Source organism: Achromobacter sp. ACRQX, from assembly GCF_022346505.1.
GTDB classification, from domain to species: Bacteria; Pseudomonadota; Gammaproteobacteria; order Burkholderiales; family Burkholderiaceae_B; genus Achromobacter; species Achromobacter animicus.
Genome location: NZ_JAKRML010000029.1, coordinates 1 through 55,792 on the forward strand (window position 1 = coordinate 1; position 55,792 = coordinate 55,792).

Sequence of the window (55,792 nt, forward strand, 5' to 3'; positions counted from 1 at the left end):
AAGGGGTTGCTGAGCTGGGGCGGGACGATTTGGCGGCGGGTTGCGATTTTTCGGATCGGCGGGCGGTTCGTGTGCACGGTGGCTGGAACCGAAATCCCTCGATTTTTGACACCGTCGAACTCCATCGGGCAATGAAGGGCCAGATTGAGATCGAGCGTACGTTCAAAACCATGCCGGGCGATCTAGCCGATACGCTTGCAGATACGATCACCTTCGCGGTTGCGTTTGCGCTGTTCGGGTACGATTGCTCGCTAACCAAGCGAGGCAACAGCATTAACCAGCAGAAGGGAATCAGCATGCTGCGCGATTTGGGTTGGTCCTTCTACAGCATCCTTGCGCTGATTTGCGGTATTGCTACTGCCTGGTTGCACTGGTGGGTGGTGATGCACGAGGGACTCTGGCCGTACTTCATCTTCGAATTGATCCCCGGGCTTCCCGGCGTGGCTTCCGGCGTATATGCCATACACCGAGATGGCAGCAAGGTAGCGTGGGCTGGTGTGCTGCTGTCGTTGTCGCCGCTGGCGACTTGGCTCAGCATCTGACAAGCGACTTGTTAAACATTTCCGTCCAGTGTCAGACATCTTCAAGCGTTAGACGAGCCAGCGGCCGCGCCGTGATCTGCAGCGCCCCTTACCGATGGCAAGCCCCGCCGATCCGCATGCCGGCTAATACAATTGGCGCGTTATCCAGACGGTCTGCCCATCCGTGACCACAAGCGAAAAGTTGAAGACCTGGGCCAAACGAATCAAGCGTGACGGCGTCACGCTATGGTTTGCCGGCAAGGACCCGCGAACGCCCTGGTACGCGAAGGCGCTCGGCGTGCTGGTCGTGGCTTACGCCTTGAGCCCGATCGACCTTATTCCGGATTTCATCCCGGTGCTGGGATACGTTGACGACGTCCTGCTGCTCCCGGTCCTGATCTGGCTGACCATCAAACTCCTTCCTTCGGATGTCATCTCGGATTGCCGCCAGCAGGCTGATGAATGGATGCGAGAAAAGGGTGCAAAGCCCCGGAGCGTCCTCGGCGCGATATTGATCGTTTCGGCCTGGGCAGCCTTTGCCGCGTCGGCATGGCTGTGGTGGTCCGCCAGAGACTAGCGGACGGCGTCACGATCCCGCCAACTTGCAGCCTTATTGCCCCGCCGGGCACAATCCCCCCTCGTGGCGCACGTGGACGCCGCAGGAGTTTCACCCCCATGCCCGACATTGCCGTTCCCGCCGTCCTGAACGCCACCGAGCGCGTGTCCATTTCCAGCGGCGACCACCAAGCCGAATTCGCCCCAGACGGGGGCGGGCGTCTGACGCGTCTCTCCACCGGCGCTCACGACTGGATCGTGCCCCTGACCGCCACCGAATGGCCCGCCGGCAAATGGCCTCGCGCCGGATCCTATCCGCTCGCGCCATATTCCAACCGCATCCGCGACGGCGTCTTCACCTTCAACGGCGCCCGATACGCACTCCAGTCCGTGCCGAACCGGCCACAGGCGATCCACGGCGCCGGGCTCTTCCGATCCTGGCAGGTCCGCAATCTGACACCCGACAGCGTCGACCTCGTGCTCGACCAACCCGCTGGCGTGCTGGGCTGGCCCTGGCCGTTTGAATGCGTGCAGCGCTGGCGCCTGGACAGCCGCGGGCTCAGCCTGAAGCTGTCCATCACCAACCAAGGCGACACCCCGATGCCATGCGGTATGGGCATCCATCCGTATTTCACGGCCCAGCGCGTGTCGCTGCACGCTCGACGCATCTGGCCGTCGGATGAGAATGGCCTGCCCACGGGAAGCAAAACGACGACAGTGCGTGAATTGCGCCAGTCCGCCGAGGGCTGCGACACGTACCTGTCGCAGTGGCAGGGCCGCGCGACGCTGCATTGGCCCGATGGGCACGAACTGGCGCTGCATGCCGATCCGGCATTCGCGCATCTGGTGGTGTACACGGCCCCGGGCGCGGATTTTCTTTGTGTGGAACCGGTCACCAACGTGGCCGACGCGTTCAACCTCGCTGCGGCTGGCGAGACCCGCACCGGCATGCAGGTGCTGGAACCCGGCGAGCGTTTTGCCGCCACGCTGCTATTAGGCCTTGCGCCGGCTCGCAAAAGGTAAATGGCAGCTTGGTAACCGCCGCACCCTGCGGCGATAATCCGCACAAATCAAGAATCAGGAGTCGTACGTGAAAAAGCTCAGCACCGAACAATTGGAGGCCGCTGTCGAGACGCTGCGCCGGACGCAGGCCAAGCTGGCTCGTGCGGGCAACCTGCCGCTGGAGCCGACCATCTATGCCAGCGCCAAGGGCTTTCGCCGCAACGTGCCCGATTACGTGTGGTCGTGGCTGTCCGGCCTGCTGGCGCCGCACAAGAGCCTGTCCGCCTGGATGGACGCGCATCAGACGGGTTGGCGCGAAGGCAAGACGCCGGCGGCCGCCGTCTATGCCCGCACGGAAAACGGCTGGTTCCAGTGGCTGATTGCCGAGCTGGAAGCCGAAATCAACGATCCGCACGCACGCGCCAAGCGCGAAGGCCGAGGCTGACAGGTCTGGTCGCGCCCCGCGCCCCGCGCCGGCGCACGCGATCCCGCTCGGGATCGCCGCGTTTCTAGAACCCCTCCAGCACGATCTTGCCGCGCGCCTTGCCGCTTTCGATGAAGGCATGCGCGCGCCGCAAGTTTTCGGCGTTGATCTTGCCGTAGTGCTCGCCCAGCGTCGTGCGCAGGGTGCCGTTGTCGATGAGGCGGGCGGCCTGGTTCAGCAGCTCGTGCTGGGCGATGAGGTCGGGCGTGTTGTGCAGCGGCCGCGCAAACATGAATTCCCAATGCAGCGACGCCGATTTGCCCTTGAGGAGCCGGACGTCCACGGCGGCCGGGTCGTCGATCAGCGCGATCTTGCCCTGCGGCGCAATCGCCTCGGCCATCTGCGCAAAGTGCTTGTCCGTGTGCGTCAGGCCGGCGATATAGCTGACGTTTTCAATGCCGATGCGCTTGAGCTCCTCGGTCAGCGGCCGCGTGTGATCGATGACGTGATGCGCGCCCAGTTCGCGCACCCAAGCCTGGGTTTCGGGACGCGAGGCCGTGCCGATCACCGTCAGGCCGGTGAGCTGACGCGCCAACTGCACGAGGATCGAGCCAACTCCACCGGCCGCGCCAATGACGAGCAGGCTGCGCTGGCTGGGCGCGGCGTTGTCCAGCACGCGCAGGCGGTCGAACAGCAGTTCCCACGCGGTGATGGTGGTCAGGGGCAGGGCGGCGGCCTGCGCAAAATCCAGGCTCTTGGGCATGTGGCCAACGATGCGCTCGTCCACGATGTGGCGTTCGCTGTTGGCGCCCGGGCGGGTCAACGCGCCGGCATACCAGACGCGGTCACCAGGCTTGAAGAGGCTGGTCCGGGCGCCGACCGCGCGCACCACGCCCGCGGCATCCCAGCCGATGATTTCCGGCTTTCCTTCCTGCGGCTTGCGGTTGGCGCGGATCTTCACGTCAACGGGATTGACCGAGATGGCATGCACGTCCACCAGCAGGTCGTAGTCGCCCGGCACGGGTTCGGGGGCGGTGATGTCCTGCAGCGCGTCGGCGTTGTCGGCGGGCAGGTTCTTGAAGTAGGCAATGGCTTTCATGATGGGGTTCTGGTGATTCAAGGGATCAGATGATGGAGCGGACCACGCCGCCGTCCACGCGCAGGGCCGCGCCATTGGTGGCTGACGCCTGCGTCGAGCAGGTGTAGACGACCATGTTCGCCACTTCTTCCACCGTGGCAAGGCGGCGCAGCAGCGATGTCGGGCGGTGCTGGGCGATGAAGTCCTGCTCCATCTGTTCCTGCGAAACGCCTTGCTCTTTGGCCATTTCCGCAAAGAAGTCGGAGACGCCTTCGGAGCGCGTCGGGCCCGGCAACACGGCGTTGACGGTGACATTGGTGCCCGCAGTCAGCTCGGCCAGGCCGCGCGACACGGCCAGCTGGGCCGTCTTGCTGACGCCGTAATGGATCATCTCGGCGGGAATCTGCACGGCGGATTCGCTGGAGATGAACACGATTCGGCCCCAGTTGGCCGCCAGCATCCGCGGCAGGTAATAGCGCGACAGGCGGATGCCGCTCATGACGTTGGTGTCCATCATGGCCTGCCAGTCGTCGTCGGTGATTTCGGTGAAGGACTTGGGCGTGAACGTGCCGGCGTTGTTGACCAGGATGTCTACGTCGGGATGCGCGGCGCTGACCGACGCCGCGCCGTCCGCGGTGGCCAGGTCCGCCTGCACGGTGGTGACCTGCGCGCCTGCCACCTGCTGCGAAATGGTCTGCGCGGCCTGCGCCAGCTTGCTTGCATTGCGACCATGCAGGACGACCTGCGCGCCGGCCTGCGCCAGTCCGGTGGCGATAGCCAGGCCGATGCCACCGGACGATCCGGTGACCAACGCCTTCTTGCCCTTCAGTTCGATGTTCATGCGGTGACTCCTTGCGTGTCGGGGAATGAGTGCATGATTACCCACACCGCGGCGATGAAAAACCGGCTAGCATCGCAGGCAGTTTCAATAATTTTTTGAAAATGAGGCCGGAATTGGTCCGATTCGAGGATTTGAGAATCTTTGTTGCTGCGACGGATCTGGGCAGCTTTTCCGCCGCCGCGCGCGAGCTCGACCTGACGCCGGCGGTGGCCAGTGCCGCGCTCAAGCGGCTGGAACAGGAACTGGAGACGCGACTGTTTGTGCGGTCCACGCGCAGCCTGCGCCTGACCAGCGACGGCGAGCGCTATCTGGAGTACGCGCGGTCAGCGATCTCCACGCTCGAGGCTGGCAAGAACGCCATGGCGCGCGACAAGACGGACATCGCCGGCACCTTGTCGGTGTCGATCCCTTCCGACCTGGGCCGCCACGTGCTGCTGCCGTGGCTGGACGAGTTTCAGCGTCAGCATCCCCGCGTCAATTTCCAGTTGCGCATCAGCGACCGGCTGGCGGACCTGTACCGGCAGCCGGTCGACATCGCCGTGCGTTACGGCACGCCGAACGACTCAAGCCTTGTCGCGCTGCCGCTTGCCGAACACAACCGGCGCGTGGTGTGCGCCGCGCCCGCCTATCTGGCGCGACATGGCGTGCCGCAAACGCCGGCGGATCTGCGGCGGCACAACTGCTTGTCGTTCGTGCTCGGCGAAACCCTGCATGACCGCTGGACATTCGAGCATGACGGCACCAGCCTCACCATTCCGGTCAAGGGCGATCGCGTCGGCGATGACGGCGACCTGGTGCGTCGCTGGGCGCTGGCTGGGCACGGCGTGGCGTACAAATCACGCTACGACGTGCTGACGGATCTGCGTGCGGGCCGGCTTGTCGAACTGCTGACCGGCTACGTCAGCGAACCGTCACCGCTGTACCTGCTGTGCGTGCACCGCATGCTCCTATCCCCCGCAGTGCGGCGGCTGCGGGAGTTCTTGCAGGAACGCTTCAAGGCGTTCGAGGCCGGTTAGCGGCGCGTTGATGGGGGGGCGCGGCAGGGATACGCCGCAGCCATTCGCCAAATCAATGCGCCGCGTGATGCCCGCCCGCTGCCTGCTTGTTCGCCGCACGCGTGCGCGCCGCCTTCTTGGCAGCGGCCGAGCGGCCAGCCGCACCCTTGGTCGCCGCGGCCTTGCGCGCCGCAGCCGAGCGGTCCGCAGCCGTGCGCTTGCTCGCCGTCTTGGTCGCGTTGCGTGACAGCGCCGACTTCGATGCGGGCTTGGTGCTTTCCTTCTTCAGGGCCTTGGTTGCGGCCTTGGAGCGCGTGCTCGACTTGGCATGGCCGTCGTGTGCCGCGCGCGTGTCCTGCTCGGCCTTGCGTTTGGTTTCGGCGCTGGCCTTCTTGGGCGTGCCAAGCTTCACACCAGCGCGGCGCGCCTTGGACAGGCCGATCGCGATGGCCTGCTTGCTGGACCGCACGCCATGCTTGCCTTCGCGCACGTTGTCGATTTCTTCGCGCACAAATTCGCCGGCCTGCGTCGACGCGGACTTTCCCTCCCGCTTGTCGCGCTTGGCGCGTTCGATGGTCTTTCGTTCAGGCATGGTGATCTCCTTTGCTTCGCGTTGCAAAAGCGATTCCGTCGCCGGTCGAGACCGCGCGACGGAACTCGTAACACCACTCTATCGCTGCGCAGGTATCCTGTGTGTTCGAATGGATTGCCGGTCGTAAGCGCCGGAACACGGCCAAGCACCGACGATTCACGACTCACCTCACAGCGGAGACGAGCTATGTCGAATCATGTCTATAAGCAGATCGAGTTGGTGGGCTCTTCCACCAAATCCTCCGACGATGCGATCGCGAAAGCCATTGAGCGCGCGTCCGAAACCTTGCGCAACCTGGATTGGTTTGAAGTGACCGAAGTGCGCGGTCACATCAAGGACGGCAAGGTGGCGCACTGGCAGGTGGGATTGAAGATCGGCATGCGCCTCGAAGGCGATTCCTGATCCCGGTGCTGGTCATTCCTTGACCGCACCTCGCAAGTGACTGTCACATAACGGGTTTCTGTACTTGTTGTGCGACTGTTCAGAGGCTTGTCCACATTCCATGGGGACAAGCCCGTCTGCTTTTTGCAAGAGGCCTGTCATTCACGATGCAGCCCGCATCTCGGTTGCCTAGTGAGCGTTTCTTGCCCGCGGCCTGCAAGTCCATGACCTGCAAGGCTTTTTGCAGACTCCCCCTAGGCTGTCCTCAGGCTTATCCACATTTGGCGGGGACAACATAGTCCCAAACAAACTGCGTTTGGGCCTTTCGTGACCACGCCCCGCAGGGCGTTGATATGCAACAGGATTTTCAACCTGTGCGCACACTGTCCTCATGCTTTTCCACAGAAGGCGGGGACAAATCCACATTGGAGTGCGAGATCAACATTTCCGCCTCGCCTCGCGCCTGAAAACGGGGATAACTCCGCCGGAAATCGTCCAAAAGGATGATTGCGTATTTATTGACCGCGCCCTGCAAGTGCTTGGCGGGACAGGGAATTTTGCACCTGCCCCAAGGCTGTCCTCACCTTTCTCCACAGTTGAAGGGGATAAGTGCGGCCGACTGGAAGAACCTCCGGAGGCTCGGTCCGGAACTATCAAGGGCGGTGTGGTGCAACGCCGGTTCTAGCTCGCTTGGAGTTGACGAAATGTCGTCACGGCTTGCAGGCCGGCGAGAGCTTGTGAACATTCAGGCCGTTTGCCGCGAAAAATAGTTTTTGTCTGATATCCGATGGTGGGTAGGTATGGGGTAATGCAAGCGCACTCCATGCGCGTCCTTCGCGACTTCCCATTTGCGGTGGACGCGTTCCTATTGGCGGCCTGGATCCTCCTCGAAGGTGGAGATAGGTCTGCACGCAAAGGAAACCACCTATGTCCAAGACAACGGCCGGCGGAGCAACGTCGGCGCCGGCCTGCTGCCCGCGCATCCCCATTCTCCCTATTCGGTATGCGATCGTCCCGCATGCGGATGGATCTGCCTTGTATCGGTACGCCAAGTCCGGCTTCAATCTGGAAGCGGGTTTCCAGCGTCTGCAGCTTTCGTCCTATACCTTGCGCGCGCTTCGTCCGGGATACGTCTACGTGTTCATGAAGGGTCCCAAGGGCGAAAAGCTCGTTATCCATGAGTACGACGGTGAGGGACATTATCAGGAACTGACGTACACAGGTCTGGAGGACTACGACAAGACGAACAGGTACAGGACGGGAGCGCGCATGGGCTGGGTGTGGGCAGACACCAGCACGGACACCGCCAAAGAGGTGTGGATCGGCTACAGCACACATCTTTGGACGAATGCCATGACGGCCAGGATTGCCAAAGATCCTGAAGCGCGCCAGCTTCACATGCGACCCTTGGACATGGTCGAACTGACCTCCGGCGTCAAATCGCCGTCTGGTCAAGCCCACATACTGCCGGCCGATGCTTTGACGGATTGGGTGGAAGACTTCAAGCCCCTTGGGCAGCGCATGCCGCTTGAATGGAGTTGCCACGCCAGCGAGGATGACCTGTCGGTCGCGACCTTTGTCGCTCAGGGCAACCATTACCGCTTCACGCGACCTCGCGTCCCTGTGGTGGTCGCGCTCAATGACGCCGAGGGCATCAGCCTTGATTTGGGTTTGATCGCCGCTGCGTATCAGCATCAGATTACGGATCTAAAACGCAGGCCTGGCCAGCGGGCAGACGGCGCCAGTACGCATCACCTGCCCGACTGTCTCAGCTTGGATGTCGAACAAATCCACCTGGCCAGTTCAGAGTTTCATCACAAGAATCTGACCGCCTTGCTGCTGACTAGTGCCTTGAAGTCAATGTTTCCCGCTGACCGCGGCGACCCAGCGAGCATCGCGTCAAGAAGAGGCGAGTGGCATCGGAATCAGCCGACGAATCGGTCGATACCATCGCAGGAGCAGCTGGAATATGAAGTTTTGACCGACGAAAGAATGTCTTCGGCTGGGGCGCGCCTGGCTAAAAGAATAGATACAGAGCGTTATTTCGAGTTTTTAAGGCAACGCAAAGAAGCAGACGCGCAACTGCGTGTGATGGTGCATGAACTGGACCGAGCATGTTCGGATCATGACGCTTGGATATCCACCGCGGAATCGAAGCATAAGGTCGATCCGAAGAGTCTGGCTGCGATGTTCGAGACATTTGATAGGAATGACCGTCAGTCTGCGGCAGGCTTGGAGTTGTCTATCGCGTTGATGTTGCAGAGCATGACGCAATCGCTCGCCGTTAAAGACGAGGGCGACTCCCGATATGAACGGCTCGAGAGATGGTGTGACGATCCTGACAGCGCTGTTTATATTTCACTAGCTGCATTCAATCCGTTTAAAGATAAAGCGGATGCAGTTGGCTCGATACTGGGCGCACCAGATGCTGTCATCTCTGAGCTTGGCCTCAAATTTCCACCGATCAACGGCGTCACGGACCTGACATCCCAGACCGTTACCACCGTAGTGCTAAAGCGGCTCAAGGGGAAAACTCGGTGGGATGCAAGCCGGAATCTCCGCCAACAAGTCCACGCGGCAGCGCGCGAGGCGAATTTAGAAAAAGCAGTGGGCTTGCTGGCCGGACGCTACAGCATTTTAGATACGCTGACCACAAAACACGAGCTTTCCAAGGAATTAAAGGAATTCGTGGACAAAGGTATGGCTGAGGTGGAACGTGCCAGCAGCAGCGTCAGCGTTAAAGGAAATAGAACGGTAGCGATCGAGCGAACGCAGACTTCCACGTTGAAGCCGAAGCTCAAGTCCTTGAGTGGCACGACAATGGCAGCTGGTCTTAACTTCGGAGTGGTTTACTTCAACATTATCAATCTTGGGTATGCGCTAAAGACGGTGGAAAGCAAATACTCGCACGAAGCTGCGTTGAATTTTGCGTCGGCGCTTCTTGGGATCATAAGTTCCATAAGTTCGGCAGCGATGAGTACGCGATCCGCTTACTCTGCGGTAAGGGCGAAATTTGGCCATCGAATTCCTGGTTTGGCCTTTTCTATTGCATTGAAGAAACTCGTTCTGTCCAAACTTTATGCTTCGGCTGCTGGCGGGCTTGCAATTATTGCAGGTATAGCGGCGGATACTCTAAAGGCCAATCGCCTTTTCCAGGGCGGCAATCAGGCGGCAGGCAGTTATACGTACGCCGGAGGGACTCTGGTGGCGGTGGGGTCGGGAGTGCTCTTAGGGACGAGCGCCATTGCTAAAGTTCTTTCCGGTGGAACGGCGATTGCCGGAGTGTCTGCATCCGTTCCCGTTGTCGGCTGGGTGGCGGCCGCAGTCGTCCTAACGGGCGTGGCTTTACTGGCCGGCGGTATTTGGTTCCATTCCCTGGCGGCTGCTGAGGCGCATTCTGCTATGGAGCTTTGGGCCGCACGGTGCCAATTCGGAAACTTGAAAAATGACGGCGAGCAGCGGGAAGGCATCCTAGTTGACAAAGATCTTAATCTTCCAAGATATGTTGATATCAGCGCCGAGATGAAGGATTGGTATCAGGCGTTTTTCGCCCCGATCCTACTCGATTCTGATCAGATCGAATCTGTCAAATTGAATGGCATGGAGAGCGGGTGGCACGATAGATGGTTTTCTGATGATGACGTTGAATTCGTTGTGCTCTTGCCCGGATTTATTTTGGGGCAAAGCACGTGGGACGGGGGGCTGGGCAGTGTGGGAAAAAATGTTGGACTTGGTCTGCCGCCAATTACGGTGTTTGGCTTGGAACCTGCTTGCTACGTCACGTCCGCTGGTTTGGTGTTGCATTTCAAAATCAAGGATAAAGGCTTCTCCAACGCGATATTGACAATCGAATTTAAGCCCAACCAGGGGCTGGATGAAGAAGCCGTCGCTGGCGCCAACTTTCTGCTAGAGGATTGAGCGGTTTATATGTCAATAAATTGGATTTGGTCGAGCAATGACACTGCCGGTGTCACGCCCATGATCGGGGATCAACTTGTAGAGACCGACGATACCCGGTTGCGAATAAGAAACCCGTGGGTGGCGAGCTCAGCTGCTACGGGGAAAGTGTATGCGTCTGTCCTCGTTGGCGGCACTGGCGCAGCAACATGTTTCTTTCTGGCTGAAATTTACGGAAAGCCAAAATTTGACTATGCGTTTTTGATCTCAATGGCGTCGCTAGCTGTTTTCGTCTCATTTATGCTTGCGATTAGCCTTCGAATAATAAAAAATGAATCGGATTTTATATTTGATAGGTCCGCCAAGCAGGTGTACTACAGGGAGCGCCGACGGTTGGTTGCAGGCAATTGGAGGTCTGCCGTTGCGGGTCAGCAATCCAAAGTGGAATTTACTGGCAGAGCAGTGGTTGTGATGCATTCGCTAATATTGAGAATGCAAGCTGAGTCTGTATCTCATTGCGGGACAAAATCCTCGCCGGTGTCACTGTTCGTTTCGGTCGAAAGCAATGCGCCGACCGAGGCGTCCGAGATGTATGTCGGGCAAGTATGGGAGTTCATTCGAATATTCATGGACGAAGGTCCAGGCAAGCTGCCCGAACCAGGCGAATCTAACTGGTGGAATCGCCCAAATGTTCGCATCTTCCTGACTCCCGCCGAAGCGTTGCGCCATTATGTCCCTTGGCGAACGGGAGAGCCCAATGAGTTGCAAGGAAAGAGCAATTGGCTTTTGCCTCTATGGCTCGTGTTTTTCCCCTACAACATGTTTTGCGCACTGTGTTGGTACGCGGTGTGCCGAGTTATGAAGGTCCAAGGTATGCCGCCACCGATGCACTTCGCGGGGTCTGAAAATCCCGATTCAAGTCGGATTTCTGACCAAAAAAAACCCCTCGACGAATCGAGGGGCTTGATCGCCCGGAGGTAGGTCGGGCGATCGGCGCCGGCACGCTGCGCGTGGCCGGCGTCGGCGGCAGATCAGGTGTTGAATTTCTTGACCCAGTCGACGTAGCGGTCCACCCAGCCCTGCAGGAATTTGCGGGTGCCTTCGTTGGTGATGTTGAACTGGTCGTCGACCAGGCCTTCGGAATACTGCAGGAAGACTTCTGGCGTGGTGAGGGCGTTGGCGCCTTCGGCGGCGAGGATGTTGCGCAGGTGTTGCTGCATCATGGCGGTGCCAGCGGCGCTGGGCGATGCGCCCACGATGCCGACGGCCTTGCCGGGCCACGAGTTCTGGCCCCACGGGCGCGAGCCCCAGTCGATGCCGTTCTTGATGGCGGCCGGGACCGAGCGGTTGTGCTCGGGCGAGACGAAGAGGATGCCTTGCGCGTCGGCGATCTGCTGCTTGAGCTTGGCGGCGGGCGCGGGCAGGTTGTTTTCGTTGTCCTGGTTGTAGAGCGGGATGTCGCCCAGGCTCACATACTCGAACTTGAAGTCGGCCGGAACCAGCTTTTCCAGCGCACGCGCCAGGCGCAGATTGATCGAGGCGGCACGAAGGCTTCCGACAAAGACTGCAATCTTGTATGTGCTCATGAGCGTGTGCTCCAACGAGGGAAAAAGGAACAGCCAGTGTAGACCTGCACGGGGCCAGGCTCAATGCCGATTGCGCATATTCATATGGCGTCGTCGGTCGCGAGTCGTGCCAAGGCCGAGGGCCGCCTCAGGTCATCAAACTGACATGCGCCGCCACCACGCGCCAGCCTTGCGGCGTCCGCATCCAGGTCTGGCTTTGGCGTCCGATGCGCGTGCTGCCTTCGCGCTGGAATTCCAGGTTCGCGGTGGCGAAGTCCTGGCCATATGTGGTGATGGCGGTGCGCATGACCTCTCTTGCAAGGCCTTGCGGGGAACGCTGTGCGCGGAAGGCGCGGATCTCGTCGTAACCGTAGAGGTTTTCGCCGGCGCCGTAACGCAGGGTGTGAGGGCTGTTCCAGAACAGGGTGTCGAGCACTTGCACGTCGTTGGAAACCAGCGCGGCTTCGTAGCATTCAACGGCGGCCGTGACTTCGGCCAAGACGTCGGGTAGGTTGATGTCCATTGCTGCTTATCTCCGATATGCACCGAACTGGTGCGTCTTGTAGGGGTTATCACCAATATGGGGTGTGTTGCGGTGCGCAATTACTCGGGCCATCTGGCTGAATGACACCGCCAAGGGGCAAATGCTGCGCCGCAAGGCTGGCACACGGATTGCTAGGGTTAACGTGCATAACACGCTGCACGCTGCCCAGGAGTTCCGCCATGTCTCATTCTGCCGTTCCCGGTCCGGTCACCATGCTGGTGACGCGCCACATCGCGCCCGAGCGCTATAGCGATTTCCTGTCCTGGATGCGTCAGGGCGAAATCCTGGCGGCGGGTTTTCCGGGGTTTCTCGGGTCTGGCGTGCTGCAGCCGCCGGAAGGCGGCGATGAGTATCAGATTGTGCTGCGCTTCACCGACGAGGCCAGCCTGAGCCGATGGGAAAAGTCCCTGCCACGCCGCATGTGGCTGGAGCGCGGCGCGACGCTGGTGCGCGCGAGTCACGAGCATCGGGTGAGCGGCACGGCTGGGTGGTTTGCGCCGAAGGCCAGCACGCCGCCGCGCTGGAAGCAGGCGGTCAGCATCTGGCTGGCCTACTTTCCGGTGCTGCTGGTGTTCTCGGTGTTGGTGAGCGAGCACTTGAGCATCCTGCCGGTGTTCTGGCGTGTGTTGATCACGAGCGTGATATTGACGCCCATCATGGTGTTTGTCTGCATTCCCGTCATCACGCGCGTACTGCACCGCTGGTTGCGCGCCAGCTGAACCGGGTCGGCGAGCCCCCCCGCCCGCCTTCACGCCGCCTTCGCGCGGCGTGTCGCGTACAGCCGGTGCAACGTAATCTTGCGCACGGCCTCCTGACTGTCCTTGATATGCGCGCGCAGCAGCGCCGCGGCGCTCGCGCCGTCGCGCGCCAGTACGGCGGACAGGATCGCGGCGTGTTCCCGGTACGTGGTGCCGATTCGATCGGGCTGGGTGAAGTCGAGCCGGCGCACGATGCGGATCCGCTCGGTTGCCGCCCGATGCACCCGTGCGATCTCTGGGTTGCCGGCGGCCGCCACCAATTCGATGTGAAAGCGCTCGTCCAGGTCGGCCAGCCATTCGCAATCGCTGGAACGCTCGCTCTCATCCACCAGCCACGTCTCCACGAGCGGGCGCAGCGCCAGCAGCGGATCGGGCGATTGCCCGGGCGTGCACAGCGCATGAACCGCTGCCGCTTCCAGCACGCTGCGCAGCTCATAGAAATGATCCAGCGTTTCAAAATCCAGCGGCTTGACCAGCCATCCGTTGCGTTGCCGCACCTCCAGATAGCCTTCGCGCTCTAGCCGGAACAGCGCCTCACGGACCGGCGTCCGGCTGACCTGAAGCCGGTCCGCGATCTCCGTTTCGGTGAAGCGGTCGCCCGGCGCCAGCCGGAACTCCAGGATGTCACGCTTGAGCGTGGTGTAAGCGGAGTCGGCCAGCGTGCGCGGCATGTCGATGGCGGCGAATGCGGATTCCATGTCGAAGCTCCAGGCGTTGCGGTGTAGGGAACGTCAAACCGGCCGTGTGCGTGCCGCGCCAGCCTGCTCCAGCGAGTGGGCCGCACGCAGGCAATCGGCTTCACGCCAGGGCGCGGCGATCAGTTGCACGCCGAGCGGCAGGTGGCCGTCTTCGTCCAGTTCCGGCCACGTGGGCGCCGTGCAGACCGGCAGTCCGATGGCGGAAATGGGTTGAGTCAATAGCCCCATGCTGGCGCGGGCGGGCAGTTGCTTGCCCGCGAGTGTCAGCCAATCCGCGCCGATGGGCGTGGCGCTGACGGGCGTGGCGGGGGCGATCAGCACATCGTATTGGTCGAAAAGGGCCAGCGCCTCGAGGTAGGCGCGGTGGCGCACGCGCTGCGCCTGCTGCACCCAGGCTGCTGGGACGAGGCTGCCGGCGACCAGGCGGTCGCGCGAGTGCGGTTCGTAGTAGTCGTAATGCGTGACGAGCCGGCGGCGGTGCAGCGCGCCGCCTTCCGCCGCGGTGATGATGAAGGCGGCGGAGCGCGCCTGCACGGCGGCCGGCATGTCGACCACGTCGGTCGCGCCCAGGGCGCGCGCGGCGATTTCCACGGCGCGGCGCGCCTGGGGGCCCGCCCATTCCGAAAAGTAGCCGCCCAGGACCGCGACGCGCAGCCGTCCATTGCCTTCGGCGATGGCCGGCAACGTGGGCGCCGCCGGGCGCTGCGCGCAGGCGACGTCCGCGGCATCGGGGCCTTGCAGTGCGTCGTAAGCGGCGGCCAGGTCGCTGGCGCTGTTTGCAAACGGCCCCAGATGATCCAGGCTGCCCACGAACGGGAAGGAACCCGTGCGCGGCAGGCGGCCAAAGGTGGGCTTCAAGCCAAAGACGCCGCACAGCGAGGCAGGTACGCGGATCGAACCGTTGGTGTCCGACCCCAGCGTCAGCGGCACCAGCCCGCCCGCCACGGCGGCGGCGCTGCCGCCGGACGAGCCGCCCGCGATGCGCGAGGTGTCGTGCGGATTGCGGCAGGCGCCGTAATGGGTGTTTTCCGTGGTGAAGCCGTAGGCGTGCTCGTCCATGTTGAGCGCGCCGATCAGCACGGCGCCCGCTTCACGCATGCGCTCGACCAGCAGCGCGTCGCGCCGAGCGGGCGGGTTGGAGGCGTTGACGCGCCCGCCGGCCAGCGTGACCTCGTCGGCGATATCGAAGAGATTCTTCACGGCGTACGGCACGCCCGCCAAGGGCGGCAGCGTTTCGCCGCGTGCGCGGCGCGCGTCGATGGCCAGGGCTTCCTGCCGCGCGCGGCTTTCCGTGACGGCCGTGAAGCAGTTGTAGCGGGGATCGCGCTCGCGCACGCGGGCAAGCGTGGCGTCCAGCACGGCGGCGGCGCTGCGTTCGCCGCTGCGGACCTGGCGGGCGATGTCGTGAGCGGGGCCGGTCACGGACGGAACACCGAAGCGGATTCCAGTTCCACGGGCAGCGGCTCGTCGGCGAAGGTCGACGCGATGTCGTGGATGCGCGAGAACTGCTGGACGACCTGCTCGGCGGCGGACTCGCGCAACGCATATCCCGACAGCGCCAGCGCGCTGCGCACGTATTGGTCGATGGTTTCCTGTGTCATGGCGAATGCTCCCGGTATTGGCTTGGGATTAATAGCGTGGAATCACTTGCGCACTTCGCGCTGGAAGATTTCCAGGCTCAGTTTCTTCATCTGGATGAAGTTTGGCTCGGACAGCGTCTCGACCGTGCGAGGGCGCGCGTCCGTGTAGTCCAGGATCTCCGCGACGCGCGTGGGGCGCTTGGTCAAGAGCAGTACCTGATCCGCCAGGTACACCGCTTCCTCCAGGTCATGCGAGACAAGCAGCATGGTCGTGCCGGTCTGCAGGAAGACTTCCTGCAGCTTTTCGCGAATGAACAGCGTCATCTCGAAGTCCAACGCGGAAAACGGTTCGTCCAGGAACAGCACCTCGGGTCCGGGGGCCAGCGCGCGCATGATGGACGCGGTCTGCTGCTGTCCGCCCGACAGCTCGTACGGATAGCGGTTCAGGTCGAACTTCACGTCGAACGACGCCACCAGTTCCTCGACCCGCGCATCGACCTGGGCCTTGCTCCGGCCTTCCAGGCGCAGCGGGTAGGCGATGTTGTCGATGGTGCGCAGCCACGGGAACATGGCTTCGCGGTAGTTCTGGAACACGTAGCCGATCTTGGTCTGCGCCAGCGATTTGCCGTCGAACAGGATCTCGCCGGCATCGATGGGGATCAGGCCGGCGATCATGTTGATCAGCGTGGACTTGCCGCAGCCGTTGGGGCCGAAGACCGAGACGATCTTGCCCTTGGGGATGTCGAGGTTGAAGTCTTCATAGAGCGGCCAGCCGGCGAAATACTTGGTCAGGCCGCGGATGGTGATGTGCGTGCCCAGCGGGCCGGGCTGGAAGGGCGCGGCGGCTGGCGCGGGGGCGATGACGGGGTTGATGACGGTGGACATTTATCGGCCGCTCCAATGAACCACGCGCTTTTCCAGCACGAGAAAGAGAATGTTGAGCACATAGCCGAGCGCGCCGGCCGCCAGGATTGCGGCGTACATTTCGCGCACGTTCAGCACCTGCTGCGCATTGATGATGCGATTGCCCAGGCCGCTGTCCGAACCGATGAACATCTCGGCCACGATCACGATGACCAGCGCCATCGACACGCCGCTGCGCAGGCCGACAAACGTGGGCTGCAGGCTTTCCCAGATCAGCACGTCCTTGAAGATCTGCCAGCGCGACGCGCCCATCACGCGCGCCGCCATCACGCGCTGCTTGCGGGCGTTGATGACGCCGTACGCGCTGTTGAACAGGATCACCAGCACGGCCGCGAAGGCTGCGATGGCGATCTTGTTCATGTCGGTCACGCCGAAGATCATCAGGAACAGCGGGATCAGCGCGGAGGATGGCGTGGACCGGAAGAAGTCCACCAGGAACTCGACGCTGCGGTAGGCCTTTTCATTGCTTCCGAGCAGCACGCCCAGCGGCACGCCGATCACGCCGGCCATCAGGAAGGCCTGAACGGTGCGGTTCAGCGACGACAGGAAGTCAGCCAGCAGCGGGCCGCCTGCCATGCCCTTGACCAGCGCCACGATGGTCGCGCTGGGCGTGGGCAGCAACACCGGACTGACAAGCTGCAGGCGGACCACCAGGTCCCACACCACAAAGAGCGCGAGCGGGCCGATCAGCGGCAGCAGGCGCGAGGTGTCGAACTTGCGCGGCGGCTTGGACATGGCCGGTTGCGCCTTGGCGGGCTGCGTCTTCGCCAGCGCGGCAGCGGAGGCCGGGGAAGGAGCGGGCGTGGCGCCCGTAGCCGTGGTTGCGGTCATGGATCAACCCTTGTAGAGCATGGTCGAGACGTCGACCTTCTGCGCGAAGACGCCCTTGTCGGTGAACAGGTCGAAGAACTTCTGGAAGTACTGCACGTCGCTGGGCGTGAACTCGTTGTGCAGCGTGTAGGCGGCCAGCGGCACTTCCTCGGTCATCGGGCCTTCGATGGCGGTGTAGCCCTTCAGGAAGGGGCGCGCCTCTTCAGGCTTGGTGCGGATCAGTTCGATGCCGCGCGCATACGCGGCGATGAATTTCTTGCTTTCCTCGGGATGCTTTTTCAGGAAGGCGGTGGTCAGCGAAGCCGAGCCGCCGAACCACGGCGCCATCGGATCGCCCAGGACGTATTTGGCGATGACGCCGGTCTCCAGGACGCGGGTCGTGCCGTTCAGGCGCCCCACCGTGCCCGTGGGTTCCAGCGTGTAGCACGCGTCCAACTGGCCGGCGGCAACCGCGGCGACGTGCTGGCTGATCGCCAACTCGACCACGGTTGCCCCGGTTGCGCCGGCGCGCTCCAGGACTGCTTTGGCCAGCGTGGAATTCTGGATGCCGGGACCAGAACCGACCTTTTTCCCCTTGAGGTCTGCGATGGATTTGATGGGACTGTCTTTTGCGACGATGAACTCATCCAGCACGTTCTTGGCGTTGCTGGGATTGGACGCAAAAATCTTGAACAGGCCGGGCGAAGCGATCTCGCCGATGGCCAGGTTGGCCGAGCCCGTGCCGTTGGCGCTGCCATCGGCGCGGCCCGCAAGCATGGCTTCCATGACCTGCTGCGCGCCCGCGAACTTCAGCGCCTCGACGTTCAGGCCGGCTTCCTTGAAATAGCCTTTCTCGATCGCGGCGTAGAACGGCAGGCCAGCGGCCACGGGCCAGAAGCCGATGCGGATGACCGGACCCGATTGCGCGCGCACCAGCGCCGGGGCGGCGAGCGCCGCCGCGCCCATGGCGGCGCCCTGGATCAGGCGGCGGCGGGTGGCGTTGAAGGCGTAGGGTGCATTGCGATGGATCATGTAAGGCTCCTGGGCTGCTTGATTGGGGGCGCTTGTAGACAAGCTTGCATACCAGTCATCAAGCAATAGCCGTGCCAGGTTTTGCGCGGGGCGGCTTCTCCCATGACGCCGGGTCACGCCGCCTCAGGCTGGTGCCCGGCATGAACCAAGTTGGTGCAGGGCGCACCACATAAGGGGACATAACGTGTCCTCTTGCCGTGTCCGCTCGCCGGCAACGACGCGTCCCGCCCCGGCTGCGTTGGCAGTAGCATCGGCGCATGAACACGCGTTTTGTCGAAGCCTTTCTGTGGTCCGCGCGGCTGGGAAGTTTTCGCGCCGCGAGCGACCGCCTGCATATCACGCAGGCGGCCGTGGCCAACCGCATCGCATCGCTGGAAGAGGACATCGGCGCGCGCCTGTTCGAACGTGATGCCAAGGAACTGAAGCTCACGGCGGTCGGTGCGCGGCTGCTGGATTATGGCGAGCGCCTGCTCGAGATCCGCCAGCAGATCCTGTCGCTGGGCAAGCGCGGCGACGAGGTCGCCGGTCTGGTGCGGATCGGCGCCATCGAGACCGTGGTGCATACGTGGCTGATCGGCTTTCTGACGAACCTGCGGTCCACGTATCCCGGCATCGAGGTCCAGCTGACGTCCGAGACGGTGCGCGCCCTGCATCGCGGGTTGCGCGAAGGCACGCTGGATATCGCGTTCCAGACCGACGTGCTGAACGACACGGGCATCATCAGCATGCCCTGTCTGCCGATGGAGATGGGCTGGGTTGGGCCGCCAGGCAGCGAGGAGACGATGACGGCGCACGATCTGCTCGGCGAGCCGGTGCTGACGATGAGCCCGGGATCGCAGCCGCACGAGGCGCTGAAGGCCCTGTACCGCGAGGTCGGCATGCCGCAGGGCAAGGTGCATTTCGTCAGTTCGATCTCGGCGCTGGCGCGGCTGGTGCGCAGCGGCTTCGGCCGTGCGCTTGTGCCGTTGCCGCCCATGTACGAGTACGTTGCGCGCGGCGAGATCCAGGTCATCCGCACCGATCTGCCGGTGCCGCCGCAGCTACTGGTGGTGAGCTATCTGGAAAGCGGCGGCTCGGACGCGATCCGGCTGGTGGCGGAACTGGCGTGCCGCGCCTCGGATCAGTTCACGGCCGCCGTCGTGGCCCCGGGTATGGGATCAGCCCATTAACCGAGCGTCAATGCGCCTGCGGGTCGAACTTGCGTACCAGCACGGCCCACTTGTCGTGCTCGCCCTTGATGAACGTGGCGAATTGCGCTGGCGTGCCGCCGACAGGCTCGGCGCCTTCGCGAATCATCTGCTCGTTCAATGCGGGCAACGAGGCGTTGACTTCGCGGTTGACCAATTCCACCACCTGCTGCGGCGTGCCCTTGGGCGCAAAGAAACCAAACCACGAGCCGGCGTCAAAGCCTGGATACCCCGATTCGGCGATGGTCGGCAGTTCGGGCAGGGTGGCGGACCGCTGCAACGTGCTGACCGCCAGCGCGCGCAGCTTGCCCGAACGGATGTGGCCGATCACGGACGGAATGGTGGCGAACATGAAGTCGATGCGGCCGGCCAGCAGATCGTTGACCGCGTCCGCGCCCTTGTAGGGCACGTGCGTGGCGTTCACCTTCAGTTCGTCCATCAGCATGTAGCTGGACAGGTGCGAAGACGTACCCACGCCGGTCGAACTGTAGTTCAGCTCTCGCGCGCCCTTGACGTATTTCAGGAAGCCCTGGATGTCCTTGGCGGGCGAGGAGGGCGGCACGACCAGCACGTTGGGCACCGTGGCGATCTGCACCATCGGGACCAGGTCGGTCAGCGGGTCGTAGTTCAGCTTGTTCAGCGTGGGATTGACGGCGATGGGGCCGACCGAGTTCACGATCAGCGTGTGCCCGTCGGGCGCGGCGCGCACCACGTATTCGGTGCCGATGTTGCCGCCCGCGCCGGGCTTGTTTTCCACGACGAAGGGCTGGCCCAGCTTCTGCGTCAGCGTGTTCGTGACGCTGCGCGTAAGCGTGTCGGTGGTGCCGCCGGGCGAGAACGCCACGATGACCTTGACCGGCTTGTCGGGGTAGCCGGCGGCGCTGGCGGCGGGCGCGATACAGGCGCCCGCCAGCGCCGCGCAAGCCAGCAGGGCTTGGGCAGTGTTCATGAATGTCTCCTCGCGTGGTCGTTGTCGTGTGGGATATCGCGCCGTGCCGCCACGCCGGCCGGCGCTGGAAATGTTCAGGGGGATTCCGGGCGCGGCCTCAGTCCCGGTAGCCGGGGTCGATGCGGTCCAGCTTGCGCAGCAGCGCGGGCCACTCCATGACGCCATACGGCCGGCGCGTGCCGGGCTGGTAGTTGTTCCAGGTGGCCTCCAGGACGGGCGGCGGCACGGCTTGCAGCGGGGCGCCCGTCGCCATCGCCGCCAACTGCGAGCGGCAGGCCAGTTCCAGGCGGTGCATCCAGTTGAAGGCCTCGCCCACGGTGCGTCCCACGGTCAGCGCGCCGTGATTGCGCAGGATCAGCGCCTCGCCCTGGCCCAGGTCCTCGAGCAGCGACGCCTGTTCCTCGGTGCCCAGCACCACGCCCTGGTAGTCGTGATAACCGATCTTCAGGAAGCGCATTGCGGTTTGCGTCAGCGGCAGCAGGCCGCACTCCAGCGACGACACGGCCATCGATGCCCAGCTGTGCGTGTGGATGACGCAGTCCACCTCGTGCCGGTGGGCGTGGACCGCGCTGTGGATCACGTAGCCGGCCTTGTTGATGCCGTAGTCCAGATCGCCAAAATCGGGCTTGGACAGAATGGTGCCGTCCACGTCGACCTTGATGAGGCTGGACGCGGTGATCTCCTCGTACATCATCCCGTAGGGGTTGATGAGGAAGGCGTTGTCCTCGCCGGGCACGCGGGACGAGATATGGTTGGCCATCATGTCGGCCATGCCGTAGAGCTCGACCAGGCGATAACAGGCGGCAAGGTCCACCCTGGCCTGCCATTCCGCTTCGGAGCAGTGCGCCCGCATGGAGGAAATGCCCAGCCGGCCGGGACGAGAGGGGGAAGTGGTCATCGGATTTCGTGAAGGTTGATCGTCGCATGCACCGCGCTGCGACTTGATGTGGATCAATTTATCTTCAGAAAATCCGACCGCCTAGGCATCCCGAGGCTATGGGGGCATCACGAATCCAGAAGGGTTGCCCCCGGCCAGCCGCCGTGCCGGACCAGTCCGCGCATGGCGTCCAGCAGCAGCACCCGCGCGGCCAGCGCGGCGGGCGACAGCTCGTCGTCACTGATGCAGTAGATGTGGTTGCGGCGGAACAGATAGGGATCGTCGATGGGATGCATGCTGAGCAGGCCGGTCTCGACGCGGGCCACGGCCGCGCCGGGCTGGATGGTCGCGATCGGATGGGCCTGCACCAGGTCCATCAGCGTCGTCAGGCCGTCGACCTCGACGCCGATCCAGGGTTCGATGCCGGCCCGCTCGAAGGCCGCTTCGACCCAGGCGCGCAGCCCATGCGCCTTGCTGGTGACGGCGAGCGGCAACCCGGCCAGATCGGTCATACGGACTGGCTCGCCATCGGGGCGCTCCACCATGCCGCGCGGCGCCAGCAGGAACAGACGCTCGTCCAGCACGGGCACCACGCTGCGGCCCTGCGCGGTGTCGTTCTGGAACAGCACGGCCAGGTCCAGCCGCCGGGCGTTGAGCAGGTCGCCCAGATTGCCCGAAAGCCCCTCGACCAGATGCAGGCGCACGTTGGGATAGCGCTCGGTCATGGCGGCGTAGAACGGGCGGGCCAGCAGCGACGCGGTGGTGGGCGCAAAGCCGACGCTGACGGTGCCGGCCAATCGCGCCTCGCGCGCGGCCGCCACGGCGCTTTCCGCGTGGCGCAGGGTCAGTTGGGCCTGGCGCAGGAAAGCGGCGCCGGCCGGCGTGGTGGTCACGCCGGTGGGGCTGCGCGTCAGCAGCCGCGTCGCCAGCTCGCTCTCCAACCGGCTGATCTGCTGGCTGAGCGCCGACGCGACCACCCCGAGGTCGCGCGCGGCGCGGCCGATGCTGCCCAGCTCGGCGACGCGGACGAAGTAACGGAGTTGGCGCAATTCCATGAGGCGGTTTCCAGGCTGAAGAAAACGGGGCCGGCGGGGCCCCGGGTGACCTGCCGGAGCATACTTTTTTCGTTCAAAAATATGTCAGCTATCTGAACAACGCCTGAATATCAAACGAAAATTGTTTACACTCGCATCCACAAAATTCAAGCCGGAACGGGCCGCCGCGGGGGCGGGCCGTCCGAATTACGGGAGAAAGACGATGCGCAAGTTGCTTTTGGGTGCGGTGCTGGCCGCCGCGGTGTATGGCGGAGTGGCGCAGGCCGCCGTCGAACCCAAGGCCGTGGTCGCCACGTACTCCGACCTGGCGCTGGCCGGCTACGAGGATTCGCTGACGGCCGCCAAGAAGCTGCGCGACGCCATCGACGCATTGGTCGCCAAGCCCAGCGCGGAAACCCTGAAGGCCGCGCGCGAGGCGTGGATCGTGGCGCGCGTGCCGTATCAGCAGACCGAGGCCTACCGCTTCGGCAACCCCATCGTCGACGACTGGGAAGGCCGCGTGAACGCCTGGCCGCTGGATGAAGGCCTGATCGACTACGTCGACGCCTCCTACGGCACGGAAAACGACCAGAACGCGTTCTACGCCGTGAACGTCATCGCCAATTCCAAGATCTCGGTGGGCGGCAAGACGGTCGACGTCAGCAAGATCACGCCCGAGCTGCTGTCCGACGTGTTGCACGAGGCCGACGGCAACGAGGCCAACGTGGCCACGGGCTATCACGCGATCGAGTTCCTGCTGTGGGGCCAGGACCTGAACGGCACCGGCGCCGCGCCCGCGGACCGCAAGGGCACGCCGCAGGAGCGTCACTCGGGCAATCGCCCGCATACGGATTTCGATCCGAAACAGTGCACCGGCGGCAATTGCGAACGCCGCATTGAGTTTTTGAAGGCGGTAACGGATTTGCTGGTGACTGATCTCGAAGAAATGGTGGGCAACTGGAAGAAAGACGGCGCGGCGCGCAAGGCGGTCGAAGAGGATCCGAAGGCCGGCCTCATCGCCATGCTGACCGGGCTGGGCAGCCTGTCGTACGGCGAACTGGCGGGCGAACGCATGAAGCTGGGCCTGATGCTGCACGATCCCGAGGAAGAGCACGATTGCTTCTCGGACAACACGCACAATTCGCACTATTACGACCAGATCGGCATCCGCAACGTCTATCTGGGTTCGTACACGCGCATCGATGGCAAGAAGGTGACTGGCGCCAGCCTGTCCGAACTGGTCAAGGCCAAGGATTCCAAGCTGGACGCCGAAGTGCGCGCCAAGCTGGACGCCACCGTCGCCGCCATGCAGGCCATGAAGACGCGCGCCGAAACGGTCGAGACCTATGACCAGATGATCGCGGAAGGCAACAAGGAGGGCAACGCGGTGGTGCAGGCTGCCATCGACAGCCTCGTCGCGCAGACGCGCAGCCTGGAACGCGTGATCGCGCTGCTGGACCTGGGCAAGGTCGCCATCGAAGGGTCCGACAGCCTGGATAAACCTGACGCCGTATTCAAGTGAAACTCGCATTAGCCGCCGTACTGGCGGCGTCGGTTCATGCCGTCGCCGCCGCCGCGCCCGCCGCTCCCGGCGGGCGTGACGATCTGACGCCCGAAGACCAGAAACGCGTCACCGCCATCACGGCGCCCACCAGCGATTTCTCGAAGGTCGAATCCTTCGAGACCATGCAGGCCGGCGCCACGACGACCAACAAGCTCATCAACGCCGACATCTTTTCGCAGCCGTCGGCCAACATGAGCTTTGAAGGCCGCCAGGAGTTCATCGTCGGTAACGGCCTGTTCCGCAAGGATTGGGTGTCTGCGCCTTCGTCTACGCAGGCGTCCGACGGCCTGGGCCCGCTGTTCAACGCGCGCTCCTGTCAGGCCTGTCACACCAAGGACGGCCGCGGCACGGTGCCGGGCTTCGATCCGCTTGAACGCACGGATGCCGTCGCGCTGCTGCTGCGCCTGGCCGTGCCGGAAGGCGCCGATCGCGGGCATCCCAAGCTGGGCGCCGACGAGATCGCGGCCTTGCCCGAACCCGTCTACGGCGTGCAGTTGCAGAATTTCGCGGTCGCGGGCCTGCCGGCCGAAGGCCGCATGGAAATTGAATACGAAGCCGTGCCCGTGGCGCTGCGCGGCGGCGAGACCGCCACGCTGATGAAGCCCACGTATCGCATCGAGAACCTGGGTTACGGGCCGATGCGTGCGGACACGCAGATCTCGCCGCGGCTGGCGCCGCCGATGATCGGGCTGGGCCTGCTGGAATCGATCCACGAGTCGGACATCCTGGCGAACGTCGGCGCGGACAAGCGCGACGGCATCGTCGGCAAGGCCAACTGGGTCACCGATGCGCGCACCGGCGCGCGCGTGCTGGGCCGCTTTAACCTGAAGGCAGGCCAGCCGACGGTCGAGCAGCAGAGCGCTGCCGCGTTCTCCAACGACATGGGCCTGTCCACACCGCTGTTCCCCAAGCATTCCGGCGAATGCACGCCCGCGCAGACGCAATGCCTGGACATGCCGCACGGCGCGCAGCCGCGCTTTGGGCCGGAGGAAGTGCCGGGCAAGCTGATGGACTTCGTCACCATCTATTCGACCAACCTCGCGGTGCCCATGCGGCGCGATGCGGATGACGCGCGCGTGCTGGCGGGCAAGAAGCTGTTCTACGAAGCCAATTGCGTGGCCTGCCACGTGCCCAAGTACGTGACCAGCCGCAACGCCAAGCAGCCGGAACACCGTTTCCAGCTGATCTGGCCGTACACCGACATGCTGGTGCACGACATGGGCGACGACCTGGCCGACGGCGTAAGCGACGGCATGGCCACCGGCCGCGAATGGCGCACCCCGCCGTTGTGGGGCATTGGCCTGACCAAGACCGTCAATCCCACTGCGACCTGGCTGCACGACGGGCGCGCCCGCACGCTGCTGGAAGCCGTGCTGTGGCATGGCGGCGCGGCCAAGCCCGCGCGCGACCGCGTCGTCGACATGACGCCCGAAGAACGCGCGGACCTGATCCGCTTCCTGGAGTCCCTGTGATGGCCCGCCATTTGTTCATGCGCGCTGCGGGTGCGGCATTGATGCTGACGGCGCCGATTGCCGTGGTTGCGGCACAGGCCGCGCTGCCCGCCGACCTGGGCGAACGCCTCGCGCGCGACTACGCCCGGCCGGCGGTCGGGAAGATGACGGACGCCGCTGCCGCGCTGGAAAGCGCGCTGGGCGGCTGGTGCGCCAAGCCCGATGCGGCCGGCGCCGGGCGCGTCGGCGATGCGTTCAAGACGCTGGCGCACGCATGGTCGGGCGTCGAGATCCTGCGCTTCGGCCCGCTGGTGCAGGCCAACCGCTTTGAACGCCTGGCCTTCTGGCCCGACACGCGCGGCGTGATGCCCCGCCAGGTGCAGGCGCTGATCGCGGCCAAGGATGACGCGCTGCTCAAGCCCGGCGCGCTGGCTGGCCGCAGCGTCGCGGTGCAGGGCCTGCCCGCGCTTGAATACGTGCTGTACGGCGAGCCCGACCTGCTCAAACAGACCGGCGAGCCCAGCTTTGCGTATGCCTGCGGCTACGCCACGGCTGTATCCGCCAATGTCGCCACGATCTCGCGCGACCTGGGCGAGGCCTGGGATGCGCAGGGCGAATTCGGGCGGCAGTTTGCCAAGCCCCAACCGGGCAATGACCTCTATCGCAGTTCGCAGGAAGTCGCGGCCGAGGCCATGAAGGCCTTGTCCACCGGCCTGCAGTTCGCGCGCGACGTGAAGATCGAGCCGGTGCTGGGCGATTCGCCGCAGGCCGCCCGTCCGAAGCGCGCGGCGTTCTGGCGCAGCGGCCTGTCGATGAGCCTGCTGGCGGCCAACCTGGATGCGCTGAAGGCGTTCTATGTGGCAGGCGGCTATCCCTTGCCCGCGGGCGAGGAATGGATGGATGCGTCGGTGCGCGGCGAATTGTCCAGCGCGGCAGAGACGCTGCGTGCGGTGCCTGCGCCGCTGGACCAGGCGCTGGCGGGCGAGGAAGGGCGCCGCCTTCTGGTCCTGGCGTCGCTGACGCTCAAGAACGCGAAGGCCATCGTTGACGAGAACCTGGCGCCTGCTCTGGGCGTCACCATCGGCTTCAACGCGCTCGATGGAGATTGACCGGCGCCGCTTCCTGGCGCTGGCCGCGGCGCTGGGCCTGTCGCCTTCTGCGGCGCGCGCCGCGCTGCCGGCTGATGCCGGGCCGCTGTACCTGACCGCGCGCAAGCGCGGCGGCCGCGATGAAGCCGTGGTGCTGGACGGGACGGGTCGCGATCGCCTCACGATCCCCATGCCCGCGCGCGGCCACAGCTTCGCGATCGACGCCACCGCGCAGCGCGCCGTGGTGTTCGGCCGCCAACCCGGCTTTTTTGCGCTGGGCTTTTCGCTGGAAGGCGGCGAGCCCGCGCCCTTGCCGCTGCCCGATGACCGGCATTTTTTCGGTCACGGCGCCTTCGTGCAAGGCGGCCGCCTGCTGGCCGCCACGGAAAACGACTTCGAAGGCGGACGCGGCGTGCTGGGTCTGTACGACGCCACGCCTGGCGGCGGCTACCGGCGCGTGGGGGAGTTCGATTCCGGCGGCATCGGACCGCACGAGGTCGTGTTGATGCCCGACGGCAAGACGCTGTGCGTGGCCAACGGCGGCATCCTGACGCACCCTGACTACGGCAAGCTGGAGCTGAACCTGGACACCATGCGGCCGTCGCTCGCGTATATCGACGCGGCCTCGGGACAACTGCTGGAAAAGGTGGAGCTTGCGCCGGCGCTGCACCGGCTGTCGATCCGGCACCTGGCCCTGGCGGCCGATGGCGCGGTATGGTTCGGTTGCCAATACATGGGCCCGGCCGCGGATCGTCCGGCGCTGGTCGGCCGCCATCGCCGCGGCGCGGCGCTGGAATTGTTCGACGGCCCGGCCGAGACGCTGCGCAACATGCGCAACTACGTCGGCTCCGTCACGGTAGACGCCGCCGGTGGCATTGTGGCCACATCAAGCCCGGTTGGCGGGCAGGTGATCTACTGGGACGCCGCCAGCGGCAAGTGCCTGGGCGTCACTGCACTCGCCGACGGCTGCGGCGTCGCGCCCGCCGCGCAAGGGGGCTTTCTGGTCAGTAGCGGACTGGGCGCGATGATCCGCGTTGACGCGCAAGGCAAGGAAAGGCCGGTCCTGCCGCCATCGCGTGACATGTCCTGGGACAACCATTTCCGCATCGTGCCGGCGTAACGCCGCTTTGCCTGCCGGCGCGGCAAGACCTATGCTGCATGTCTGACCGATTCGGGTGTCAGACACCGGAATCAGTCTTACGCCGTACGCCGCGGCGGCACGCGCTGCTCCGCTTTACAAAGCCTGACACTCCCGTCGGGCGCTGCGCCGCTTTGTGCCAGCCGCTTCTGATACATTCTGCCGTCGATTTTTTTCGCAGGAGGTTCCATGGATGAGGCCGTAAAAGAGTTCTATATCTGGGCCCCGAGGCTGATGGATATGGGCATCAATCTGCTCGTCGCCTTGCTCATTCTCGGTATTGGCTGGTGGGTGTCGTCGTTGCTGGGCAACTGGGTTCGCCGGGCCGCTACGCGGTCGCCGAAGATCGATCCCACGATCGTGCCCATGTTCTCCACGACCGTGATGTGGGCGGTGCGCATCTTCACGGTGATCGCGGTGCTGGCGCGCTTTGGCGTGCAGACGGCAAGCCTGATCGCCGTGCTGGGCGCCGCGGGTCTTGCCGTCGGTCTGGCCTTGCAGGGCACGCTGCAGAACATTGCGGCCGGGATCATGCTGCTGATCCTGCGTCCGATCCGCGCCGGCGAGTACATCGCGCTCAGTTCGGGCGCGGACGGCACGGTCGAGGAAGTGGGCCTGTTTCTGACGCGCCTCGTGCAGGGTGACGGCATCCACATGACGCTGCCCAACAGCACGGTCTGGAACGCCACGATCACCAACTACAGCCGCAACAAGACGCGCCGCCTGGACATCCCGGTGCCGGTTCGCTATGGCGATGACCTGGATGCGGTGGTCGCCAAACTGCAACAGATCGTGGACGCGCGTCCCGATGCGTTGAAGGACCCGGCCCCGCAGGTGAAGGTGTTCGACTACAAGGAAAACGGCGTCACGGTGAACGTGCGCGTGTGGGCCGAGTCGAGCAAATATTGGGAGCTGCGCTGGAGCCTGTACCAGGAGATCCGCCGCTCGCTCGAAGAGGCCGGTTTCCAGGCCCCGATCCCGCTGCGCGAGATCCAGAACCCCAAGACGGGCGCAGCCGCTACCTGAGTGCGAGCCTTGTTTTGTCAGCCATGAAAATGGGCGCCTCGTTGGAGGCGCCCATTTTTATTCGACGGCAAGATGGCGTGAACCAGCAAGGCGTGACGGCATGACCGCTTCTGGATCTTCGGCTTCCCGGGGTGACGGCTTGATGCGTGACGTCGTCCCCGCGTCGCCCCGGCAACCTGCCAATCAGGCCGGCATCGCAAGCCGCGCCAGTTCCGTCTTGATCCAGCCCGCGATCTCGCGCTGTCGCTGCGCGGGCATGCGGTCGATGATGGCGGTGACGCTGACGGCCAGCAGAGGCGCGCCCTGCGCGTCCAGCAGCGCGCAACCCACGCCCAGCGCGCCACGCACCGCGTGGTTGCCCACCACCGAATAACCGCGCGCGCGCGTGTTTTCGATAAGGCGGAACATTTCCTGGGGCGTCATGCCGCCGTACTCGTCCAGCCTGCCCGAATTACGTTCGACGATGCCGCGCGCGATGTCGTCGGGCAGGGCAGCCAGCAGCGCCATCCCGCCCGAGCCCACACCCAGCGGCTGGCGCTTGCCCGCATAGGTGGCAAGGATCTGCACGGGATAACTGCCGATTTCGCGATGCAGGCTGATCGAATCGTCTTCCTCGCGCACCACCAGGAACACGGCGTCGCCGGTGCGGTCGGCCAGGCGGCGCAGCACGGGGAGCAGTTGGCGCACCCGCGGATCGCGGGAACGCGTGTCCGGATCGACGGCAAGCTGGGCACGGTACTTCTTGGTGCCCGCAACCGGCAGCACGAGCCCCGCGTCGAGCAGGGCGGCCAGCAGCCGGTAGATGGTGGGCCGCTGTATGCCGGTCAACCGGGCGATATCGGTGACGCTCAGGCCGTCCGGACCCTGGTCGCGCAGGGCGGCCAGAACGGCGAGGCCGCGTCGCAGAGTACGTGGGCCGGCGGCCGCGGCATCGCTGTCTTGCATGCAGATCTCTGAAAACTAAGGGTTATCAACGTACGGACGAGGGAAAACCATCGTCCGTAGGGTGGACTCTACCTTGATGGCCAGCGCATGTATAGCGCAGAATGCGTTCATCCAATAATTCAAATCGTCCATCTAATGGACAGTACCTGCACGGAGACACTATGACTACAGGTCACAAGCCTGGCATGCGGCGTTTGGCCGCCACCCTTCTGGCCACCGCCGCAAGCGCATTTGCAATGGGTTCCGCCCACGCCGCCTATCCCGACAAGCCCGTCCGCATCGTGGTCGGTTTCTCGGCCGGCGGCACCACCGACGTGATCGCCCGCATCATGGCCAAGGAACTGACCGAGTCGCTCGGCCAGTCCTTCGTGGTTGAAAACAAGCCGGGCGCCGGCAGCAACATCGCGACCGACCAGGTCCAGCGCGCCACGCCGGACGGCTACACGCTGCTGTTCGTCGCCGTGACCAGCGCGATCAACCAGACCCTGTACAAGAACGTTTCGTTCGACCTGACGAAGGACTTTGCTCCGGTCGCCCTGGGCGCCAAGGTCCCGAACATCCTGGTGGTCAATCCCCAGGTGCCGGTCAAGTCCGTGCAAGAGCTGGTCGACTACGCCAAGAAGAACCCGGGCAAGCTGGCTTTCGCCTCGTCCGGCAGCGGCACCTCCATCCATATGGCGGGTGAGCTCTTCAAGATGAAGGCGGGCATCGACGTCCTGCACGTGCCGTACAAGGGCAGCGCCCCGGCCATGACCGACCTGATCGGCGGCCAGGTGCAGTTCATGTTCGACAACATGCCGTCGGCTTGGCCGCACGCGCAATCGGGCAAGCTGAAGGCGCTGGCCGTGACCACCGCCGACCGCTCCAAGAGCGCGCCGGATCTGCCGACCATGAAGGAATCGGGCTTCACGGACTTCGACGTGTCGTCGTGGTTCGGCCTGCTTGCCCCGGCCGGCACGCCGCCGGAAGTCATCAACAAGCTCAACGCCGCCATGCAGCAGGCGCTGGACAAGCCCTCCGTGCAAACCAGCTTTGAAAAGCTGGGCGCCGTGGGCGTGAAGACCACGCCGGCCGAATTCGGCCAATTCATCAAGTCGGAAGTCGAAGGCTGGGCACCCGTGATCAAGGCCTCGGGCGCCACGGTGGACTGATCGGCGTCTCTGCCGGTTACACGCCGGCAGTTGGCACAGTAAAAAGGGACAGTCATGGACCGTCCCTTTTTCATGCGTTGCCCGCCAAGGGCGAATCCAGCCGGTTCCTCGGACCCGCTATTTCTTCTTGGCCGCGTTCAGCATCGCCGTGCAGACCCCGCGCATCATGTCGACCTCGTCGCGGGTCAGCGCCAGGCGGGAGTACAGGTGGCGCATGCGCGGCATCAGTTTCTTGGGATGGGCCGGGTCGAGGAACTGCACGCCGACCAGCGCTTCCTCCCAGTGCGCCAGAAACGCCTGGACCGCCTCGCTGGAAGCCGGCTCCGCGCCACGCGAAGGCTCCTGCGCGGTGGAACGCGGCAAGAGTTCGGCGCCCTGGTCCACCAGCAGCGCATAACGCAACTCCCAGGCGGCCAATTGCAGCGCCTGGGCGACGTTCAGCGAGCTGTACTCGGGATTGGCAGGGATGTGGCAGATGCGGTGGCACAGCGCGATCTGCGCGTTCGTCAGACCGGCGCGCTCAGTGCCCAGCACAACGGCGGTCACGCCCTCGGCCGTGTCCGCCAGGTGGGCGCAGGCCAGGTCGGCTGCCTGCCGGATGTCGCAGGGCGGGGGACCCAGGTCGCGAACCCGCGCGGTTAGCGCGAATGCCAGCGTGACGGGCGCCAGGGCTTCTTCCAGCGACAGATAGATGCGGGCGTTCTCAAGCACGTCCAGCGCGCCGCTGGCCAGCGCCACGGCCTCCGGCTGGCTTGTTACATCCGGGAATTTGGGGTCCACCAGAACCAGTTCCGAGAAGCCCATCGTCTTGATCGCACGGGCCGCGGAACCGACGTTTCCGGGGTGGCTGGGGTTCACCATTACGAAGCGAACACGTGAAAATGCTTGAGTCATTTAAAATGGCACGTTTGGCTTCGTGCCTTCCTGGTTTTTTGAGTCGATTTCCCCGCGGGGGCGACGGCGTGCCGGGGGGCGGCAAGCGGCCTATCATCAAGCCAACTCATCGCATACGTACGGAATTTTATGCACCCGATGCTCAACATCGCCATCAAGGCGGCCCGGCGTGCCGGCACCATTATCAACCGTGCCAGCATGGATTTGGAACGACTCAGCGTGGCTCGCAAGGGGCCGCGCGATTATGTCACGGAAGTCGATCGGGCCGCCGAAGAGTCCATCGTCGAAACGCTGCGCGCTGCCTACCCGGACCACGCCGTCCTGGGCGAGGAGTTCGGTCTGCAGGGTCCGGACCAGGCGGAATTCCAGTGGATCATCGACCCGCTGGACGGCACCACGAACTTCATCCACGGCCTGCCCAACTATGCCGTGTCGATCGCGCTGACGCAGCGCGGCCAGGTCACGCAAGCGGTCATCTATGATCCCTCGCGCAACGAACTCTTCACCGCCAGCCGTGGCAGCGGCACGTTCCTGAACGACCGCCGCGTGCGCGTCTCGGGCCGCACCCGCTACCACGACGCGCTGCTGGGCGCGCACTGGCCCAACGCCGGCGATCCCGAACAAGGCTCGCAGCGGTTCCGCCAGATGGCCGAAGGCGCCACCGGCGTGCGCCGCCTGGGCTCGACCGTGCTGGATCTCGCCTACGTGGCCACCGGCCGCCTGGATGGGTTCTGCGGCGTGGGCCTGAAGCCGTGGGATGTGGCGGCGGGCAGCCTGATGGTGCTGGAAGCGGGCGGTCTGGTCGCTGACTTCGACGGCGAACAAGGCTGGATGGACAGCGGCAACGTCCTGGCCGCCAGCCCCAAGATCTTCACGCAGATGCTCTCGACGCTGAACCCGCCCTCGGCGGCCTGATCGGCGCGGCGGTCAATAAAAGCCGGCCATGAAGGCCGGTTTTTCGTGGTCAATGCAAACCGACCGTGAAGGCCGGTTTTTCATGGTCAAAGCAAACCGGCCCTGGCGGCCGGTTATTTCATGCGGCGCGCAATCAGGCTACGCCGGTCTGCGCTACCAGTTGTCCATCTGGCAACACCATCCACGCCTGCACGCCAAGGCTGCGCACCAGCGCGGCGGTGCGTTCCAACGGCATGTTCGAGAACGCCGTGGACAGGGCATCGGCAGTTGTGGCGGTGGGTGCCATGACCGACACGCTGCGATAGAGCGGCCGCGCCCGACCGGAGTGCGGATCGAACAGGTGCGAATACTGTCCCGCGGCATCCAGCGGCGTGCCGTAGCCGCCGGAAGTGGCAAGCGCCTGGTTGCTGATCGGCACCTGCGCCAGGATCTGGTCCGGCGACATGGGGTCGGCCAGCCCGACGCGCCAGCCCGTTGCGTTGGCCGTCGCATCCAGTCCGCGTATCTCGCCCATGTCGACCAGCGCGCGTTCCAGCCCGGCGTTGCGAAACAGGTCCGTCACGCGGTCGGTGATGTAGCCCTGCGCGATGCCGTTGAGCGTCAGCGCCATGCCCGGCTGCAGTTCAATGCGCTGCGGGTCGATCTTGATGTCCTGGTACGACACACGTCGCAGCGCCCGGGCGATGTCCGCCTGGGCCGGACCATCCCGGGACGCGTCAGGCCGCGCGAAGTGATCTGCGTACACGCGCCACAGCGGCTGCACGGACGGATCAAAGAGGCCTCCCGTCAGGTCCGCGTAGTGCCGGCTTTCGCTGAGCAGGCGGACGAGGTCGGAGGGGGGATCGACCAGAAATCCCTGGCGGTTCAGGATCGACAGCGCACTGTCGTCGCGGTACAGGCTGAACACGCCCTCGAGGCGACGCAGTTCCTGCAACGCCCGCTCGATGAGCTGTTCGGCGGCCTGGCGGTCGGGATGGTACAGCCGCAATTCCGCGTCCGCGCCCAGCGCCACGCCTTGCCAACGCGTCGGCGAGATGGCCGCGTGCGCGCGGCGCAGGAAGCTGGGAGCGAGGGCCAGCGCGGAAGACGCGGCGATGATGCCGAGGAAGCGGCGGCGGGCGGGAGGGTTCATGGCGATATCAACTGATTAAGGCGCGATTGGCGCGGGCACATGAGGCAGGTCGGAGGGCTTGGCGCTATTGAGCAAACACGTAGTCCTCGGGCACGTCGGCAAAACGCACGACACGCCCGCCGTGGGACTGGGCGAAGGCCAGCGCGCGCGTTTGATCTGAGAACGGAATGGCGTCTTCGGCGCCCATGCCGCCGATGAAGCTGGAGTTGATGACGTAGAAGGCTTGCCGTGCGTCGACCCACGCTTTCAGATCCGCCGCGCCATCGGGACCGGCGGCTGCCATGTCGTTGACGTAGATAGCGGCCAGGCCTTTGGGTTCTTCGGGCAGCAGCGTGTAAGCGAAGACCTGCTTGATGGACGAGAACCACACCGGTGCGGCGCGGCCCTTCACGAATATCTGGCCCTTCGGCCCTGCATGGTCCAGCAGCATCATGCCGCAGTAGTGGCCGACGGCGTCGGCAGAGACGGCCTGCGGCGCGGGTGGCGGCGCGGCGGGTTCGTCGCCGCCGCAGGCCGAGACCGCCAGCACGATGGCCGAGAAGGCCGCCATTGCGGCCCAACGTTTGAGCGTCATAGCTGTTTCCTCCGGAAGCAGAAGGCGGCCAGCAGAAACGGCACCGCGATCCACAGCAATTGCGCCGCCACCAGCAGCGGCACGGGCAGGTGGGCCTGATCGCTGACGCCGGCCATGCCCGCATACATGGAAATATTCTCGAACCCGGTCAGGTTCAGCAGGCGGTAGACGTCGGACGGATTGGCCAGCAGCAGGGCATTGAGCATGCCCGGCGTGACGTGGCGACCCTGGTCCGCCGCCAGCACGCCCAGGAGGCCCATGTCGTAGATGACGACAAAGAACAGCCAGACGCCCAGCGCGATGCCCGCCGCCGTGGCGCGTTCCCGCACCAGCGTGCTGATGAGGTAGCCCATTGCCAGAAAGCTGGCGCCCAGCAGGACGCTGGCCCCGATCAGCATGGCGAAGGGCCGCCAGGCGCCTGCGTCCATGCCCCCGTAGACCCATTGCAAAGCCAGCCCTGCCGACCCATATCCCGCACCGGTCGCAATGGCCAGGATGGCCAGGTGCCCGATGAACTTGCCCATGATGACCTGCCAGCGCGACACCGGATAACTGAGCAGCAGCGCCATGGTGCCGCGGTCGACCTCGCCGACGATGGCGTCATACGCCAGCAGCATCGCGATGAGCGGCACCAGGAAGATGGAGAGGCTGGACAGGCTGACCACCGTGACGGTCAGCGGATCGACCTTGACCGCACCGGTGGGGGCGCTGCCCAAGAGGCCGAGCGCGAGCGCCAGTGCGGCCAACAGGAGCGATGTGGCAAGGACCCAGCGATTGCGCAGGCCGTCGCGGATTTCCTTGCCGATGATTGTGCTTACGGCGTTCATGCGTCTTCCCGTTCAAGCAAATGGGCGTAGATGTCGTCCAGCCCCGGGACCTGGATGTCCAGGTCGCTGATGGGCGCCCCGATGGCGCCGATGCTACGGATGGCCTCGACCTTGTCCGATTCGTGGCACAGGCGTTCGTAGCGGTTGGCGTCGACCTGGCGCCAGGCCGAGGAGGGCGGGGCGGATGCGTTGTCCGGCCCGAGCGTGACGCTGATGCGGATGGGCAGCCCGGTGTCGCGGCGCAGCGCCGACATGCCGCCGTCGGCGATCTTCACGCCCGCCTTCATGACGACGATGCGGTCGGCGTGGCCGGCCAGCTCCGACAAGGCGTGCGTGCTGAGGAGAATGGTGGCGCCGCTTGCGCGCAGTTCGTGCACGATCTCGTAGAACTTGAGACGCGACGCCGGATCAAGGCCGGTGGTGGGCTCGTCGAACAGCAGGATGCGGGGCGCGCCCAGCAGTGCCTGCGCCAGCGCCAGCCGCTGGCGCATGCCTTTTGAATACCCGCCCACGCGGCGGTGCGCCGCGCCGGAGATTCCCACTTTCTCCAGCAGATCCGCGTTGCGTGATACGGGTTGGCGCTTCAGGCGCGCGTAAAAGGCCAGGGTCTCGGCGCCCGTCATCGCGGGATGCAGCGCCACGGTTTCGGGCAGGTAGCCGATCCGGTCACGCAGGCGCGCGGCGGCCGGACTGTGCGCGTCCTGGCCGAAGAGCGTGACGCGCCCGTGCGTGGGTCGGATGAGTCCGAGGATCAGCTTGATGAGGGTGCTTTTGCCCGCGCCGTTGTGCCCGGCCAGCGCCACGCATTCGCCTTCGCGCAGGTCCAGGTCCAGGACGCTGATCGCCCTGTGGCCGCCATAGTGTTTGCTGACGCCCGCAAGCGTCACCAGTGGGTTGCTCATTGATTGTCCTCGGCGCGCTTCGCGCCGTTTATTGCGACGGGGTTGGCGGCGCTTTTTGCATCAGGCGATGCACCGGGCTTCGCGTTGGCCATCGCACCGCCATAATCGATCCGTTCCCGCACAGGTTTCATCAGCGGCCTACTGTCGATCACGCCGCCTGGCAGGATCGCGGGGAACTGCGATTGCGCCCAGCGCACCACCGAGATGGCGGGGCTATTGAGCAGAATCCGCGCGGCGGGCGCGCGCCACAGCAACTGGTCCACCACGTCATTCGGGCGGTAGGCCGTGTCGGCGATGCCGTCGCCGTCCAGGTCGAAGGCCGTGTTGTCGCTCCAGTAGTTGCCGCGGCCGTTGTCCGACCATTCCATCACCCGCGTGCCCACATACTTGACCTGGTTGCGGTTGTTGATGAAGGCATTGCCTGAGATCCGGTTGCCCTCGGAGCCGGCGGTGAAGTGGATGCCGATGTCGCAGTTGGAGAAATGGTTGTCCGCAAAGCGGTTTTTGTTGGCGTTGTAGATGAACACGCACTTGCCCGCGCCATCGACGGTGTTGCCGGAGATGTCGGAGTTGTTGGCGTAGTTCATCATCAGCCCCTGCTCCACGTTGTTCACCGCCACGTTGCCGGTAACGACCAGGCGGTGCGAGTACATGATGGCGTAGCCGATGTCGTTGCCGGTGGACACGTTGCCGCTGATCTCGCTGTCGTTCGTGTACATGTAGTGCACGCCATAGCGCAGGTCATGGAAACGGTTGCCGGTGAACCGGTTCTGCTTGCTGGTGTTCACGAAGACGCCGTCGCGGCCGGCGGAGATGTCGTTGTCCACCACCGCGCTGCCCGGCGTGTTCCATAGCGACACGCCGTTGCCGCGCTCGGCCACGCGCAGCTCCTGGTTGCCGACGATGCGGTTGCCGCGCACCAACGCGTCCTGCGGGCCCCATACATAAACGCCGAACAGGTTATCCAGGATGTCGTTGTGTTCGACCACCGCGCGGTGCGCGGTGCGGTCCAGAAAGATGCCCGCGTCCATGGCGGGCAGGTCCAGCCCGGAGCGCGTGACGGTCAGGTTGCGCAGCGACACGTCCGCGGCCTTGACCCACAGCGTGCGTCCTTCGCGGGTGCCGGCGATGATGGCGGAGCGGTCCTGCGGTCCTTCGATGACGAGGGGTTTGTCGATGACGATGGCGCCGGGGTAGGTGCCAGGCGCCAGCCGCAGCGTGTCGCCGGGCTGCGCCGCGGCCACGGCCTGCGCCAGATCGGCGCCCGCCGCGACCTCCAGGGTGGCGGCCGCGGCGGCCCCGTGCAGGGCCGGGCCGAAGCCGGCCAGCACGAAGCCGGCCGCGGCCCACGCCGCGTTTCGCAAGGTTGCGATGGCAGCCATGGATCGTTACGCAGACTTCTTGGGGTGCACGATCATCTGGCCGGACATTTCCATGTGCAGCGCGTGGCAGAACCACTGGCAGTAGTACCAGTAGATGCCGGGGCGATCCGCCTTGAACGTGATGGACGACGTGGCCTGCGGTCCGATTTCCATGGCGATGCCGTGGCCTTCGAGCGTGAAGCCGTGCGTCAGGTCTTCGATCACTTCCATGTTGGTCACGAACACGGTGACCTCGTCGCCCTGGTTCACCTCGAACTGCTTCAAGCTGAACATCGGCGCGACGGCCATCATGTACACGCGGACCTTGTTGCCGTCGCGCACGACCTTGGCCGCGTCTTCCAGCGACACGCCGTCCTTCTTGGCGATCTGGCGGGCGTCTTCCCACATGGGGTCGTCGCGCTTCCAGACGCTGATCGGGTTGATCTTGGAACGGTGCACCAGGCACATGTCGTGCGGCTCGGCAAAGCTGGGGCCGTCATGCACGAGCTTCATCTCGTCGCCGGAGATGTCGATGAGCTGGTCGTTTTCGGGCTTGAGCGGACCCACGTTCAAGAAGCGGTCTTTCGAGAACTTGTTCAGCGACACCAGCCACTTGCCGTCGGCTTCCTTGGTTTCGCCCATGGTCGAGTGGTTGTGGCCCGGCTGGTAATGCACGTCCAGCTTCTGCAGGATGGGGTCAACCTTTTCGCCCTTGTACGCGCGCTTGGCCTTGTCGATGTTCCACTTGACCATCTGGCTGTCGATGAACAGCGTGGTGTAGGCGTTGCCGCGGCCGTCGAACGCGGTGTGCAGCGGGCCCAGGCCCAGTTGCGGTTCGGCCACGACGCAGTCGCGCGGCTTGATCTTGTCGGCGAACAGGTCGTCCAGCTTGCGCACGTCGATCACGGTGACCGTGGGCGAGAGCTTGCCGTTCAGCATGAGGTGGATGCCGTCGGGCGCGGCATTGCAGCCATGCGGCGAATTCGGCACCGGGATGTAGCGCGTGTACTTGGACCCGTGGCGGCCGTCGACCACCGGCACGCCGCCCATCGTCTTGAAGTCGCCGTCCTTGACCGCCTTCTCGATGCGCTTGAGGTCGAAGACCACGACCCAGTCCTGCTCGTTGGCGGACATTTCCTCGACGGTGACGCCTTTCTCGGAGTTGTAGCAGGTGGCGAACGAATACTTGCCCTGGTAGTCGGCGTCGCCGTTGTCCAGGTTGCCGTCGACCAGCACCTGCCACGCCACCTTCATGGTGTCGCCATCAATGGCCGAGTACACCGAGAAGAAGTTCTTCTTGGGATCGTCCAGCACCTTGCCGTCGTTGGGCAGCGGGATGATGTGCTCGCCGTTGGCAAACACGTAGCCGGTGCGCGGATAGCGCTGCGGACGCAGACCGTGCACGCCCGACACGTTGGGCAGTTCAACGATCTTGTCCGTCTTCATCACGTCCAGACGGATGCGGGCCACGCGGTTGTTGGCCTTGTCGTTGATGAAGAGGTAGCGGCCGTCGTAGGTCTGGTCGGTGAACGACAGGTGGGGGTGGTGGGCGTCGCCGTTGGGGAACACGCCGCCCTTGTCCTTCAGGTACTCGCGGGTTTCAGGCGTGAGGCCTTCGGTCAGCACCTTGCGGCTTTCGTTGGTGCGGCCCCAGCCGGTGGCGCTGCAATGGTTGAACACGGGGATGCGCACGAGTTCGCGCATGGACGGCAGGCCCAGCACGCGGACTTCGCCGGACTGGCCGCTGGAGTTGAACGCATAGTATTCGTCGAGCTCGCCCGGCGCGACATGCCCGAGCACGGCGCCGTTGCCTGATTTGCCCTCTTTGCCGTGCGCGGTGGACATCTGCGCGCCGGCTACGAGGCCGGCCGCGCCGGTGATGGCTGCGGTGCCCAGGAAGCTTCGGCGTGTGAGGCCGGCTTTTTCGGGGGTCTTGTCGGACATGGATAACTCCTAGGTAGGGACGGCGCAGAGCGCCGCGGTACGAAAACCGTGTTTCACGATTCCCGGTTGGGGCGATTTGCCGAGTTGGGCGTCGGCATGCGGTGCAGAACGACTTCCTGCACCGACGGCTCAGGGGGCGGAGCCGGGCGCCGCTCACGCTTAGCCTGCTTCTGGATCAGGTGAGGGCACTTCTGTTTGTGGTGGTAAAGCATCTGGCAGTGCAGGCACTGGATGCACTCGTTCGGGTTGATTTCGCCGGAGGGGTCGATTGCCTGAACGGGGCATTCGATGTTGCAGCGCTGACAGGGGTTGCCGCAGTCGCGGTAGCGCTTGAGCCAATTGAAGATGCGCAGGCGGGCGGGGATGGCCAGCGCGGCGCCCAGCGGGCAGAGGTAGCGGCAGAAGAAGCGTTCGATGAAGAGGCCCGCGGCCAGCAGCGCCACGGCGAACAGCACGAAGGGCCAGTGGCGCACGAAGTGCAGGATGATCGCGGTCTTGAAGGGTTCGACTTCGGCCAGTTGTTCGGCGACCGCCAGGTCGTACAGCGAGAAGCCGAAGAGCAGCAGGAAGATCACGTACTTGAACGTGGACAGGCGCTGCGCCACGCCGTGGCGGATCTTGAGCTGGCGCACGCCAAGCCGCCGGGCGATGCGGTTGGTCAGTTCCTGCAGTGCGCCGAACGGGCACAGCCAGCCGCAGAACGCGCCGCGGTTCCAGAACACCATGGAGATGGCGGTGGCGCACCACAGGATGAACACCAGCGGGTCCATCAGGAAGTATTCCCAGCGGAAGTCGGTGCGCAGGGCCGAGAAGAACGTCAGTACGTTCACGATGGACAACTGCGCCTGCCCGTACCAGCCGATCCAGAACAGCGCGAAGGCCAGGAACGCGAGGCGCAGGCGGTCGTGCAGCAACGGGCGCGACGTCAGTTGATCCTGGAAGAAGAAGATGCCGACCAGCACCGTCAGGGCGACGGTCAGGATGGCGATCTGGCCGGCCTTGCCTTGCCAGATTTGCTTCCACAACGCGGGCGGGGCGGTTTCGACGTCGGGCGAAAGCGCGGGTGCAGTGGCGGGTTGGCCTGCTGCTGCGGGTGCGGTCGGCGGCGCGACGGCGCGGGTGTAGGCCGTGGGCAGGTCATACGGAAGGTCGAATGTGACGAACGCCTTGTCCGACACGCTGAGCACGCGCTGCACCATCAATTGCAGGCGCCACGGTTTGACCGGGTCGAGCGAGGCATCCTCGGGCACGACAAAAAGGGCGACTTCGCGCAGCGCCGGCGCGCCCTTGGCGTTGACGTCGGCCAGCCGCTGGTGGTTGCGGTCGCGGAACCGGAAGGCGCTTTCGTCCTGGATGACCTCGATGCGGTCGAAGATGCCGCCGCGCACGTAGCCCGAACCCTTGAACGAATAGAGACCATTGCCGGCGACCAGCACGGCCTGCTGGCCGGGCTTGAGGCGTTCTTTCAGGCGCTGCCAGCCGATGTCTCCCAGCAGGCTGCGGCCGATGGACGGGGCGCTGATCAGTGCGGCGTACAGGTCGATGAAGGTGTCGTCAGGGCCGCCTTCGCCGTGTTCGGCGGCGTCCTTGCGGCCGGATCGCAGAAACGCCTGGTTGACGTCGTCGGGCGTCAGGCGCAGGTTCTTCACGGCGCCGGCGTCAAGCAGTTCCTGCCAGGTCTGCACGGTGTCTTTGCTTTCGTCGATGACGCGAGTTGCCACTGGCTGCGCGGCCTGGCGCGGCGCGCCCGACTTGTCGATGCCGTGGGCGCGCGCCACCGCGATGGCGGACCGGGTGATCGTGTCGCCGATCACCATCAGTGTGACCGTGGCGCCGCTGACGATATCGACGGGCGGCGGCGCGCCGTGCCGGGGCGGGGAGTCGACGAAGTTCAGGCCGACGTAGCCCTGGATGAAGTGGTCGACCTTGGCTTGCGGGATGCCGATCAGCACGATGGGCTCGTGGTGTTCGACCAGCTTTGCGCCCATGATGCGGCCGCTGTCGGAAAGCCCCACCAGCACGTCGATGGGTTTGCTGGAGTAGCCGCGGGTGTTGACGACGTCGGTGGTCAGGTAGACAAGGCCCAGTGGCTTGTTGCCTGCAAACACGCGGGCAATTGCGGGCTTGCCTTCGACGGGACCGGTGCGGTCGGCGCCGGGGAACACGTCTGTGATGGGTGTGCTGGCAAGAAAGTCAGGCAGGCGCTGCGCCTGCGCGGTTTGCGCCAGGAACAGACAGGAAAGCCATAAAACAAAGAACGCGGCCTGAATGTGTTTGGTGAACCGGTGGGGTACTTCGGTACTGCCGCGCATGCTGAACTCTGTTCGTCGTGTTTGCTTACGGGCATCCTACGAACATGCACCCAGGACCGGATTGCGGTTTGTCAATCTGCCAGAGTCGAAGGCCTAATAGCCCTACGAAATGTAGGGGAAGTTCCTGAGTTTTGAGGGGTATCCGCAGGGGGTGTTGATGGATGTCAAGAGAGCGAGGGGAAGGCAGTCCTACACTGATCCGCGGCGGCAACGGCGTCTGCATCTGGCTGGCGTACGTGCATCGACCGCTGTGTCATCGGAGAATTTCATGCTGGCAAAAGCCACCCTCGCCATCCTTCTTTCCGCCTCCAGCCTGCCCGTGCTGGCCGCGCAATGTGAAGCCACCGTCGAAAGCAACGACGCCATGCAGTTCAACGTCAAGGAAATCGTGGTCGACAAGAGCTGCAAGGAATTCACGGTCAACCTCAAGCACGTCGGCAAGATGGCCAAGGTCGCAATGGGCCACAACTGGGTCCTCACCAAGGAAGCCGACAAGCAGGCCGTCGCCACGGACGGCATGGGCGCCGGGCTGGCACAAGACTACGTCAAGGCGGGCGACACCCGCGTCATCGCCCACACCAAAGTCATCGGCGGCGGCGAATCCGACTCCGTCAAGATCGACGTCTCCAAGCTCGCCGCTGGCGAAAACTACGCATTCTTCTGCTCCTTCCCCGGCCACTGGGCCATGATGAAGGGCACGCTCAAAGTCGGCGGCTGATGTCCCGACGGGTCTGTTGAGACAAGCAAGAGCCGGCCGGGGGGCCGGCTTTTTCATGCCCGCAACGTTTGACGCGCGGCGCGCGTAAACCGGGACACACGGCCCGTTTCAGGCGCTTGCAAGCCTTAGTCCATACGGCCCAAAGCCTCTGTCCATCAGGCTTACGGAGGGGATGCGTCACCGGCATGTCATGGATTTTCCATGTACGATTACCGGTCGTGTAACTTCTGGAGCTCCTGATGGAGTGGCTGCTGGACCCCGCTGCGTGGGTCGGCTTGCTTACCCTGGTCGTCCTTGAGATCGTCCTGGGCATTGATAACCTGATTTTCATCGCCATCCTGGCGGACAAGCTGCCGCCCGCGCAGCGCGATCGCGCGCGCATCATGGGCCTGAGCCTCGCGCTGATCATGCGCCTGGGCCTGTTGTCCGTCATGTCATGGCTCGTCACGCTGACTACCCCCCTGTTCAATATCGGTCCGCTATCGCCCTCGGGGCGCGACCTGATCCTGATGGTGGGCGGCCTGTTTCTGCTGTTCAAAGGCACCATGGAACTGCACGAGCGCCTGGAAGGCAGCATGCACACCGGCTCGTCTGGCCCGCGCGTCTATGCCAGCTTCTGGGTGATCGTCACGCAGATCGTGGTGCTGGATGCGGTGTTCTCGCTGGACTCGGTCATTACCGCCGTCGGCATGGTGGATCACCTGGCCATCATGATGATCGCGGTCATCATTGCCATCGGCATCATGCTGATCGCGTCCAAGCCGCTGACGCGCTTCGTCAACGCCCACCCGACGGTGGTGGTGCTGTGCCTGGGCTTCTTGCTGATGATCGGCTTCTCGCTCCTGGCCGAAGCCTTCGGCTTCAAGGTGCCCAAGGGCTATCTGTACGCCGCCATCGGCTTCTCGGTCGCCATCGAAGCGCTCAACCAGGTGGCGCGCCGCAACCTGCTCAAGCTCGACGCCCGTTTTCCCATGCGCGAACGCACCGCCTCGGCCGTGCTGCGCATGCTGGGCAAGCGGCCGCCGGCCAGCGACGAACCCGACCTGCCCAATGCCGGCAGCCCGGCAGTACAGGCCTTCGGAGTCGAAGAACGCAACATGGTCAGCGGCGTGCTGACGCTGGCCGAGCGTTCCATCCGTTCCATCATGACGCCGCGCACGGACGTTTCCTGGATCAATATCGACGACGATCCCGACAACATCCGCCGCCAGCTCACCGAGGCGCCGCACAGCTTCTTCCCGGTGTGCCGCGGCTCGCTGGACGAAGTCCTGGGCATCGGCCGCGCCAAGGATCTGATCGCGGACCTGATCACCGAGGGCCGGGTGCGCCGCAACCGCCTGCGCGATCCCATCATCGTGCACGAGTCGATCGGCATCCTGCGCCTCATGGACACCCTCAAGCGCTCGCGCGGCCAGCTCGTGCTGGTGGCTGACGAGTTCGGCGCCATCGAGGGGCTGGTGACGCCGATCGACGTTTTCGAGGCCATCGCCGGCGAATTCCCCGACGAAGACGAGCTGCCCGACATCGTGGCGGACGGCGACAACACCTGGAAAATCGACGGGGCGGCCGACCTGCACCACGTCGAGCAGGTGCTTGAAACCGAAGGCCTGGTCGACGACGCCCAGGACTTTTCCACGCTTGCGGGCTATCTGCTCTCGCGCTTCGGACACCTGCCCAAGCCGGGCGACGTGTGCGAATACCAGATCCATCACCAGCATTTCCGCTTCGAAGTCCTGGAAATGGATGGCCGCCGCATCGCGCTGGTGCGTGTCGAGAAGCGCCCCGAAGAGCATTTTCCTGACGAAGCAACCCTAGCCAACGACTAACAGAGAGAGACCCCAGCCCGTGACCGAGAACTCGCTCTATCTGATCAAAGCATTCATCCTGGGCATCCTGGAAGGCCTGACGGAATTCATCCCCGTGTCCAGCACGGGCCACCTCATCCTGGTCGGCGACTGGCTCAATTTCGATTCGGGCGACGGCAAGGTGTTCGAGGTGGTCATCCAGCTGGGATCCATCCTTGCCGTGATGTGGGTCTTCCGAGCCCGGCTGCTCAAGCTGATCCGCGGCACGCTGACGGGCGTGCCCAGCGAGGTGGCCTTCACCCGCAACCTGATCCTGGCGTTCCTGCCGGCGGCGGTGATCGGCGCGATCTTCATCAAGACCATCAAATCGGTGTTCTACCACCCGGCGGTGGTCGTGGTGACGCTGGTGCTGGGCGGGCTGATCATGCTGTACGTCGAACGCCGCACGCGCCACACGCCGGGCGATGCGCCGGGCGCCGCTGACGACACCGCCTCGGACGAGCGCGCGTCGGCCCACACGCTGGAACAGATCACCTGGAAGCAGGCGCTGGGCGTGGGCGTGGCGCAATGCTTTGCGATGATTCCCGGCACCTCGCGGTCGGGCGCCACCATCATCGGCGGCATGATCGCCGGCATCCAGCGCAAGACGGCCACCGAATTCTCATTCTTCCTGGCCATGCCGACCATGCTGGGCGCGGCGGCCTACGACATGTACAAGAACTTCGGCCTGCTGACCCAGCACGACCTGTCGGGCATCGCCGTGGGCTTCATCGCGGCGTTCCTGAGCGCCATGGTGGTGGTGCGGGCCGTGCTGCGCTTCGTGGCGAACCACACGTACCGCGTGTTCGCCTGGTACCGGATCATCTTCGGCGGCATCGTGGCGGCCTGGATCTTCACGCGCTGATTCCTCCCGCCACACGGCGATCGCAGAAAGAAAAAGGGCCGCTTTCTCAAGCGGCCCTTGTTTTGTCCGGTATGGGACGGGTGGCGTCTACGCTTCCGTTTCCAGGTCGTAGAACTGCAGCCCGTCGCGGTCAATGACCAGCCAGCCGCCGCGCGGCGGCGACACGTGATCGCAGTCCCAGTCGGGCAGCACCCAGCGCTCGCGCTTTTGGCCGTCGACATCGAGCACGTGGCGGTTGGGGCGATGCGTGTGGCCATGCACCAGCACGCGCACGCCCGTCTCACGGAAGATCGATTCGATGGCGTCCGCGTTGACGTCCATGATTTCCATGGACTTCGTCTGGTTGGCCGCCTGGCTCTCGCCCCGTGCCTGCTGCGCCATGGCCAGCCGCTCGGGAATGGTCTTGGCCAGGAATTCGGCCTGCCATTGCGCGTTGCGGACCATCTTGCGGAACTGCTGGTAGGCGGCGTCGTCCGTACAGAACTCGTCGCCGTGCGTCAGCAGGACCTGGCCGAAATCGGTTTCCAGCAGGGCCGGCTCGGGCAGCAGGCTGGCGCCCACGGCCTTTGCCAGTTCCTCGCCGATGAGGAAATCGCGGTTGCCGCGCCCCAGCCAGACCGGGATGCGGGCGGCCGTATTGCGCAGCGCCACCAGCACCGTGGCAAGCCACGGCGGGGCGGCGCGGATCACGTCGTCGCCAATCCAGGCGTCGAAGATGTCGCCGGGCAGCAGCAGGGCTGCCGCCTCTTCCTCTGCCGCCTGCAGAAAGGCCAGGAAGGCCTCCGAGGTGGCCGGCGTGGCCGGCCCCAGGTGCAGGTCGGATGCCAGCCAGACCGGGCCGGGCAGGGAGATCTTATTCAAGAACTTCGGCCTTCTCGATGATGACGTCTTCGTTCGGCACGTTCTGGTGGAAGCCCTTGTTGCCGGTCTTCACGCCCTTGATCTTGTCGACCACGTCCTGGCCTTCGGTGACGGCGCCGAACACGGCGTAGCCCCAGCCGTTCGGCGTGGGCGACGTGAAGTTCAGGAAGTCGTTATTGGACACGTTGATGAAGAACTGGGCGGTGGCCGAGTGCGGATCGCTGGTGCGGGCCATGGCCAGGGTGTACTTGTCGTTCTTCAGGCCATTGTTGGCCTCGTTTTCGATCGGGGCGTGGGTCTGCTTCTGCTTCATGCCGGGTTCGAAGCCGCCGCCCTGGACCATGAAGCCGTCGATCACGCGATGGAACACGGTGCCGTTGTAGAAGCCTTCCTTGACGTAGGTCAGGAAGTTTTCAACGGACTTGGGCGCCTTGGCGGCGTCCAGGGTGATGACCATGTCGCCTTGGTTCGTTTGAAGCTTGACGCGGGGATTGGTGCTCATGGTTTTGGTGCCTTCGGAGGTGGAGGGAGAAGAAGAGGCTGCGGGGGCGGCGCTGACGAACGCCGGAGCGAATGCAGCCAGTGCGAACGAGCACGCCGTCAGGCGCAGCAGGTGAAGAGGGGAGTAACGGGACATCATTTGCCTTGTTTATCCTTCAACATTGTTTCAACTTCGCGGACCTTTTCCCGCATGCCAGGCACGCCGTCGCCGGCGGCCTCCTTGTAGGTTCGCAAGGCCTGCAGCAATTGCAGGTCGCCGAGGTTGGCGCGGGCGGCGGCGTAGTTCGGGTCTGCGCGCAATGCCATCTGGAGGGCATCCTGCGCACGGTCGAGTTCGCCGCGTCCAGCATATAGAGCTGCCAGATTGTTCCAGGGTTCCGGCAATTCCGGGAACCGCGTGGTCATATCGTTGTAGATGTCGATGGCTTCGTTCGTGCGGTCCAGGGCGGCGAGGGCGCGCGCATGCTGGAACATGAGCTGCACGTCGGTGCCGCGCTGGTCCTTGATCTCGGCCTGGCGCTTTTCGATCATCGCCAGCGCTTCCGCGTTTTCGCCACGGTTCAGCATGCGCTCGATGTGCGTCGTGATCTGCGACGCGGAGGGGATCAGCCGGGTGTCCACGCTGGGCTTGGCGGCTTCCAGCAGATTGGCCAGAGCGTCCCAGCCGCCTTCAGGCGGAATCGGGTCCAGGGTGGTGCGGGTGGCGTTGGGGTTTTCTCCCGCGCCGCCGCTCATCGACTGGGCAAGGGCGACGCCCGCCGGCGCGCCGGCCAAGGCCAGGGCGAGCAGGGCAACGCAAAAACGCGGCTTGATAGTCACGTGGGCTTTCCGTTAAAAGTCTTGGCCGGCTGGCGCTTACGCGCGCGACCGGGCCGCTTGCTATACTTGACGACCGCCATTTTAGCCCCGGTTGCGTTTTTGGCTCGACCATCGCGTTCAAGGCAGTAGGGAATAGGGGCCACCGGAAGAATACGGGCCATCGATCCCGCACGGACAGCACTGCACCGACAGCACTGCCGGGACAGCACTGCCGGGACAGCACTGCCGGGACAGACTGCCAGGACTGCACTGCCAATGGACAGCGCTGCCAATGGACTGCACTGCCATCGGGGCGGCAATGTAAATGGGGCGGCGAATTGGGCGGCACGCGTTGACGGTATGTTCCGTCGACAGCAACTTTCCGAAACCGCCACGGAACACTAAACGAAACCTATCGCGCCATGCTGCAAATCTACAACACGTTATCGCGTACCAAAGAACCGTTCAAACCGGCCCAGGCCGGCCAGGTGCGCATGTACGTGTGTGGCATGACCGTGTATGACTTCTGCCATCTGGGCCACGCCCGCATGCTGGTGTCGTTCGACGTCGTGCAGCGCTGGCTGCGCACCAGCGGCTTGTCGGTGGACTACGTGCGCAACATCACGGACATCGACGACAAGATCATCCGCCGCGCCGTGGAAACGGGCCGCCGCATCGGCGAAGTCACCGAGTTCTACATCGACGCCATGCACGCCGACGAGCGCGCGCTGGGCGTCGAATCGCCTGATCGCGAACCCCGCGCCACGCAGTACGTGGGCGAGATGCTCGACATCATCGGCAAGCTCGAAACCAACGGGCTGGCCTACCAGGCCGAAGACGGCGACGTGAATTACGCCGTGCGCGGTTTCCCCGGCTACGGCAAGCTGTCCGGCAAGACGCTCGATGACCTGCGCGCCGGCGAGCGCGTGGCGGTGGGATCCAGCAAACGCGACCCACTCGATTTCGTGCTCTGGAAGTCCGCCAAGGCCGAAGAACCCGCCGACACCAAGTGGGAATCGCCGTACGGCTTGGGCCGCCCGGGCTGGCACATCGAGTGCTCGGCCATGAGCAAGTCGCTGCTGGGTTTGCCGCTGGACATCCACGGTGGCGGTCCGGACCTGAAATTCCCGCACCATGAAAACGAGATCGCCCAGACCGAGGGCGCGTTCGGCGGCACGCTGGCCAATATCTGGATGCACTGCGGCCCGCTCATGGTCGATTCGGACAAGATGTCCAAGTCCCTGGGCAACTTCCGCACCATCCGCCAGACCGTCGCGCAGAATGACCCAGCGGCTGACCAGTCCGAGTACCAGGTGAACCCGCGCGAAGCGGAAATGGTGCGCTTCTTCATTGTGCGCAACCATTACCGCAGCCCGCAGAACTACACGCCGGACAACCTGATCGACGCGCAGAACGCACTGGATCGCCTGTACCAGGCCCTGCAGAACGTGCCGGCCGACGATCAGGGCATTGACTGGAACGAGCCTCAGGCACAGGCCTTCAAGGCCGCGATGGACGACGACTTCAACAGCTCGGGCGCCGTGGCCGCGTTGTTCGAACTGGCCTCCGAGGCCAACCGCACCAAAAGCGCGCGCAGCGCCGGTCAGATGAAGGCCCTGGCTTCGCTGCTGGGCCTGCTGCAGCAGGCGCCCGCCACGTACTTCCAATCCGCCACCCGCTATTCCGCGGCCGCTATCGAGCAAGGCGCGCGCAGCACGCTGGATGCCGACGCCATCCAGTCCCTGATCGACGCGCGCGCGGCCGCCAAGGCTGCCCGCAACTTTGCCGAAGCCGACCGCATCCGCGCCGAGCTGCGCGAATCCGGCATCGAGCTGGACGACAAACCGGGCGGCCTGACGCAATGGCGCCGCGCGTGACCCCGCAGGATACGCCGGACATGTCCACCGCAGATCTCGAGATTCCCAAGCCTGAATACTGGGAGGCCGCCGTGGCGCACCTGATGCGCCGCGACCGCATTCTGAAAAAGATCATCCCCCAGCACCCGGAGGTCTGGCTGACCTCGCGCGGCACGCCGTTCATCACGCTGGCGCGGGCGATCATCGGGCAACAGATTTCCCCGAAGGCGGCCGATGCCGTCTGGACCAAGTTCATCGACGCCGTGGGCAAACGTCCCACGCCCGTCGCCGTGCTGCGCGTTGGCCTGGACGGCCTGCGCAAGGCCGGACTGTCGCAACGCAAGGCCGAATATGTGCTCGACCTGGCCGTGCATTTCGGCGAGCGCCGGGTCCATCCCGAGAAGTGGGCGGCCATGGACGACGAGGCCGTCATTTCGGAACTGGTCGCCATCCGCGGCATCGGACGCTGGACGGCGGAGATGTTTTTGATTTTCAATCTACAGCGGCCTGATGTCCTGCCGCTGGATGATCCCGGGTTGCTCAAGGCAATCTCGCTACACTATTTCAGCGGCGAGCCTGTCTCTCGCTTCGAGGCTCGCGAAGTCTCGTTGGCGTGGCAGCCCTGGCGTACCGTGGCGACCTGGTATCTGTGGCGCAGTCTGGAACCGACGCCGGTCCAATACTGACGCAAACCAGGCAGCCCATCTACGGAACCACACTACATGCGCAATACATTTCTGGAATTTGAACAGCCGCTCGCCGAGCTTGAGAACAAGATCGAGCAGCTGCGCTATGTGCAGGCCGATTCGGCGGTAGACATCTCCGATGAAATCGGACGTCTGCAGCAGAAGAGCCAGACGCTCGCCAAGGAGATCTACGCCAAGCTCACGCCCTGGCAAACGGCGCTTGTCGCGCGTCACCCTCAGCGTCCCTACACGCTGGACTACGTGCGCGAAATGTTCACCGACTTCCATGAACTGCACGGCGACCGCATGTACGCCGACGACCAGTCCATCGTGGGCGGCCTGGCGCGCTTCAACGGCACGCCGTGCATGGTCATCGGCCACCAGAAGGGCCGCGACACCAAGGAGCGCGCCGCGCGCAACTTCGGCATGCCGCGCCCCGAGGGCTATCGCAAGGCCCTGCGCCTGATGCGCCTGGCCGAAAAATTCGGCATTCCCGTCTTCACCTTCGTGGACACCCCGGGCGCCTATCCCGGCATCGGCGCCGAAGAGCGCGGCCAGTCCGAAGCCATCGGCCACAATCTTTACGCCATGGCCGAACTGAAAGTCCCGTTGATCTGCACGATCATCGGCGAAGGCGGTTCGGGCGGCGCGCTGGCCATTGCCGTCGGCAACGCCGTGCTGATGCTGCAATACGCTACCTACGCCGTGATTTCGCCGGAAGGCTGCGCCTCGATCCTCTGGCGCAGCGCGGACAAGGCCCCCGAGGCCGCCGACGCGCTGGCCATCATCGCGCCCCGCCTCAAGGATCTGGGTCTGGTGGACCGCGTGGTCAACGAACCCGTGGGCGGCGCTCATCGCGACCCCCGCGTCATGGCCCGCCTCTTGCGCCGCGCGCTCGGCGACGCCCTGCGCCAGCTTCAGGGCATGACCCCCGAACAGCTCGTCGAGCAGCGCCTTGAGCGCGTGCGCTCGTACGGCGCCTTCCAGGAAGTGCGCGCGTAAAGCGGGCAGGGCGCCGGCCCCTGCCGGCGCCGCGGCCCCCGCGCCCTTGCACGCTCATGACTGACGTCCCGCCGCCCGGCTGCCATCTCCGGGCCGACGCGGGCGCCATTCCCTCCCTGCCCATCTCCACCGCGCTTGCCGCAGCGTTGCGCCAGATGCTCCCGGCACTGCCCGAGCGTCCGCGCCGCATTGCCGTGGCGTTCAGCGGCGGGGCGGACTCGGCCATGCTGGCTGTACATGCGGCCGCCGTTGCGCCGCTGCTGGGCATCGAGGTGATGCTTTTCCATGTGCACCACGGTTTGCAGGCGCAGGCCGACGAGTGGGCGCGACACGGCCAAGCCCTGGCCGCAAGACTGTCGGTCCCGCTTATCGAGGCGCGCGTGCAGGTCGAGCCGGCCAGCGGCAAGGGCATCGAAGCCGCTGCGCGCGATGCGCGGTATGCCGCGCTCGCCCGGTTGGCGCAGGAGCACGGCGTCCACCACATCCTGCTCGCCCACCATCGCAACGATCAGGCGGAAACCGTGTTGCTGCGCCTGCTGCGCGGGACCGGGCTGTCGGGCATGGCGGCCATGTCTCCAGTGACGCAGCGCGATGGCGTGTCGTACGTGCGCCCGTGGCTTGAGCAGGATCGCAGCGCGATTCTTCAGGCGGCAGATGACGTAGAGGCGGCGATCGGCTGGCGCGCCGTGCAGGACCCCACCAATGCCGATCCGCGCTACACCCGTGCCGCACTGCGTGAATTGCTGGCGCCCGTGCTGGATGCACGCTGGCCCGGCTGGCGCGGCATCGTCGCGCGCCATGCGCGGCACATGGCCGAAGCGGCAGAGATTCTGGACGAAGTCGCCCGTGAAGATTTCGCACGGCTGGATCCCGGTGCCGATGACGCCAGTTTTTCGTTGCAGGCGTGGCGCGGACTATCGCCCGCCCGTCAGTCGCAGGTGTTGCGGTATTGGCTGGAGCGAAATGGGGCGCGGATGCCCACCGACGCGCGCATGGCGGACCTGCTGAGGCAGTTGCGTGGCCTGCACAGCCTGGGCCATGACCGGCAACTGCGAGTGGAACAGGCGGGCCACGTGATTCGATGTCACCGCGGCCGCGTGTGGGTGGAGCGCCGGGACCAGGCCGGTACGTAAGCCGGATCGGAAGCCGGATCGGAAGCCGGTTTGCAGCAGGAGGTCAGCTAATCCGATTTGGGGCGGTTTCGACAAGCCCGACACCGTATTCACCCCGAAAATGGACATAAATCTGCGCAAACTGCGCAAATTTTTACCGTCGCGCTAGAATATATGGTTTTGCCCGTCAACACTTGCGGCGGGTGTCCAGCCAGAGTACGAGATGTCCCTGATCGTTCACAAATATGGCGGTACTTCGATGGGCTCGGTCGAGCGCATCAGAAACGTGGCGCGTCGCGTCGCAAAGTGGCACGCCGCCGGCCACCAGGTTGTTGTTGTTCCGTCCGCCATGGCGGGCGAGACGAATCGTCTGCTGGGCTTGGCGCGCGAGCTCTCGCCCCAGCCCGACGGCCGCGAACTCGACATGATCGCCGCCACCGGCGAGCAAGCCAGCAGCGGCCTTCTGGCCATTGCCTTGCAGGCCGAGGGCGTGTCCGCGCGCAGCTATGCCGGTTGGCAAGTGCCCGTGCGCACCGACTCGTCGTTCACGAAAGCCCGCATCACGTCCATCGACGACGCCCGCGTGCGCGCTGATCTGGACGCCGGCCGCGTGGTCATCGTGACGGGCTTCCAGGGCATCGACCCTGACGGCCACATCACCACGCTGGGCCGCGGCGGCTCCGACACCTCGGCTGTAGCCGTGGCGGCCGCCATCAAGGCCGACGAATGCCTGATCTACACCGACGTGGACGGCGTCTACACGACCGATCCGCGCGTCGTGCCCGAAGCGCGCCGCATGTCCGTCGTTTCCTTCGAGGAAATGCTGGAAATGGCCTCGCTGGGCTCCAAGGTCCTGCAGATCCGCTCGGTCGAATTCGCCGGCAAATATCGTGTTCCGGTCCGGGTCCTGTCCTCGCTGACCGACCCCCTTATCCCGCTCGACGAAGAAATGGTCTCGGGCACGCTGATTACTTTTGAGGAAGACGAAAAAATGGAAGCCGCCGTTGTCTCCGGCATCGCCTTCAGCCGCGACGAAGCCAAAATCACCCTGCTGGGCGTTCCCGACAAACCCGGCATCGCATTCTCCATCCTGGGTCCCGTCGCCGCCGCCAATATCGACGTCGACATGATCGTGCAGAACCAGTCCGTGGCCGGTACGACCGACTTCTCGTTCACCGTGAACCGCAACGAATTCACGCGCGCCGTTGACCTGCTCAAGCGCGAAGTCATCCCCGCCGTCGGTGCCCGTGAACTGTCCACCGACGAAAAGGTCGCCAAGGTCTCCATCGTCGGCATCGGCATGCGCTCGCACGTGGGCGTCGCCAGCCTGATGTTCCAGACGCTCTCGCAAGAGGGCATCAACATCCAGATGATCAGCACCAGCGAAATCAAGACCTCCGTCATCATCGACGACAAGTACATGGAACTGGGCGTGCGCGCACTGCACAAGGCCTTCGGTCTGGACCAGGCGCCGGCCACCAAGGTCTGATGAATCAGGTCCGGCACGATTTTTTTGCATGAACGCCCCGATCGCGGGCAAGAGCCAAAAAAATCGTGCTAGAATCTCGTTCTCTTTTCGGAGACGTGCCCGAGAGGCTGAAGGGGCTCCCCTGCTAAGGGAGTATGTGGCTAAAAACTGCATCGTGGGTTCGAATCCCACCGTCTCCGCCAAAGACACTTGCACCAGTGAACCAAGGTTGCCTCAAGACCCGCATAGCTTATTGCTCTGCGGGTTTTTTGTTTTCTACGCGGTAATTGTGCGCGTTTGACCACGCGTAGCCGTACTCCTGGTTGCAGTTGTAGTCCTAGTCTCGATACGGTTGCGGTGATCTACGTCTTTCTTCCGATCAACGCCCGCGCCTGTTCCACCACATCCGCGTCGTTCGGCCGGAAATCCACCTGCACTGCTTGCGCAAGGCGCACGAAGTGCGATTGCGAACTGCGCGCGTACGCCGGGTCGTAGTGCCTGTCGATGAGTTCGCGCGCCAGGTCTTCACGGCGGCCTTCGTCCACCAGCGTTATCCAGCCCTTGATGGTTTCTCGGCTGTGCAGTCCCACCATGCGCTGCAACTGCGCCTTAAGCCAATCCGGCGTGTCGAACAGCCGCACGTAATCCTGCTGCAGGAAGCGCGTGCGGTCGTCGCGGCTGGCGCGGACTTCGACACAGTCACCCTGATGCATGGCGTGCAGCAAGGATGCGGGCAGTTCCACCGCGCCGATCTTGCGGCTTTCTGCTTCGACGAACACCGGCTGGCTGGCGTCGAGTTCGCGCAGCCTGACTGCGAGCAACGTGTCGAAGCGCTTCTGCGTGGGCTGCTCCGCGCCGGGCAATGCGCCCAGCAGCGAACCCCGATGGGAGGCAAGGTCTTCCAGGTCCAGCGTCTGCGCGCCAGCGTCGCGCAGCGCGTGCAACAGGCGCGTCTTGCCGCTGCCGGTGGGGCCGGTCAGTACGACGAAGCGCAGCGGTTGTGGGAGCGTTTGCAGGCCGTCCAGGGTGGCGCGCCGGTAGGTCTTGTAGCCGCCGTCGAGTTGCCGGGCGCGCCAGCCGATCATGTTGAACATCAACGTCATCGAGCCCGACCGCTTGCCGCCTCGCCAGCAGTAGATCAGCGGACGCCAGCCTTGCGGGCGGTCGGCGAAGGTCGTCTCCAGATGTCGGGCAATGTTGCGAGCGACGATGGCCGCGCCCGCGCGGGATGCTTCGAAGGGAGATACCTGCTTGTACATCGTGCCGATCCGGGCGCGTTCTTCGTTGTCGAGCACTGGCGCGTTGCGGGCGCCCGGAATGTGATCGTCGGCGTATTCCAGAGGGGTGCGCACGTCGATGATTTCGTCGAAATCATGCAGTCTGTCCAGACTGACAAGCAGGTGTTTCACGCGGACCGCCCCTCGGTAAGTCGATCTGCAATTCTCGCACGCTGCGCTGCGGTGTCGAGCTGGATCCTATGAGGATGGATAGAATGGCAGCCCTCGCCAGGATGGGTGTCTGACACCCTGGGAGAGCGCAGTTTCAACCATGTAGTCCATCGATGCAGATGCCAGACACCGAGGCCACCTATTCGCGAAGCGTCATCCCCCCCAACGCAAGACACTGCGTAAGTCACCGCAGGCCGCCCGCGCGGCCGAACGGGGACGGGCAACGCAAGATGCTTCTGGCCCAAGAACCTCTGCGCAAGAATGCCAAGCACACAGACCGCCCCAGCGCCCGACAGGTTTCAAATGCTAGAGTCCGGTGCGGTGGCGGCCCGGGGTGCGCGGGGCGTCGATAAGCCCGAGGGAATCCGTAGGAGTCGCCGAAGGCGAGGACGAGGATGACGATGGGGCAGTCCGGAGCGAAGGCTCCGGACCGCAATCGTGGCCCCGCGCACCCCGGGACGCCACCGTGCCGGACGCCTCAAGAACCAACACCGCCTCAACACCAAGCAGCAAACATTTAAAGCCCCGGCAGCGTGCCGGAAAGCGCGCAAATCAAAGAACCAAGCAACCATATACCCAGCTTGATGAAGGCAGTAGCAATGGACTTTTCTTTCAAGTGCACCACCTGCGACGAGGTTCATCACGGCCTGCCGAGCTTCGGCGCCGATGCACCCGCCACGTACTACGCCGTGCCGCCCGAAGATCGCCCCCAGCGTTGCGATCTGGGCAGTGACGATTGCGTAATCGACGAGCAGCACTTCTATGTGCGCGGCTGCATCGAGCTGCCGATCGCGGGCCACCCAGAACCCTTCGTGTGGGGCGTGTGGGTCTCGCTCAGTCTGCAAAGCTATGAAACGTGGGTGCGGATGTCGGACGAGGCAAAGCGTTCGCACACGCCGCCGCTGTTCGGCTGGCTTACGACGCGGCTCGATCCGTATCCCGACACGATCGGACTGAAGACGCACGTGCATCTTCGGGACGACGGCATCCGGCCGTACATCGAACTGGAGCCGACGAGTCATCCGTTGGCGGTGGAGCAACGCGAGGGGATCACGACCGGCCGCGTTGCGGAGATCTATGCGCTGCTGGTGCACGGGCAGGCGGGCGCGGCGTAGAGAGGGCGATTCGCCCGACGGCTCGCCGCCCGACGGATCGCCACCCCGCC

The 55,792-nt window shown here is 64.5% G+C and carries 53 protein-coding genes and 1 tRNA gene; 27 read left to right on the top strand and 27 right to left on the bottom strand.

Annotated features, from left to right (window positions below):
• The 4 genes from MHZ91_RS21915 to MHZ91_RS21930 all read left to right on the top strand — a co-directional run.
• Positions 1 to 542 (top strand): hypothetical protein (locus MHZ91_RS21915; protein WP_239215683.1); only part of this gene is annotated, 542 nt, incomplete at its 5' end.
• A 163-nt stretch (positions 543 to 705) separates the two neighbouring features.
• Positions 706 to 1,098, top strand: a complete 393-nt coding sequence (locus tag MHZ91_RS21920) for a YkvA family protein (RefSeq protein ID WP_239215684.1) — start codon at positions 706 to 708, stop codon at positions 1,096 to 1,098.
• A 98-nt stretch (positions 1,099 to 1,196) separates the two neighbouring features.
• A complete protein-coding gene (locus MHZ91_RS21925) occupies positions 1,197 to 2,099 on the top strand; it encodes an aldose 1-epimerase (protein WP_239215686.1) in 903 nt (300 codons plus the stop codon).
• A 67-nt stretch (positions 2,100 to 2,166) separates the two neighbouring features.
• Entirely contained in the window at positions 2,167 to 2,523 is a 357-nt protein-coding gene (locus MHZ91_RS21930) for a hypothetical protein (protein ID WP_239215688.1), read from the top strand.
• Positions 2,524 to 2,587: 64 nt separating this feature from the next.
• Here the strand turns inward: MHZ91_RS21930 and MHZ91_RS21935 are convergent, their stop codons facing one another.
• Both MHZ91_RS21935 and MHZ91_RS21940 read right to left on the bottom strand, forming a co-directional pair.
• On the bottom strand, positions 2,588 to 3,601 hold the full coding sequence (locus MHZ91_RS21935; RefSeq protein ID WP_239215690.1) for a zinc-binding alcohol dehydrogenase family protein: 1,014 nt from the start codon (positions 3,599 to 3,601) through the stop codon (positions 2,588 to 2,590).
• Between the two features lie 25 nt (positions 3,602 to 3,626).
• A complete protein-coding gene (locus tag MHZ91_RS21940; RefSeq protein ID WP_218344539.1) occupies positions 3,627 to 4,421 on the bottom strand; it encodes an SDR family NAD(P)-dependent oxidoreductase in 795 nt (264 codons plus the stop codon).
• Positions 4,422 to 4,534: 113 nt separating this feature from the next.
• Between MHZ91_RS21940 and MHZ91_RS21945 the strand changes: the two genes are divergently transcribed.
• Entirely contained in the window at positions 4,535 to 5,437 is a 903-nt protein-coding gene (locus MHZ91_RS21945; RefSeq protein WP_218344540.1) for a LysR family transcriptional regulator, read from the top strand.
• A 52-nt stretch (positions 5,438 to 5,489) separates the two neighbouring features.
• Here the strand turns inward: MHZ91_RS21945 and MHZ91_RS21950 are convergent, their stop codons facing one another.
• Complete coding sequence (locus tag MHZ91_RS21950; protein ID WP_175138624.1) at positions 5,490 to 6,008, bottom strand: DUF6496 domain-containing protein; 519 nt, start codon at positions 6,006 to 6,008, stop codon at positions 5,490 to 5,492.
• Between the two features lie 186 nt (positions 6,009 to 6,194).
• Between MHZ91_RS21950 and MHZ91_RS21955 the strand changes: the two genes are divergently transcribed.
• From MHZ91_RS21955 to MHZ91_RS21965, 3 genes are all read left to right on the top strand, one after another.
• Positions 6,195 to 6,410 (top strand): dodecin, encoded by a 216-nt coding sequence (locus MHZ91_RS21955; protein ID WP_056563617.1) that lies wholly within the window; start codon positions 6,195 to 6,197, stop codon positions 6,408 to 6,410.
• Positions 6,411 to 7,316: 906 nt separating this feature from the next.
• Entirely contained in the window at positions 7,317 to 10,307 is a 2,991-nt protein-coding gene (locus MHZ91_RS21960) for a T6SS effector BTH_I2691 family protein (RefSeq protein WP_239215692.1), read from the top strand.
• 60 nt (positions 10,308 to 10,367) lie between these two features.
• A complete protein-coding gene (locus MHZ91_RS21965; protein WP_239215694.1) occupies positions 10,368 to 11,267 on the top strand; it encodes a hypothetical protein in 900 nt (299 codons plus the stop codon).
• A 50-nt stretch (positions 11,268 to 11,317) separates the two neighbouring features.
• Here the strand turns inward: MHZ91_RS21965 and MHZ91_RS21970 are convergent, their stop codons facing one another.
• Positions 11,318 to 11,872, bottom strand: coding sequence for an NADPH-dependent FMN reductase (locus MHZ91_RS21970; RefSeq protein ID WP_218344542.1), 555 nt, complete (start codon positions 11,870 to 11,872; stop codon positions 11,318 to 11,320).
• 127 nt (positions 11,873 to 11,999) lie between these two features.
• Positions 12,000 to 12,374 carry an oxalurate catabolism protein HpxZ gene (gene hpxZ, locus MHZ91_RS21975; RefSeq protein ID WP_239215696.1) on the bottom strand — a complete coding sequence of 125 codons (375 nt, stop codon included), beginning with the start codon at positions 12,372 to 12,374 and terminating at the stop codon, positions 12,000 to 12,002.
• A 200-nt stretch (positions 12,375 to 12,574) separates the two neighbouring features.
• Here hpxZ and MHZ91_RS21980 point away from each other — a divergent pair, with 200 nt between their 5' ends.
• Complete coding sequence (locus MHZ91_RS21980; protein ID WP_239215698.1) at positions 12,575 to 13,114, top strand: antibiotic biosynthesis monooxygenase; 540 nt, start codon at positions 12,575 to 12,577, stop codon at positions 13,112 to 13,114.
• Between the two features lie 29 nt (positions 13,115 to 13,143).
• Here MHZ91_RS21980 and MHZ91_RS21985 read toward each other — a convergent pair whose 3' ends face one another.
• The 6 genes from MHZ91_RS21985 to MHZ91_RS22010 form a co-directional block, all read right to left on the bottom strand.
• Entirely contained in the window at positions 13,144 to 13,851 is a 708-nt protein-coding gene (locus tag MHZ91_RS21985; protein WP_175124264.1) for a GntR family transcriptional regulator, read from the bottom strand.
• Positions 13,852 to 13,884: 33 nt separating this feature from the next.
• Positions 13,885 to 15,273 (bottom strand): AtzE family amidohydrolase, encoded by a 1,389-nt coding sequence (locus tag MHZ91_RS21990; RefSeq protein WP_239215700.1) that lies wholly within the window; start codon positions 15,271 to 15,273, stop codon positions 13,885 to 13,887.
• Positions 15,270 to 15,452: a DUF4089 domain-containing protein gene (locus MHZ91_RS21995; protein WP_056563598.1), complete on the bottom strand. Its 183-nt coding sequence runs from the start codon at positions 15,450 to 15,452 to the stop codon at positions 15,270 to 15,272. The genes MHZ91_RS21990 and MHZ91_RS21995 overlap by 4 nt, the downstream gene beginning before the upstream one ends.
• 42 nt (positions 15,453 to 15,494) lie before the next feature.
• Entirely contained in the window at positions 15,495 to 16,316 is an 822-nt protein-coding gene (locus MHZ91_RS22000) for an ABC transporter ATP-binding protein (protein WP_239215702.1), read from the bottom strand.
• Positions 16,317 to 17,090, bottom strand: coding sequence for an ABC transporter permease (locus tag MHZ91_RS22005; protein ID WP_175124396.1), 774 nt, complete (start codon positions 17,088 to 17,090; stop codon positions 16,317 to 16,319).
• Positions 17,091 to 17,189: 99 nt separating this feature from the next.
• Entirely contained in the window at positions 17,190 to 18,197 is a 1,008-nt protein-coding gene (locus MHZ91_RS22010) for an ABC transporter substrate-binding protein (RefSeq protein WP_105239799.1), read from the bottom strand.
• A gap of 257 nt (positions 18,198 to 18,454) precedes the next feature.
• On the opposite strand from MHZ91_RS22010, the gene MHZ91_RS22015 reads away from it, so the two are divergent.
• Complete coding sequence (locus MHZ91_RS22015) at positions 18,455 to 19,366, top strand: LysR family transcriptional regulator (RefSeq protein ID WP_239215704.1); 912 nt, start codon at positions 18,455 to 18,457, stop codon at positions 19,364 to 19,366.
• A 7-nt stretch (positions 19,367 to 19,373) separates the two neighbouring features.
• On the opposite strand, the gene MHZ91_RS22020 is transcribed toward MHZ91_RS22015, so the two are convergent.
• From MHZ91_RS22020 to MHZ91_RS22030, 3 genes are all read right to left on the bottom strand, one after another.
• Positions 19,374 to 20,333 (bottom strand): tripartite tricarboxylate transporter substrate binding protein, encoded by a 960-nt coding sequence (locus MHZ91_RS22020; protein WP_175186458.1) that lies wholly within the window; start codon positions 20,331 to 20,333, stop codon positions 19,374 to 19,376.
• A gap of 97 nt (positions 20,334 to 20,430) precedes the next feature.
• The gene (locus MHZ91_RS22025; protein ID WP_175138615.1) at positions 20,431 to 21,231 is read right to left on the bottom strand and encodes a class II aldolase/adducin family protein; all 801 of its coding nucleotides are present in this window, start codon (positions 21,229 to 21,231) and stop codon (positions 20,431 to 20,433) included.
• A 107-nt stretch (positions 21,232 to 21,338) separates the two neighbouring features.
• Complete coding sequence (locus MHZ91_RS22030; RefSeq protein WP_239215706.1) at positions 21,339 to 22,265, bottom strand: LysR family transcriptional regulator; 927 nt, start codon at positions 22,263 to 22,265, stop codon at positions 21,339 to 21,341.
• 202 nt (positions 22,266 to 22,467) lie between these two features.
• Here MHZ91_RS22030 and MHZ91_RS22035 point away from each other — a divergent pair, with 202 nt between their 5' ends.
• The 5 genes from MHZ91_RS22035 (at position 22,468) to MHZ91_RS22055 (ending at position 28,511) form a co-directional block, all read left to right on the top strand.
• Entirely contained in the window at positions 22,468 to 23,766 is a 1,299-nt protein-coding gene (locus tag MHZ91_RS22035; protein WP_175124257.1) for an imelysin family protein, read from the top strand.
• Positions 23,763 to 25,280 (top strand): di-heme oxidoredictase family protein, encoded by a 1,518-nt coding sequence (locus MHZ91_RS22040; protein ID WP_370647854.1) that lies wholly within the window; start codon positions 23,763 to 23,765, stop codon positions 25,278 to 25,280. The genes MHZ91_RS22035 and MHZ91_RS22040 overlap by 4 nt, the downstream gene beginning before the upstream one ends.
• Entirely contained in the window at positions 25,280 to 26,368 is a 1,089-nt protein-coding gene (locus MHZ91_RS22045) for an imelysin family protein (protein WP_175186456.1), read from the top strand. The genes MHZ91_RS22040 and MHZ91_RS22045 overlap by 1 nt, the downstream gene beginning before the upstream one ends.
• Positions 26,358 to 27,467 carry a DUF1513 domain-containing protein gene (locus MHZ91_RS22050; protein ID WP_239215708.1) on the top strand — a complete coding sequence of 370 codons (1,110 nt, stop codon included), beginning with the start codon at positions 26,358 to 26,360 and terminating at the stop codon, positions 27,465 to 27,467. Before MHZ91_RS22045 ends, MHZ91_RS22050 begins: the two co-directional genes overlap by 11 nt.
• A gap of 207 nt (positions 27,468 to 27,674) precedes the next feature.
• Positions 27,675 to 28,511 (top strand): mechanosensitive ion channel family protein, encoded by an 837-nt coding sequence (locus MHZ91_RS22055; RefSeq protein ID WP_175124253.1) that lies wholly within the window; start codon positions 27,675 to 27,677, stop codon positions 28,509 to 28,511.
• 183 nt (positions 28,512 to 28,694) lie between these two features.
• On the opposite strand, the gene MHZ91_RS22060 is transcribed toward MHZ91_RS22055, so the two are convergent.
• Positions 28,695 to 29,456, bottom strand: coding sequence for an IclR family transcriptional regulator (locus MHZ91_RS22060; protein ID WP_105239793.1), 762 nt, complete (start codon positions 29,454 to 29,456; stop codon positions 28,695 to 28,697).
• 161 nt (positions 29,457 to 29,617) lie between these two features.
• On the opposite strand from MHZ91_RS22060, the gene MHZ91_RS22065 reads away from it, so the two are divergent.
• On the top strand, positions 29,618 to 30,607 hold the full coding sequence (locus tag MHZ91_RS22065; protein ID WP_105239792.1) for a tripartite tricarboxylate transporter substrate binding protein: 990 nt from the start codon (positions 29,618 to 29,620) through the stop codon (positions 30,605 to 30,607).
• Positions 30,608 to 30,724: 117 nt separating this feature from the next.
• On the opposite strand, the gene MHZ91_RS22070 is transcribed toward MHZ91_RS22065, so the two are convergent.
• Positions 30,725 to 31,501, bottom strand: a complete 777-nt coding sequence (locus MHZ91_RS22070; protein ID WP_218344551.1) for an RNA methyltransferase — start codon at positions 31,499 to 31,501, stop codon at positions 30,725 to 30,727.
• A 129-nt stretch (positions 31,502 to 31,630) separates the two neighbouring features.
• Between MHZ91_RS22070 and MHZ91_RS22075 the strand changes: the two genes are divergently transcribed.
• Entirely contained in the window at positions 31,631 to 32,416 is a 786-nt protein-coding gene (locus MHZ91_RS22075) for an inositol monophosphatase family protein (protein WP_105239790.1), read from the top strand.
• Positions 32,417 to 32,549: 133 nt separating this feature from the next.
• On the opposite strand, the gene MHZ91_RS22080 is transcribed toward MHZ91_RS22075, so the two are convergent.
• The 7 genes from MHZ91_RS22080 to MHZ91_RS22110 form a co-directional block, all read right to left on the bottom strand.
• Entirely contained in the window at positions 32,550 to 33,548 is a 999-nt protein-coding gene (locus MHZ91_RS22080) for an FAD:protein FMN transferase (RefSeq protein WP_239215710.1), read from the bottom strand.
• Between the two features lie 64 nt (positions 33,549 to 33,612).
• Positions 33,613 to 34,122, bottom strand: a complete 510-nt coding sequence (locus MHZ91_RS22085; protein ID WP_218344553.1) for a nitrous oxide reductase accessory protein NosL — start codon at positions 34,120 to 34,122, stop codon at positions 33,613 to 33,615.
• A complete protein-coding gene (locus tag MHZ91_RS22090) occupies positions 34,119 to 34,949 on the bottom strand; it encodes an ABC transporter permease (RefSeq protein ID WP_239215712.1) in 831 nt (276 codons plus the stop codon). Before MHZ91_RS22090 ends, MHZ91_RS22085 begins: the two co-directional genes overlap by 4 nt.
• Positions 34,946 to 35,851, bottom strand: coding sequence for an ABC transporter ATP-binding protein (locus MHZ91_RS22095; protein ID WP_239215714.1), 906 nt, complete (start codon positions 35,849 to 35,851; stop codon positions 34,946 to 34,948). Before MHZ91_RS22095 ends, MHZ91_RS22090 begins: the two co-directional genes overlap by 4 nt.
• The gene (locus tag MHZ91_RS22100) at positions 35,848 to 37,233 is read right to left on the bottom strand and encodes a nitrous oxide reductase family maturation protein NosD (protein WP_239215715.1); all 1,386 of its coding nucleotides are present in this window, start codon (positions 37,231 to 37,233) and stop codon (positions 35,848 to 35,850) included. Before MHZ91_RS22100 ends, MHZ91_RS22095 begins: the two co-directional genes overlap by 4 nt.
• A 6-nt stretch (positions 37,234 to 37,239) precedes the next feature.
• The gene (gene nosZ / locus MHZ91_RS22105) at positions 37,240 to 39,156 is read right to left on the bottom strand and encodes a TAT-dependent nitrous-oxide reductase (protein ID WP_175138605.1); all 1,917 of its coding nucleotides are present in this window, start codon (positions 39,154 to 39,156) and stop codon (positions 37,240 to 37,242) included.
• A gap of 53 nt (positions 39,157 to 39,209) precedes the next feature.
• Positions 39,210 to 41,468, bottom strand: a complete 2,259-nt coding sequence (locus MHZ91_RS22110; RefSeq protein WP_239215716.1) for a NosR/NirI family protein — start codon at positions 41,466 to 41,468, stop codon at positions 39,210 to 39,212.
• A gap of 268 nt (positions 41,469 to 41,736) precedes the next feature.
• On the opposite strand from MHZ91_RS22110, the gene azu reads away from it, so the two are divergent.
• The 3 genes from azu to MHZ91_RS22125 all read left to right on the top strand — a co-directional run bounded on the left by azu (position 41,737) and on the right by MHZ91_RS22125 (position 44,895).
• On the top strand, positions 41,737 to 42,186 hold the full coding sequence (gene azu, locus MHZ91_RS22115) for an azurin (protein WP_175124244.1): 450 nt from the start codon (positions 41,737 to 41,739) through the stop codon (positions 42,184 to 42,186).
• 239 nt (positions 42,187 to 42,425) lie between these two features.
• The gene (locus tag MHZ91_RS22120) at positions 42,426 to 44,012 is read left to right on the top strand and encodes a TerC family protein (protein ID WP_175124243.1); all 1,587 of its coding nucleotides are present in this window, start codon (positions 42,426 to 42,428) and stop codon (positions 44,010 to 44,012) included.
• Between the two features lie 19 nt (positions 44,013 to 44,031).
• Positions 44,032 to 44,895: an undecaprenyl-diphosphate phosphatase gene (locus MHZ91_RS22125; RefSeq protein ID WP_175124242.1), complete on the top strand. Its 864-nt coding sequence runs from the start codon at positions 44,032 to 44,034 to the stop codon at positions 44,893 to 44,895.
• 87 nt (positions 44,896 to 44,982) lie between these two features.
• Here the strand turns inward: MHZ91_RS22125 and MHZ91_RS22130 are convergent, their stop codons facing one another.
• The 3 genes from MHZ91_RS22130 to MHZ91_RS22140 all read right to left on the bottom strand — a co-directional run bounded on the left by MHZ91_RS22130 (position 44,983) and on the right by MHZ91_RS22140 (position 47,076).
• Positions 44,983 to 45,756, bottom strand: a complete 774-nt coding sequence (locus MHZ91_RS22130; RefSeq protein ID WP_239215717.1) for a UDP-2,3-diacylglucosamine diphosphatase — start codon at positions 45,754 to 45,756, stop codon at positions 44,983 to 44,985.
• Entirely contained in the window at positions 45,749 to 46,258 is a 510-nt protein-coding gene (locus MHZ91_RS22135; protein WP_175124240.1) for a peptidylprolyl isomerase, read from the bottom strand. The genes MHZ91_RS22130 and MHZ91_RS22135 overlap by 8 nt, the downstream gene beginning before the upstream one ends.
• Before the next feature lie 134 nt (positions 46,259 to 46,392).
• A complete protein-coding gene (locus tag MHZ91_RS22140; protein ID WP_175124239.1) occupies positions 46,393 to 47,076 on the bottom strand; it encodes a tetratricopeptide repeat protein in 684 nt (227 codons plus the stop codon).
• A gap of 401 nt (positions 47,077 to 47,477) precedes the next feature.
• On the opposite strand from MHZ91_RS22140, the gene cysS reads away from it, so the two are divergent.
• From cysS to MHZ91_RS22170, 6 genes are all read left to right on the top strand, one after another.
• Positions 47,478 to 48,932 (top strand): cysteine--tRNA ligase, encoded by a 1,455-nt coding sequence (gene cysS / locus MHZ91_RS22145; RefSeq protein ID WP_239215718.1) that lies wholly within the window; start codon positions 47,478 to 47,480, stop codon positions 48,930 to 48,932.
• 20 nt (positions 48,933 to 48,952) lie between these two features.
• A complete protein-coding gene (locus MHZ91_RS22150; RefSeq protein ID WP_175124237.1) occupies positions 48,953 to 49,597 on the top strand; it encodes a DNA-3-methyladenine glycosylase in 645 nt (214 codons plus the stop codon).
• A 36-nt stretch (positions 49,598 to 49,633) separates the two neighbouring features.
• The gene (locus tag MHZ91_RS22155; RefSeq protein ID WP_175186447.1) at positions 49,634 to 50,599 is read left to right on the top strand and encodes an acetyl-CoA carboxylase carboxyltransferase subunit alpha; all 966 of its coding nucleotides are present in this window, start codon (positions 49,634 to 49,636) and stop codon (positions 50,597 to 50,599) included.
• Between the two features lie 155 nt (positions 50,600 to 50,754).
• Complete coding sequence (gene tilS, locus MHZ91_RS22160; RefSeq protein ID WP_239215744.1) at positions 50,755 to 51,732, top strand: tRNA lysidine(34) synthetase TilS; 978 nt, start codon at positions 50,755 to 50,757, stop codon at positions 51,730 to 51,732.
• Positions 51,733 to 51,934: 202 nt separating this feature from the next.
• Positions 51,935 to 53,200, top strand: coding sequence for an aspartate kinase (locus tag MHZ91_RS22165; protein WP_175124234.1), 1,266 nt, complete (start codon positions 51,935 to 51,937; stop codon positions 53,198 to 53,200).
• A gap of 89 nt (positions 53,201 to 53,289) precedes the next feature.
• Positions 53,290 to 53,382 (top strand) — tRNA-Ser (locus MHZ91_RS22170).
• Positions 53,383 to 53,541: 159 nt separating this feature from the next.
• Here MHZ91_RS22170 and mnmH read toward each other — a convergent pair.
• On the bottom strand, positions 53,542 to 54,588 hold the full coding sequence (mnmH, locus tag MHZ91_RS22175) for a tRNA 2-selenouridine(34) synthase MnmH (protein ID WP_239215719.1): 1,047 nt from the start codon (positions 54,586 to 54,588) through the stop codon (positions 53,542 to 53,544).
• A 638-nt stretch (positions 54,589 to 55,226) separates the two neighbouring features.
• On the opposite strand from mnmH, the gene MHZ91_RS22180 reads away from it, so the two are divergent.
• Positions 55,227 to 55,742, top strand: coding sequence for a DUF2199 domain-containing protein (locus tag MHZ91_RS22180; protein ID WP_239215720.1), 516 nt, complete (start codon positions 55,227 to 55,229; stop codon positions 55,740 to 55,742).
• The last annotated feature ends 50 nt before the right edge of the window (positions 55,743 to 55,792 follow it).

Coding starts and splice junctions, on each gene's coding strand:
- MHZ91_RS21925 (WP_239215686.1), top strand. CDS start 1,197: ATGCCCGACATTGCCGTTCCCGCCGTCCTGAACGCCACCGAGCGCGTG.
- MHZ91_RS21935 (WP_239215690.1), bottom strand. CDS start 3,601: ATGAAAGCCATTGCCTACTTCAAGAACCTGCCCGCCGACAACGCCGAC.
- MHZ91_RS21940 (WP_218344539.1), bottom strand. CDS start 4,421: ATGAACATCGAACTGAAGGGCAAGAAGGCGTTGGTCACCGGATCGTCC.
- MHZ91_RS21950 (WP_175138624.1), bottom strand. CDS start 6,008: ATGCCTGAACGAAAGACCATCGAACGCGCCAAGCGCGACAAGCGGGAG.
- MHZ91_RS21955 (WP_056563617.1), top strand. CDS start 6,195: ATGTCGAATCATGTCTATAAGCAGATCGAGTTGGTGGGCTCTTCCACC.
- MHZ91_RS21960 (WP_239215692.1), top strand. CDS start 7,317: ATGTCCAAGACAACGGCCGGCGGAGCAACGTCGGCGCCGGCCTGCTGC.
- MHZ91_RS21965 (WP_239215694.1), top strand. CDS start 10,368: ATGATCGGGGATCAACTTGTAGAGACCGACGATACCCGGTTGCGAATA.
- MHZ91_RS21970 (WP_218344542.1), bottom strand. CDS start 11,872: ATGAGCACATACAAGATTGCAGTCTTTGTCGGAAGCCTTCGTGCCGCC.
- hpxZ (WP_239215696.1), bottom strand. CDS start 12,374: ATGGACATCAACCTACCCGACGTCTTGGCCGAAGTCACGGCCGCCGTT.
- MHZ91_RS21980 (WP_239215698.1), top strand. CDS start 12,575: ATGTCTCATTCTGCCGTTCCCGGTCCGGTCACCATGCTGGTGACGCGC.
- MHZ91_RS21985 (WP_175124264.1), bottom strand. CDS start 13,851: ATGGAATCCGCATTCGCCGCCATCGACATGCCGCGCACGCTGGCCGAC.
- MHZ91_RS21995 (WP_056563598.1), bottom strand. CDS start 15,452: ATGACACAGGAAACCATCGACCAATACGTGCGCAGCGCGCTGGCGCTG.
- MHZ91_RS22000 (WP_239215702.1), bottom strand. CDS start 16,316: ATGTCCACCGTCATCAACCCCGTCATCGCCCCCGCGCCAGCCGCCGCG.
- MHZ91_RS22005 (WP_175124396.1), bottom strand. CDS start 17,090: ATGTCCAAGCCGCCGCGCAAGTTCGACACCTCGCGCCTGCTGCCGCTG.
- MHZ91_RS22010 (WP_105239799.1), bottom strand. CDS start 18,197: ATGATCCATCGCAATGCACCCTACGCCTTCAACGCCACCCGCCGCCGC.
- MHZ91_RS22015 (WP_239215704.1), top strand. CDS start 18,455: ATGAACACGCGTTTTGTCGAAGCCTTTCTGTGGTCCGCGCGGCTGGGA.
- MHZ91_RS22020 (WP_175186458.1), bottom strand. CDS start 20,333: ATGAACACTGCCCAAGCCCTGCTGGCTTGCGCGGCGCTGGCGGGCGCC.
- MHZ91_RS22025 (WP_175138615.1), bottom strand. CDS start 21,231: ATGACCACTTCCCCCTCTCGTCCCGGCCGGCTGGGCATTTCCTCCATG.
- MHZ91_RS22030 (WP_239215706.1), bottom strand. CDS start 22,265: ATGGAATTGCGCCAACTCCGTTACTTCGTCCGCGTCGCCGAGCTGGGC.
- MHZ91_RS22035 (WP_175124257.1), top strand. CDS start 22,468: ATGCGCAAGTTGCTTTTGGGTGCGGTGCTGGCCGCCGCGGTGTATGGC.
- MHZ91_RS22045 (WP_175186456.1), top strand. CDS start 25,280: ATGGCCCGCCATTTGTTCATGCGCGCTGCGGGTGCGGCATTGATGCTG.
- MHZ91_RS22050 (WP_239215708.1), top strand. CDS start 26,358: ATGGAGATTGACCGGCGCCGCTTCCTGGCGCTGGCCGCGGCGCTGGGC.
- MHZ91_RS22055 (WP_175124253.1), top strand. CDS start 27,675: ATGGATGAGGCCGTAAAAGAGTTCTATATCTGGGCCCCGAGGCTGATG.
- MHZ91_RS22060 (WP_105239793.1), bottom strand. CDS start 29,456: ATGCAAGACAGCGATGCCGCGGCCGCCGGCCCACGTACTCTGCGACGC.
- MHZ91_RS22065 (WP_105239792.1), top strand. CDS start 29,618: ATGACTACAGGTCACAAGCCTGGCATGCGGCGTTTGGCCGCCACCCTT.
- MHZ91_RS22070 (WP_218344551.1), bottom strand. CDS start 31,501: ATGACTCAAGCATTTTCACGTGTTCGCTTCGTAATGGTGAACCCCAGC.
- MHZ91_RS22075 (WP_105239790.1), top strand. CDS start 31,631: ATGCACCCGATGCTCAACATCGCCATCAAGGCGGCCCGGCGTGCCGGC.
- MHZ91_RS22080 (WP_239215710.1), bottom strand. CDS start 33,548: ATGAACCCTCCCGCCCGCCGCCGCTTCCTCGGCATCATCGCCGCGTCT.
- MHZ91_RS22085 (WP_218344553.1), bottom strand. CDS start 34,122: ATGACGCTCAAACGTTGGGCCGCAATGGCGGCCTTCTCGGCCATCGTG.
- MHZ91_RS22090 (WP_239215712.1), bottom strand. CDS start 34,949: ATGAACGCCGTAAGCACAATCATCGGCAAGGAAATCCGCGACGGCCTG.
- MHZ91_RS22095 (WP_239215714.1), bottom strand. CDS start 35,851: ATGAGCAACCCACTGGTGACGCTTGCGGGCGTCAGCAAACACTATGGC.
- MHZ91_RS22100 (WP_239215715.1), bottom strand. CDS start 37,233: ATGGCTGCCATCGCAACCTTGCGAAACGCGGCGTGGGCCGCGGCCGGC.
- nosZ (WP_175138605.1), bottom strand. CDS start 39,156: ATGTCCGACAAGACCCCCGAAAAAGCCGGCCTCACACGCCGAAGCTTC.
- MHZ91_RS22110 (WP_239215716.1), bottom strand. CDS start 41,468: ATGCGCGGCAGTACCGAAGTACCCCACCGGTTCACCAAACACATTCAG.
- azu (WP_175124244.1), top strand. CDS start 41,737: ATGCTGGCAAAAGCCACCCTCGCCATCCTTCTTTCCGCCTCCAGCCTG.
- MHZ91_RS22120 (WP_175124243.1), top strand. CDS start 42,426: ATGGAGTGGCTGCTGGACCCCGCTGCGTGGGTCGGCTTGCTTACCCTG.
- MHZ91_RS22135 (WP_175124240.1), bottom strand. CDS start 46,258: ATGAGCACCAATCCCCGCGTCAAGCTTCAAACGAACCAAGGCGACATG.
- cysS (WP_239215718.1), top strand. CDS start 47,478: ATGCTGCAAATCTACAACACGTTATCGCGTACCAAAGAACCGTTCAAA.
- MHZ91_RS22150 (WP_175124237.1), top strand. CDS start 48,953: ATGTCCACCGCAGATCTCGAGATTCCCAAGCCTGAATACTGGGAGGCC.
- MHZ91_RS22155 (WP_175186447.1), top strand. CDS start 49,634: ATGCGCAATACATTTCTGGAATTTGAACAGCCGCTCGCCGAGCTTGAG.
- tilS (WP_239215744.1), top strand. CDS start 50,755: ATGCTCCCGGCACTGCCCGAGCGTCCGCGCCGCATTGCCGTGGCGTTC.
- MHZ91_RS22165 (WP_175124234.1), top strand. CDS start 51,935: ATGTCCCTGATCGTTCACAAATATGGCGGTACTTCGATGGGCTCGGTC.
- MHZ91_RS22180 (WP_239215720.1), top strand. CDS start 55,227: ATGGACTTTTCTTTCAAGTGCACCACCTGCGACGAGGTTCATCACGGC.